Source organism: Nitrosomonas oligotropha, from assembly GCF_900106555.1.
GTDB classification, from domain to species: Bacteria; Pseudomonadota; Gammaproteobacteria; order Burkholderiales; family Nitrosomonadaceae; genus Nitrosomonas; species Nitrosomonas oligotropha_A.
This window is the reverse complement of record NZ_FNOE01000022.1, coordinates 1-45,868: the sequence shown is the minus strand read 5'-3', so window position 1 is coordinate 45,868 and position 45,868 is coordinate 1. Positions and strand designations below refer to the sequence as shown.

Here is a 45,868-nt window from a genome sequence, read left to right as displayed (position 1 = left end):
CTTCCCGATAAAACCCAGCATAGTGCAGCTTGCTTTCTCACAAGCACTGTTGCTCAATGTCCTTACCAGATCGACTATGCTTATTCTGACAACGGTAAAGAATTTAAAGGAACTGACAGCCACGCTTTCGTCAAAGCTTGCAGGCAGCACGGTATCGGTCAGAAGTTTACCCGCATCAATCGTCCGCAAACCAACGGTAAAGCTGAGCGGGTTATCCGCACCCTGATGGATATGTGGCACAGCAAGATTCACTTTAAAGACTGCGCCGATCGGCACATTCAGCTTCTCCGTTTCATTAATTTCTACAATACCGTTAAGCCTCACAAGAGTTTGAATAATGCCACCCCTTATGAAATACTCACCGCTTATTTCAATCAACCTATCTGTAAACAACTCTGAGATTTCTTACACCTAAGCAATTCTTCTACGTATGCGCGAGATGCTTCTGGCGAAACTTCGATGTAGGCCAGCACGGAATCTCGAAATACTTCAAGTATGATTTCCTTAGCATCACTGACACTATGATTTTGCTCGTGATCTTCTATTGCCGGACGCCAAATAGATGTCCATCTGTCGTTATCGAGTTTGGCCAAAACACTCTCAAGCCGGGCTTGAAGAATTTTAATGACTTCTATACCAAGTTCTTTTCCCGCCTTTCCAGCTACTGCCTCAGTAACTTTTCTTGCATCCCAATGACGGAAACGAAGTCGGACTTCTTTTTCATTTCCAAATTCATGTTCGGATTGGTGGAACTCCAATCTGTAAATAATATCAAGCAACTTAACTGCCAATCTCTTACAATGATCATTGTTACTCTCCAGCAAAGCCGCAAGCCATTTCACACCAATTTCTTCAACGATGAGTCCACGCTCATAGGGATCGTTTAGCCAATAATCAATAAGAGCGATATCACTTTCTTGTATCAATTCTGATGGAATGTTTTGAATAATCTTTGCAAATTGCCACCAAGTTCGAAAGTTACTGATCTTATGCTCAATAGCATAATTTGTGACAGACCGGATAATCTCGATAAATTTCTCCGCGAATGGTTTGTTCTCTGCAGAATGGAACTCTGAACTTGCAGAAACCAAATATTCTAATGCTGGCCAAAAAGGAATTTGTACATAGCCTTCCTCTCTGGCCGATACAGGTTGTGGATTCTGATCAGGATTGAAATAACCAGCTTCACATAAGCTATCGAACCATTTCAAGCCTTTTACTTTTTGGAAAAAATATGGACGTAATTCTTCCTTATCTCTAATTCTTTTTAATAAATCAAGTTCATCCACAGTGAGCTTAACCATTACCAAGTACCTCATCTATCCGCGCAATATCATCAGCTAATAGAGGTTTTTTTATCTGCATTTTTGGCACCCAGTTTTTTAAGATGATTTCTTGTTGTTTGTAGTCTTCATGATCTCGCACAAATCCAATTAAATGAACACCAAACGATCTCGAGTAATACTTATAAAGATTTTCATAAAGTGGGTTTTGGCTTTTGAAATAGCCTTGCAATGCGAATCTTCTCCGATCCGTTGTTGATTCAACAGCACCTCTTCTTAATATATGTTCCAGAATCTCAACTTCTTCAAGCCCATAACCAATAAACAATACAATCTTCTTGCTAAACAATTCATGAAGAAAATGTTGTACATTTTCATGGTCGTAATGTTCCAGGTATTGCTTAGTAGTGATCACCATAGTATCCGGTCTACTAATAGCTCCGTGTAAGTGAATTACGGTTCCAGGTTGATCTAGGAATTTTGCGAAGAAATCATTCTTATCTGAAATACGATGGATATCATTGGGTTTAATTGACATTGATGGATCATTTCTTTTCTCATGGAATCTTGGTGCTAAAAGTTCATCATAATTGGTTGTTACACAAACTGATCCAATATCATTGATCGATTTATAGATACTGTTTTCTTCAGATTTTTCTTTGAAAAATTTCGCAAGACCGAGATCATGTTGGTTCTCTTCAGCAATAAGTTTTGCAATTGATAATTGCTTTTTTGGATCAAGAAGCTGTAATTGCTCAAGCTCAGAAAAGTCAATCCAGCCTTTACTTCTAGCCCATTCCAAAACATCTTTTGCCAATTCATTCCAACTCGGTAAGCCCAGTAACTTTGATACTCCAGCTCCCACAAAAATGACTAATTGACCATTCAATGCGGCTTCACAAATTTCCGGCGGTAATTCTGGAAGTTCTCGTAATGATGGCGGTTTATTCATTTGATATTCTCTTTGGCTTGTACGCACCCGCGCGGACATTGAGCGATTTGATGAAAGGAAACACCTGATCGCGGAACACGGCGAACTTGCGCTCGGGATCGAAATCCTTAAAGCACGACCAGCGCAGATCGCTTTGATCGGATTCAAAAATAGAGTTCTCAATCGATTTGCCAAGCAGGCTGGCCTGTTTTTCCTTCGCAGTATGCAACTCATCCAGGCGCTTGGCGAACAGTGAATAGGTGATCTGCTCGGTCACCGACAGCGGATTGGATACGCCGCCCGACCAAAAGGTGTTCCAGATGTGATCGACCTGATTTTTGATGGCGCCGGTCATCATGATTTGGACACTTGTGCTCTATCTTGAAAAACCCCAGCGTAAAACAATCGGTACGGAAAATGAACGAAAATCTGCCGCCCGGCATTAAGCACTCCATCCTTTACCGTCAGGTATTCGCTCGGCGTAAAAATATTACCGTTTAACCATCCTCTTCTGTCAACGAATAGTAACCTGCTTCGTTAATTGCTCTCGAATGACAGGCTCCCGGCTTGATGGGAGTACCAGAATTGCAGCTTTACAAAAAATTTAACTTATAAAATATGCTCGCTCCGCGCTTGTTATGAGAAAACTTAATATCGCCTATACCTGTAACGTAAGAAAACCATGGATGGAAGACGAGCGCTATGGTGAGTTTGAAGGTCCGGATACCATCAAAGCGGTGACGGCAGCGCTGGAGCGCATCGGCGCGAATGTCGAATTGATCGATGTCGGGCCGGATATTTACGCTCAGCTCGAGCAGCGCAAAGAACAGATCGATTTGGTATTCAATAACACCGAAGGATTGGATGAAAAGGAATTGCGTGAAGCCATCGTGCCGTTCTTTTGCGAACACCTGCATATTCCCTACACCGGCAGCAGCCCTAAGACTTTCATCAACAAGATGGATAAGGCGACGGCCAAGAAGATCGTTGCGTATGACGATGTGCCGACCGCACGCTTTCAGCTCATGATGCCGGAAGAACAGCTCGGCGATTTAGCTTTCCCGTTGATGGTAAAACCCTACAGCGAAGGCACCAGCATCGGCATTAGCCAAAAGAGCAAAGTGCACACGATCGCAGAGCTCAATGAAGCCGTGGGCGCGGTTTATGCGCAATTCAACCAACCGGCGCTCGTTGAAGAATTCCTGCCCGGCAACGAATACACCATCGGCCTGATTGGCCATTATGTGCTGCCCATCCTCGAAATCGACTTCGCCAAGATTCCCGGACAACCGCATGTACGCGACCCGCATGTAAAAGATATCGAAAACCCCTACATCTCGCATCTTGATTGGAGCGAGAAAGCGAAAAGCTACGCGAAAATTGCCATCGAAGCGCACGAAGCGCTTGAAGTGCGCGACTATAACCGCATGGATTTTCGCGAGCGCGACGGCCAGCTGTATTTCCTGGAAGCCAATGTGATTCCTGGCGTTCACCCAACCGAGGCGGATCTGACCAACATGTGCCGTCACGCAAACATCGCGCACAACGACATGATCGCTTTGATCGTTTACACCGCCGTGCAGCGGCTCTCACTCAGATACCCGGAACGATTTGCAGGAAAAACCGAATTGCTCGCAAACCTGGTGAATCAGGCCATCGGTAAAGCAGCTCACGCAGGTACGATCAGCTATCGCGACCGGATGTACACCTTTTTAGGAAAACCAACGGCAGAACACACATCATGATTGTATCGATCTCAAAAGAACTGCACGCCAGCCTGATAAAAATTGCGCTGCAAGACATTGGCCCCATGTATGAAGCAGCCATTCGTGGCGAACTGGAAGACATCGCGCGCGGTAAGAATTTTGGCGTTTGCGCCATGGATGACGGAAAACCGGTCGGTTATGCCATTGCCAGAAAGACGGTTGATACCTATCACCTGCTGACATTGGCGGTTGATAAGGAACATCGCAACAAAGGGTTCGGTTCTCTGATGCTGGATAGTGTTTTCGCGGAGATCGAGCGGCAAGGCGGAAAAATCCTCAATGTCGTAACCGACGCCGATGCCAATGAAAGTTTGCGGTTTTATCTGAAAAACGGCTTTGCTTTGACCGGCATTGTGCAAGAAGAATTTATCCCGGGCGTAGCCCAGGCGCATCTCACAAGGCGGGCGGGCTACAGGCCCTTTAGCTAGGCAAGTAAGCAGTATTTCTTGCCATTTCATAACGATGCATTCAAAAAATGGACTGGATCATGAGAATTAAAGCGACAAAAATGGATGGGTGTGGCAATTCTTTCCTCGTGGTGGATGAGATGAAAACGCCTTTGGCTGGGTTTAATCGATCGCTGATTTCAAGCGCGCTGGCTACGCAGCACGAAACCGACGGCATTCTTTTCGTGGATGTGGATCCCGTGCAACGCACGCCGACAATGAAAATCTTCGATTGCGACGGCACTGAGGAAACCATGTGCGGTAACGGTCTACGCTGCGCGACGCGTTATTTTCACGATACCTATATCCGTAACGATATTTTCTCGATTGTCACCGGCGACGGCAAAAAGGAAGTACGCGTCATTGACGATTTGACCGAGGTGAATTTAGGTGAAGCGCGAGAATACCGGCAAATTAACGATCAATTGCATTACGTTTTCACCGGTGTTCCGCATGTGGTGGTGATCGGTTCGGAAATGAGTTTGGAAAATGCCAGAATCTTTGGCCGATCGATACGCGAAGAAAAATCGTTGTGTGAATTTGTCGGCCACCCGGAAGGCGTTAACGTTAATTTTATCTGGCGCGATACAGACGGCATTTCCGTGCGCACGTTTGAAGTCGGCGTGGAGGATGTCACGCTGAGCTGCGGAACAGGGAGTGCGGCAAGTGCGTATGTAGCCGCAAAAGTCTTCGGCACACCGTTACCGATAATCACTAACTCCCTTGGCGGCAGCCTGAAAATTTCGGACACTGACGGGCGCCTGTCAATTCGCGGCTTGACGCGCTATCAAGGCAAGGTCATCGGATTTGTGAATAACATCCACCCTAAATCCACCAGTCCGATTGACTATCATCACCAGCAACAACAAAACTGGTGATTCACAACCCACGCGAGTGCTTACTTAAGGTTATTCTTCATGGAATTTTCAATTGTTACGTTTTTGTTAATCATGGCTGCAATGGCACTCGCTGATGTTTGCTGGACACTATATTTTATCGATGTGGAAGAAAGAAGAGCACACCCCGCCGCATTCTGGTCTGCAATGATTATTCTGGTCACCGCATTCACCGTCACCAATTACGTCGAAAACAAAATTTATATTGCAGCCGCTTTTTTGGGTGCGTATTGCGGCACCTACGTAACAATCCGGTGGAAACTGAAAAAAGAAACTGAGATGAAGCAAAAATCGCTCGTTGAATAACCCTCACCCAACATTCAATTCCCTCTCTAGCCGATCCTCAATCGGCTAGATCGCAAAACTCAAAGCAACCATTCTCTTCTTTGCCGTTGTGACCGCCTCGCATTTAAAGCGAAGCGGATGCATTCGAATATTAATTAATCAAATCATCAAAATAATGTATATTTTTACAAATCATTCAATTGACTGTGAACGGAATTTGTATCAACGAATCATAGACGTCAATTGGATTTTCAGCGGTACCAGTGCATTCCATGGCGATAACTTTTTATTCGCAATCAAGGCTAGTTGATCCGCGAAATAGCGACTCCGCCATTGATTCTACTGCTAGAAGTAAAACAGGCTTTGCCCTTTTCTCTCATTGATGAAAGAATGCGCGGGTTCCGGAAAAATCCGGCATTGGCGTTTCCATCGCCTGTATTCACGAAAAGTCAGGCGGATGATTCTAGCGGGCTTTGATTAATTACTAGAAAGGATACTTTGCTATGAAAAAAATTCTCATGATCGGCTCATTAGTATTTTCCTTGCTTCTCTACGGAAGCTTTATACTAACCGGCAATGGCGCCGTACTTGCTTTTGTATTATTGGGGCTCGTTATCTCTTTTATCTGCGCAATGTTGTTCTTGTCGAATAAATAGATCGCGCGAAGGTATTTAAATTTTCCCTATTGCCATTATATTAAAGCAATACACAGCATCACCAATGTGCTATAAGGTTGGAAATAATAGAAATTCACTGGAAATAATGCTCAAAAATCACTGAGCAATTTTTGCGGCATAGTTTATGGTAAAACAGTTTGAATACAAGATATTTGCTATATAAACAAACTGTTATGAGTACTGATGGTGCCCAGAAGAGGACTCGAACCTCCACACCCGAAGGCACATGGACCTGAACCATGCGCGTCTACCAATTCCGCCATCTGGGCAAGCGACAACCGTGTCAGGCTGTCAAAGAACGCGTAATTCTATAGGAAACCATTGTTTTGTCAATTAAGAAGAATCAAAAACTGCGTAATCTGGATCCGCATCTCAAACGCGAGAAAGAGCGCTACAAAAGTCCATTACCAAGCCGGGAATATATTCTGCAAATTTTGCAACAGCAGGGAATCCCGTTGGCTGAGCAGGTATTACAGAAATTACTGGATATTACAAAAAAAGAAGAAGAGTTATTTAACCGCCGGTTAACGGCGATGATGCGCGAAGGTCAGATTTTCCGCAACCGCAAAGGCGATCTCTGCGTGATGGAAAAACTCGATCTGATCAAAGGCCGAGTACAGGGCCATCCCGACGGATTCGGTTTTCTGATTCCCGATGACGCCAGCCCGGATTTGTATCTCAGCGCAAAAGAATTGAACAAAGCGCTGCATGGCGACCGGGTCCTGGTACGCGAAATCGGATTGGACCGGCGCGGACGCCGGGAAGCTACCATTGTGGAAGTTCTGGAGCATACCAATACCCAGCTGGTGGGACGGTTGTATATCGATCATGGCATTTTATATGTCGTGGCCGAAAACAAACGTATCAGCCAGGATATTCTGATCGCCAAGGAGCATTCTCTCAAAGCCAAAGCCGGTCAAATTGTCATTGTCGAAATCATCCAGCAGCCGAATAAACAAACGCAGCCGATCGGCAAGATTATCGAAATTCTGGGCGACTACACCGCACCAGGAATGGAGATTGAAATCGCTTTGCGCAAACACGACCTGCCGTACATTTTTCCACCCGAAATAGAAAAACTCTCCGCCAAGTTTCCCAAAAATGTTTTAAAAAAAGAACTGAAAGGACGCAAAGATATCAGCCATTTACCGCTGGTCACCATCGATAGCGAAACCGCGCGCGATTTTGACGATGCTGTTTATTGCGAGGAAATCGGTGATGGATACCGGTTATATGTAGCGATTGCGGATGTCAGTCACTATGTCAAACCCAAAGATGCGATTGATCAGGAAGCGCTGAGCCGGGGCAATTCCGTGTATTTTCCGCGCCGCGTCATTCCGATGCTGCCGGAAGCGCTCTCAAACGAGTTGTGTTCGCTCAATCCGGACAAAAACCGCTTATGCATGGTGTGTGAAATCCAATTTCAAAAAAATGGCGAAATACTCGATTATGTTTTTTATCCCGCGGTGATGCGTTCGCACGCGCGGCTGACTTACAACATTGTTGCGGCGATCCTGGCCAATCCGAAAGGTGCCGAAGCCAAGGAACACACCGCGCTGCTGCCGCACTTGCAACTCACTTACAAATTGTTCAAAGCGCTGCTCAAGGCACGCAAAAAACGCGGCGCGATCGACTTTGAAACCACCGAAACGCAAATGTTTTTTAACGATCAAGGAAAAATCGAAAAGATTGTGCCGGTGCAACGCACCGAAGCACATCGTTTGATCGAAGAATGCATGCTAGCAGCGAATGTCTGCGCGGCGGATTTCCTGCAAAAGAACGGCCAAACCACACTGTATCGCATCCATGAAAGCCCGGTTCCGGAAAAAATCGAAGCGTTGCGCAATTTCCTGAAGGAATTCGGCATTCAACTGGGCGGCAAGACCAAACCGGGCGCCAAGGATTACGCGCAAACCTTGCTTAAAATTCAAGGCAGACCGGATGCGCAATTGCTGCAAACCGTCATGCTCCGGTCGTTGAAACAGGCTATCTACAGCCCGGACCTGAGCGGACATTTCGGGCTGGCGTACGATGCCTATACCCATTTCACTTCACCGATCCGGCGCTACCCCGATTTGCTGGTGCACCGCGCGATTAAAGCAGTCTTGCAAAGTGAAACCTACAATCCCGGCGATTGGAACGAACTGGGTCTGCATTGCTCAATGACCGAGCGGCGCGCCGACGACGCCACGCGAGATGTCGAATCCTGGCTCAAGTGTTTTTATATGCAGGATAGAATCGGTGAGTGTTTCGATGGCGTGATCAGCAGCGTGACCGGCTTTGGTTTGTTCGTTGCCCTGGATAATGTGTATGTTGAAGGGCTGGTGCATATTTCCGAGCTACCGAGTGATTATTTTCACTTCGATGCAACCAAGCATCTTTTGCTTGGCGAGCGTAGCGGCAAGCAATACCGCCTCGGCGACCGGCTACGCGTGAAATTGGTCCGTGTCGACCTGGAAACCAGCAAAATCGATTTTGTGTTAGCCGAGCCGGATAAAAAACCGGAACGAGTCAAAACCCAAGCAAAAGGCGAGGCAAAAAACCAAGCAAAAGATCAAGCAAAAACCAAGACTCCGGCCAAAGGTAAGAAATTGCATTCATGAATGATGAATTGCTCTAAAATACGCGCAAAAATCAATCATTCAGCAAAATCAGCCGGTCATTTCCCAATGGAGTTTTTAGGTTAAAACGTGTCCAACACTCGCTTTATCTTTGGCTTTCATGCCATTACCAGCCGTTTGCGGCAAAATCCGGAGAGCATCAAAGAGATTCTGATCGATGCGGCGCGGGACGATCAACGCGCACGCACACTCATCCAACTGGCTGAAAGCCGGAAAATCCGTCTGCTCCCGTGTGATAGCGCCAAACTTAGCGCTATAACTGACAGCGAACGTCACCAGGGCGTTGTGGCCAGTATCGACAGTGCACGCAGCCACATCGGCCTGGATGATGTTTTGGATACACTAACCGGACCGGCGCGGCTGCTGGTGTTGGATGGCATTCAGGATCCGCACAATTTGGGGGCGTGTCTGCGCGTCGCCGATGCATTCGGCGTGCATGCCGTGATCGCGCCGAAAGATCGCGCGGTTGGGTTGACTGCTACGGTTTACAAGGTCTCCAGCGGTGCAGCAGATACCGTGCCCTATATTGCCGTCACCAATTTGGCGCGCACTTTGAATCAATTAAAAGAACGTAACATTTGGATATTTGGCACTGCGGAAGATGCGGAATACGACTTGACGCATTTCCCGATCCAGGGCGCTGTCGCTTGGGTGCTTGGTTCCGAAGAAAAAGGACTACGGCGCTTGACGCGCGAGAGTTGCGACCAATTGGTACGGATTCCGATGCAAGGCAGTATCGAAAGCCTGAATGTCGCTGTCAGCGCCGGCATCTGCCTGTTTGAAACGCATCGCCAGCAATCTTTGGTCTGAACTGTGCACCTGCTAAAATACCGCTCATTTTCCGGCAACGGCGATTCCCGTTATGCACAATAATGCAACACCATAAAATTTTATATCTTTATTCTCAACCATGAATTCATCCGCTCACCCACATTTCAAAACCCATTTCGTCGAGCTATTCCGTGCAGCCGCCCATGCCATCGCCACACCGGATGCCAATGTCCGCATCGAGTTGACGCGCACCAAACAGGCCAATCACGGCGATTATTCATGCAATCTGGCCATGCAACTGGCTAAACCGCTGCATAAGAACCCGCGCGAAGTGGCGAATTTATTGATCAATGCCCTGCCCCCCTCACCTTATTTGGAAAAAGTAGAAATAGCAGGCGCCGGATTCATCAATCTGTTCCTGAAAAATTCCGCGAAACAGCAATGCGTGCATCACGTGTTACAAAGCAAAGAGACATTCGGCCACAGTGATTCCGGTCAAGGAAAAAAAATCCAGGTGGAATTCGTCTCGGCCAATCCGACCGGCCCCTTGCATGTCGGGCACGGACGCGGCGCCGCGATTGGTGCCAGCCTGTCGAGTGTACTGACCGCTGCCGGTTTCAATGTATCGCGCGAATTTTATGTGAACGATGCGGGCCGCCAGATGGACATTCTGACGCTTTCCACCTGGCTGCGGTATCTGGAGCTTAACGATATCCATATTCCGTTCCCGCAAAACGCGTATCAGGGAGACTACGTCAAGTCGATGGCCCATTTGATTCATCAAGCACACGCCGAGCGTTATGTGCATCACCCGGAATTGGTGTTGGACGGCTTGCCCGTCAGTGTCATGGAAACCGTCGTGAGTACCGACGAACATTTGGATCAGTTAATTGCCAATGCCAAAAAAGTACTCGGCCAGGATTATGCGTATATTCATAATTTTGTGCTCACAGAACAATTGGGCGATTGCCGCAACGATCTGATGGAATTCGGCGTTGAGTTCGATACGTGGTTCTCCGAGCAATCGTTATACGATAATGGCTCAGTCGCACGTACCATCCAATTGCTCAAGGAAAAAAAATATTTATACGAACAAGATGGCGCGATCTGGTTCCGCTCCACCGATTTCGGCGATGAAAAAGACCGGGTGGTGCAGCGGGAAAATGGCCAATTTACCTATTTCGCATCCGACATCGCTTATCACCTGAATAAATTCGAGCGCGGTTACGAACAAGTCATCAATATCTGGGGCGCGGATCATCATGGTTATATTCCGCGCGTGAAAGGCGCATTGCAGGCGCTCGGGCTGGATCCGGCAAAACTGGAGATCGCTCTGGTGCAGTTTGCCGTGCTCTACCGCGACGGTAAAAAAGCGCCCATGTCGACCCGCTCCGGCGAGTTTGTCACGCTGCGGGAATTGCGCGAGGAAGTCGGCAAGGATGCCGCGCGGTTCTTTTACGTAATGCGTAAAAGTGACCAGCATTTGGATTTCGATCTGGATCTGGCCAAATCACAAAGCAATGAGAATCCGGTTTATTACGTGCAGTACGCTCATGCGCGGGTATGCAGTGTATTGGCGCAATGGGATGGCGATGCCGCCGATCTGGTTGAAGCCGATACGGCAGAACTATCCAGTCCTGCCGAGTTGGCATTGCTGCAAAAATTGATTGATTTCCCCGATACCGTGGAAATGGCGGCGAAGGAATTTTCTCCCCATCTGATCGCGTTTTACCTGAGAGAACTGGCCAGCGAATTTCATAGTTACTATAATTCAACACGTTTTCTGGTACCCGAGATTGCCTTGCAAAACGCCCGTCTAGCGTTGATTGCAGCTACCCACCAAGTACTGAAGAATGGAATGACGCTACTCGGCGTCAGCGCACCTGATAAAATGTAACCGGATTACTGTATAAGGATACACATGAGTCGAGATTATAAGACCCGCAGACCAACAAAATCCACACCGGAAAAAGGCGGTTCCGCGTTTTTTGGCGGATTTGTCGGTTACGCATTGGGTCTTGCGAGTGCAATTGGCATATGGCTATATTTTAATTATGCGCCCAGTCCGTTTTTACCGGCTGACAAAGTAGTGAGCTCATCGGAAAAAAACCAAACACAACCTGCCTCTGAAACTCCAAAAGCCGCGGAAAAACCGGCACAACCAGAACCTTTGGCCGTCGTGGAAGAAAAACCCCGGTTTGATTTTTACAAAATACTGCCGGGCATCGAAGAACCGGAGATTGACCAGGATTTCAAGCGTGCGGCTGAACCGCCCGCACAACCGAAAATAGCCGCGAAAACACCGGAAAACAATAAACCGGCCGAAATCGTGCCACAGCCTGTTCCACCCCGCGCAACAGTTATCATCCCGGTCACTCCTCCTCCGCAACAGATCGCTGCGGTACCACCACGCGCGCTCCCGGCGGAACCGAAGCAACCGCCGCAGCCGCAACAACAGCCCCCGGTAACACCACAAACCAAAGCGCCCGCAGCGGCGAAAGAGAAAATTTTCCTGCAGGCCGGATCATTCAGAAAAAATGACGAAGCGGAAAATATGAAAGCGCGCCTCGCGATGCTGGGTGTATTCGCATCCGTACAACCGATCGATCTGGCGGAAAAAGGAACTTGGTACCGTGTGCGGATCGGACCGTTCAACAACAAAACGGATAGCGACCAAACTAGCGCATCACTCAGAGAAAATGGCATAGAGACGCAATTTGTCAAATTACAATAACAGTGCATCGCCACCTTTTAGTTACACTTTCCCCAAGGTTATATCACCCGCCGCACCCCGTTAAATACTTTATTTAAGGAGTAATAGCATGAATCGATATCAAGCCGTTGCAGTTTTCTTCTTAGTATTAAGTTTTGGTTTAATCAATCTGCCCGCGGCCTACGCCGACATCGTGGAAGGTAAGGACTATACCGTTCTGGCAAAGCCGCAGCCGACCGAAGACAGCAGTAAGATCGAAGTTCTGGAATTCTTCTGGTATGGCTGCCCGCACTGTTACAGCCTGCACCCGCATCTCAAAACCTGGCTCGCGAATATTCCCGGTGATGTCAGTTTTCAATATGTGCCCGCAATTCTTCGCCCCACTTGGGTTCCCGCCGCAAAAATATTTTATGCCATCGAGGCGATGGGAATAGCCGGTACGCTGCACGATAAAGTGTACGATGCCATCCATCGCGACAAAATTGACCTGAATAACGAATCCGTCTTGTTCGATTGGATTGAAAAACAAGGCATCGACAGAAAGAAATTTGAAAATACCTACCAATCCTTTGCCGTGCAAAATCAAGTATCAAGATCGACACAAATGTCACGTCAGTATCAGCTCAACGGCGTTCCCACACTGATTATCAATGGCAAGTATCTTACCAGCGGAAGAATGGGCGGCTCACCGCAAGATACCATCAAAACTTTGGAAGCATTGCTTGAGAAAGTACGCAAGGAAAAATAGCGGCACGCCGGTTTTATCTTTCCGGGTTTAATTCCTCGCTCCCTGAAATCTAACCGGCAACTTGTAAAACCTACTCAGCACCTCGCCGCTTGCGGCGGGGTGCTTTATTCCCCCCTACCATAACCGGTCACAATCCAAAAAATACTAATTCAATACTGTATTAAAATACATATCACCAGAAAACTCGCCGCATATGACGGCAAAATCTCAGCAAAATTATTTCAAGAAAAACGGCATTCTTTAACCCTGTTATCAACTAACCTTTATTTGTGCCACTAATAAAAAACAATATATATTGATATTAGATTTTGATTTTCAGCAGAAAAAATCTAAAACCAACAGCAAAAATTTTTTACGCCAATCCAATGGCAATTTTTCTTGAAAGAAATTTAAAATGGGATTTATTCAATTACCCAATACTTCGGAAGATACATCCAGCTTCCCGGAAGCTGCTACAGAAAAAAATACGCGCACCAAAACCATCAAAGATCGCCTGCTCGAAGCAACCACGCATCATCCAGTTGTCCTCATCCGATGATCAATCCATTCAACAATTGGCCTACTTCGTGTTAGCGGCTGTTTCATTAACACAAAAAATTCTGCGCTTATCCAACTCCGTCGCCCACAGAACCGGATCCAACAAAGTCAACACCAATATCACCAAGGCCATATTTCTGCTGGGTTTTAACTCAGTCAAGACATGCGCGCTGGCCATGCTTTTGGTAGACGGTATGTCCGGCAAACGCGCAGAGCTGGTTCGCACTGAATTAATACATGCGCTGGCAGCCAGCATGATCAGCCACGAGCTCGTCAAGGCCAGCCATTTTATCGATGCGGAAGAGACAGCGATCACCGCTTTGTTCAAGAATCTTAGCCGTTTATTGCTTGCTGCCTATGATCATGACTTGTATCAAGAAATGATGGCACTCATAGCGCAAAGCACGCATACGCCGGTGCAAGCATCCATGCAGGTTTTGGGGTTCAATCTTGATACCCTGACAGAGACTATCCTGGAAAAATGGTGCATTCCCAACACGATTATTCAAGGACTTAGAAGCAGGCCTTTCGGCAATCTCGGTGTTGCCAGAAGCAAACAAGAGTGGATGCAACAAGTTGCTGAATTGAGTGAAAAGGTCGCGCCGCTGGTCGTAGAAACCGGTAACCCGGAAGATCCGGAACTGAAAAACAAACTGCTGACACGCTTCGGTAAAGCGCTTAATCTCGATAAGCCCAAATTGGATCAGCTGATACTGGATGCGAAAATAGAAACACGCGCCTTGCTGATCAATGCAAACTTGCTCGATGCGGATCGCAACAAAACAGTATGCACAGAAATAGCACGTGCCGAATTCAACATGCCTGTCGATGAAGACTTATTGAGCGAGTTGATCATTGCCCATGATGAAACGGAAAATACGCAAATTATCCAACGTTATCCCAGCGGCAAGCCCTATAATGCATCGGCATTATTATTAACCGGTGTGCAGGATGTCAGTGAAATTATGGCGCCCGGCAATTATAAATTGGACAGTTTGATCATGCTGGTTCTGGAAACTTATTATAATAGTTTGGGCTTTCGTTTCATCACACTCTGCCTTAGGGATCCTAAAATGAATCAATATCGCGCCCGGAGTTCTCTCGGGGAAAACAACATGGACTTCCAGAAAGCGTTTAGCTTTCCGATGTCATTCTCCCCCGATGTGTTTCATTTGGCGCTGAAAAGAAATGCCGATCTATTGATTTCAGACGCCTGCACAGCCAAAATCCATACACTGATTCCGCAATGGCATAGAGATCTATTTCCCGATGCGCGCAGCTTCATGGTGCTTCCACTGGTAGCAAACAATAAACCCATCGGCTTATTCTATGCAAACCGTGAAGCGGAAGCCCCGGAAGGAATTACCGCGGACGAAATCCGTCTGATCAAGACATTAAAAGGTCAAGCTTTAACAGCCTTTAATTCAAGATAAAATAATGATTGCATACATGACAGGCAAAAAATGACGCAATTGACAGGTTACTTGTTTATCATCAGCGCACCATCCGGAGCCGGTAAAACCAGTTTGGTCAAATCGTTGCTGCGCTCGGACTTGAATCTCAGTCTATCGATTTCGCACACGACACGTCCGCCACGTAACGGGGAAGTCGATGGTTGTGATTACCATTTTGTAAATAAAGAAACATTCCAGCAAATGCTGCTAAATGGCGAATTTGTGGAAAGTGCTGAAGTTTATGGCAATCTTTACGGTACCTCGCAACAATGGATCAATCAGGCGACCGCATCAGGACAGGACATTCTGTTAGAAATCGACTGCCAGGGCGCAAAACAAATACAGCAAATTTTTCCTCAAGCTATCAGTATTTTTATTCTCCCGCCTTCCGCTGATGCGCTGGCAGCGCGCTTAAAAACACGTGCGCAGGATGATCCCGAGGTTATCCGGAAGAGACTGTCCGCAGCACGGGAAGAAGTCAGTCATATTGCAGAATTCGATTATATTATTATCAACAATCAGCTTGATGAAGCACTGAATGATCTGATTTGTATTATTAAAGCGGAACACTTAAAAAAAGAACGGCAGATAATAAAACATCGTGCACTCATCACCGAATTGTCATAATGCATTTCCAGCCAGATAGTGGCATCATTTTTTGTCTTTTTATTGTAAAATCCATCCATAACTCACAATAGGAACGCATACGATGGCACGAATTACCGTTGACGATTGTTTAAAGAGAATACCTAACCGGTTTGACATGACTTTGGCTGCAACGACACGCGCCAGACAGCTGGCGATCGGCTCGGCTCCATTGGTGGAACCTGGACGCAATAAAGCGACCGTCATCGCCTTGCGAGAAATCTCGCAAGGCAAAATAGGGTTGGATATACTGAATCCCAGAAACATGTAATACAGCCTTTGTACTAAGACTGTCTTAAGTTGTCATCTCTTTCCCACGGGATGCGTGCCAACAGCCAATGCCTCGATTGCCGATACTCCTGTAACGGTTGCCAATCCAAGTTAAAACTCGAATAATGAGTTGCGCATGATTTGGCTGGCATATATGGGATTTATAAAACGCTATGCCAGAAACAGAACAGCTATTCATAGAAACATCGCAATATCTCAAGCCGGAGGATATTACTCAACTTAGAAATGCTTATTCTTTCGGCCAAGGGGCGCATTCCGGCCAATTCCGCAAATCCGGCGAGCCCTATATCTCTCACCCGGTTGCGGTTGCGAGAATTCTGAGCAAGCTCCATCTTGACGCTCCCACGCTGACAGCCGCTTTATTACATGATGTGGTTGAAGACACGGCTATTTCCAAAGCGGAAATCAGCGAAAGATTTGGCGAACCGGTAGCGGAACTGGTTGACGGTGTTTCCAAACTGACCAAAATCGAATTCCAAACCCAAGAAGAAGCGCAAGCCGAGAATTTCCGCAAGATGCTGTTGGCCATGGCGCGCGATGTGCGGGTCATACTCATCAAACTGGCGGATCGATTGCATAATATGCAAACACTCGACGTCATGCTGCCGGCAAAACAACGTCGCATTGCCCGCGAAACCCTGGAAATTTACGCCCCGATCGCACATCGGCTGGGGCTCAATAATATTTACCAGGAACTGCAAGAATTGGGTTTCCGCTATTCTTATCCATTGCGTTACCGTGTTCTGCAAAAAGCCACCAAGGCCGCGCGGGGCAACCGGCGTGAAGTCGTGGGTAAGATTCTCGATGCCATCAACCTGAAATTAAAAGAAGCAGGACTCGATGCGGACGTGACCGGACGGGAAAAGCATTTGTTCAGTATTTACATGAAGATGGTGGAGAAACGTTTATCATTTTCCGAAGTGCTGGATATATACGGATTCCGTGTGATTGTTAAAGACATTCCGTCCTGTTATGTCGCGCTAGGCACGCTGCACAGCTTATACAAACCCATTCCCGGCAAGTTCAAGGACTATATTGCCATCCCCAAAACCAATGGCTATCAATCGCTGCACAGTACATTATTGGGCCCGTTTGGCATACCGATTGAAATTCAAATCCGCACCGCCAGTATGCACCGGATCGCCGAAAACGGCGTTGCTTCGCATTGGCTCTATAAAAGCTCAGATGGCGATTTCAATGATCTGCGCTTAAAAACCAGCCAATGGTTGCAAAGTCTGCTGGAAACGCTCAGCGACTCAACAGATTCCATGGAATTCCTGGAGCATCTCAAGATTGATCTATTCCCAGGCGACGTTTTCGTTTTCACCCCGCAAGGAAAAATTCTTTCCTTGCCAAGAGGCTCAACTGCCGTCGATTTCGCTTATGCCGTGCATTCCGATGTAGGCAATTGTTGTGTTGCGGTAAAAATTAACAGTGAAAATGCGCCATTGCGCACCAAACTGAAAAGCGGTGATCGGGTTGAAATCGTCACCGCCCCATACGCCAAACCCAATCCCGCCTGGCTCAGTTATGTCGCAACCGGCAGAGCACGCTCGCATATTCGTCATTTCCTCAAAACCATCCAGTACGACGAATCGGTCAAATTAGGTGAACGCATGCTCAATCAAGCATTGCTATCCTTTAACATGAATCCGGATACGATTACCGAAGCACAGTGGGAAAAATTAGTACGCGACAGTGGTGTTAAATCGAAAGAGGAATTGCTAGCCGACATGGCGCTGGGTAAACAACTACCGGCCGTTGTGGCGAAACGCTTGGCTTCTCCCGCAGAATCCATTTCTCCTGCACAAAAAGCAGGCCCGATCACGATCTTGGGAACCGAGGGAATTACCGTTCAGTTCGCCAAATGTTGCCGCCCTATTCCCGGAGACGCCATTATCGGTGTGATCAAAAAGGATTCCGGATTGATCATCCATACGCATGATTGCGGTAATGTCACCAGCAATCAGAAGAATCCGGAAAATTATTTGGATGTAACCTGGGGTAAAGACATCACTCGAACCTTTGAAGCCGCCATCAAGGTCACGACGGCGAATAAACAAGGGGTACTGGCGAGGATCGCTGCTGAAATTGCCAAAGCCGAGTCCAATATTGACGATATCGCCATGGAAAGCGAAGACGACTTCATGCACATGCGCTTTACTCTGCAAGTCAACAACAGACATCACCTTGCACGGGTTATGCGCAGTTTGAGACACCTGCGGGAAGTCGCAAAAATCAGCCGCACGAAAGGCTGATATTGTTTACACAGCGGCAATAAAACTACCCGCTGGAATCCCCGCCGCGGGCGTCAATCCTGCTAATAACGGCTCAGTATAATCTCCAGCACGAACTTGCTGCCAATATAGGCAAGTAATAAGGTGACAAATCCCGCCAACGTCCAGCGAATTGCAATTCGCCCCCGCCAGCCGTAAAACTGCCTCCCGGTCAGTAAAGCCGCAAAAACTCCCCAGGAAATAAAACCGAACAATGTCTTATGTGAAAAAGTCAAAGGCTGGCCAAACACTTCTTTTGAAAACATCACACCGCTTAAAAGCGTCAGCGTCAATAAAATAAAACCAACCCAAATAATGTGAAACAATAATTTTTCCATCGCCAGCAACGGTGGCAAATTCGTCAGCACCGAACGCGCGGCCGGATGATGCAATTGGCGCTCCACCACGGTCATCAGTAAAGCATGCAATGCCGCGATGGTCAGCAAGCTGTAGGCCATCATGGCAACCAGCAAATGCGCTTTAAATGCTGGCAGTTCGGTATTCTCGAGTGTTCGCAACGATGGAAAAAACAGCGGCAATAAAACCGCAATAGCGGAAGCTGCGGCAACGGGCGCAACCAGCGTTTGCAATCCTTGCAACCGTTGAAAAAATCCAGAGAACCAGTAAATAAAGGCAGTCAGCCAAACAATCACCGAAATTGCATTACTTAACCCGAAGCTCAACCCCGCACCAGCAAACATCGACTGATAAAGTGTGATGGCATGCAATGACAAAGGAATAAGCATGGCATAATGCATCCAAGTGACCGATGCGGGTGCACGATCATTTGCGGGCAATGAAGATTGCCCCCACGTAGTGCGCCAAAAATACCAACCGATCAGTATATAAAGCAAAAAAGCCGCAGGATAAGTTAAAATGCTGGTCATTGAGGGTATCAGTTTTAAAAGGCAGAAATAACTGTTAAGTCTACATGGCACGTTAACAAATTCAAAGTACTCACCCGGAATTTGTTAATCCCGGACACGCCCATTGTTCTAAATTCATCTTATTTTATGAGGTCTACAGCATGTTTGATAACCTGACAAGCCGTCTCAGTGGCGTCATTAAAACATTACGCGGAGAAACGAGGCTTACGGAAAGCAATATCCAGGATGCTTTGCGCGAGATTCGCCTGGCGTTGCTGGAAGCCGATGTCGCTTTACCGGTCGTCAAAGATTTCATTGCCAGCATTAAAGAAAAAGCCATCGGCCATGAAGTCATGAGCAGCCTTACTCCGGGACAAGCTTTGGTTGGCGTAGTTTACCAGGAATTGATCGCCATCATGGGCGGCGACAAATCCGACCTTAATCTTGCAACGGTGCCGCCTGCCGTTATCCTCATGGCGGGGTTGCAGGGCGCCGGTAAAACCACGAGCAGCGGCAAGCTGGCCAAGTGGATCATGGAGCATAAGAAAAAGAAAGTATTGTTAGTGTCTTGTGACATCTACCGCCCGGCCGCGATTCACCAGTTGGAACTGCTGGCGCAGCAAACTGGCGCCGATTTTTTCCCGGTTAAAGATGGGCAGAAACCGGGCGAGATCGGTGCAGCCGCCTTGGATTTTGCACGCAGGCATCACCATGAAGTCATGATCGTCGACACTGCCGGCCGGTTAGGTATCGACGAAGCCATGATGCAGGAAATCAGCGAGCTGGAAGCATTGCTGAAGCCGATTGAAACCTTGTTTGTCGTGGATGCAATGCAGGGGCAGGATGCCGTCAATACCGCCAAGGCATTTTCCGATGCGTTACCGCTAACCGGGGTCATTCTGACCAAGCTCGATGGTGATGCACGTGGCGGTGCTGCGTTATCGGTCAAACACATTACAGGCAAACCGATTAAATTCGCCGGTGTCGCGGAAAAATTAACCGGACTCGAAATCTTCCATCCGGACCGGATGGCATCGCGTATTCTGGGCATGGGTGACGTGCTGGGGTTGATTGAAGAAGCACAACGCAATGCCGATCAGGAAGAAGCCGAAAAACTGATGAAGAAAATGAAATCAGGCAAGTCGTTTGACTTGAATGATTTCAAAGCGCAATTTCAACAAATGCACAAGATGGGTGGCATGAGCGCGTTGATGGATAAACTGCCGACGCAATTCAGCCAGGCGGCGCAGAATGTCAAAGTGGATGACAAAATAATTCACCGCACAGTAGGCATTATCAATTCCATGACTCAGCAGGAACGCACCAAACCGGAAATTCTTAAAGCCTCACGCAAGCGCCGCATCGCGGCGGGCGCGGGTGTTACCGTACAAGAAGTCAATCGCCTGCTGGCACAATTCGAGCAAGCTCAGAAAATGATGAAGATGATGAATAAAGGCGGGATCTCTAAAATGATGCGCGGACTCAAAGGTATGATGCCGCGCATGCATTAACTGATCAATCGGCGGCAGGCGCCCGTTCCAACCCGGTGACTTGGGTGCCTGCGGTTATCTTTCTTACCGCGAACCATCCCTTATTCATTTCCAGCGCATATTTCGCCATTCCCGCCGCATCGTGCGACGTCAACGTTTCCGGCTGCATCTCGGCAATATTCAGAATGACGCCGCGCACATCGATAAAAGCAACACTCAGCGGAATATAGGTGTTTTTCATCCACATGCTGTAATAACCGCTGCCCGGAAAAACAAACAACATACCGGTATTCTCTTCCAGCGATTCCCGGTACATCAGCCCCTGCGAGCGTGATAGCTGGGTATGTGCCACTTCCGCGGCAATTTCATAGCCGGATATTGTCAATGGAATAACGTTGACTTCAGAGGAATAAGCACCGGCAGGCAGCAATCCCAAGACAATCAGCTGTATTACAAACCAGCGCATCAATGCTTCCCGGTGCTGCCAAACCCATCTTCGCCCCGGTGACTCTGATCGAAACTGTCCACCTGGTTGAATTCAACCTGAATCACGGGAACGATCACTAGCTGCGCAATGCGTTCCAGCGGATTCAGCTGGAATGACGTCTGTCCCCGGTTCCAACAGGAGACCAGAATCTGTCCTTGATAATCCGAATCAATCAGTCCGACCAGATTTCCCAGGACAATGCCATGTTTATGACCGAGTCCTGAGCGCGGCAATACCAATGCCGCCAACCCGGTATCAGCCAGATGGATCGCAATGCCGGTTGGAATCAAGTTGGTTTCCCCTGGATTAATCGTCATCGGTTGCTCAATACAGGCGCGTAAATCCAATCCGGCTGAACCTGGCGTGGCATAGGCCGGCAACTGTTCATGCAAACGCGCATCCAGAATTTTAATATCGATTTTTTTCATTCTTTTTTATTAGGTGAGTTGTACAGCAAGTGGATATGTTTGATCAAACGCCGTGCTTGTTCTATTTTAGATGCTTTGGAAAGAATGTGCTTACCCGCGTCATCCAATAAAATCAATTCGTTTTGATCGGAACCGATGGCATCTTGCGCTAAATTGGCCACCACCAGCGGCACATTCTTTTTGCGCCGCTTTATTGCCGCGTTTTTTTCAAGATTTTCTGTTTCTGCTGCAAAACCGACGCAGAAAGGTGGTTTTGGCATGTTTGCTACCGTTTCCAGTATATCCACAGTAGGAACCAATTCCAGCAGCAGCTTGCCAGCAGACTTTTTTATCTTTTGCTGGCTGTACTGGGCTACGCGGTAATCCGCAACGGCAGCGACACTGATAAAAATATCGGCTTGCGCTATTTCTGCTTGCACTGCACGCAACATATCCTCGGAGCCAACTACTGCGATGAATTTGCTTACGGCAGGCGGCGCCAAACAAACCGGCCCGGAAATAAGCGTAACGGTTGCACCGGCTTCAGCTGCCGCTTGCGCTATGGCGTAGCCCATCTTTCCAGAACTGCGGTTGGATATGCCTCGCACCGCATCAATCGCTTCAAATGTAGGGCCTGCGGTCAGTAAAACTTTTTTGCCCTGCAACAACGGAGTGGTTTGAAAAACCATCCGGACTGCTTCGGCCAGTTCATCCGCTTCCAGCATGCGGCCCATCCCAATTTCACCGCAAGCTTGCTCGCCGCTGGCTGGACCAACTATTTTTATGCCATCTTGCCGCAGCAGGGATAAATTGCGCTGGGTCGCCGGATTCTCCCACATTTGCCGGTTCATTGCGGGTGCTATCATCAACGGACAATCTCGCGCCAAGCAAAGCGTCGTCAGCAGATCATCGGCCATACCATGGGCAAGTTTGGCGATAAAATCAGCACTGGCCGGTGCTGTTAAAATCATATCCGCATCGCGGGACAGGTTGATATGCGCCATGTTATGCAGGGCATTGGCATCCCATAGATCGATATAGACAGGATTGCCGGTTAAAGATTGGAAAGTGACGGGGCCAACAAAACGGCAAGCCGCTTGCGTCATAACCGTTTGCACATCAACTCCGCTCTGCGTTAGCAGGCGGACCAATTCCGCTACTTTGTAAGCGGCTACACCACCGGTTACACCCAATATCAAACGTTTTTTCGATGCAGAAGACGCATATGCGGCCATCATAAGCAAAATTCCAAAATAAACTCAATCCGATCAATATACTAAAATCAAGAAATAATAGGCAACCCGGTACATGACTTATTTATTCTACTCAATAGAGCTCATCCGTTGCCGCTATCAGTTACCACTGAAGCTGTTCCGGGTCAGGTCGCAAGCGATCTGTAAATACCGGCGGCGGTTCTTATTTTACATGACTCAGCAATTCACTATGGCGATTACAAATTGGCCGGTATCCGAACGGCCGCGCGAGAAATTATTACAAAAAGGCGCTACCGCCCTTTCGGATACCGAGCTACTGGCGATTTTCCTGCGCACCGGGATTACAGGTAAAAGCGCCGTGGATCTCGCACGGGAATTACTTTCACATTTTGGCAGCTTAACCAATGTATTCACTGCCAGTCAAACCAGTTTCTGCCAAATACCTGGAATGGGTATTGCAAAATATGCACAACTGCAAGCCGTATTAGAAATGGCTCGACGCTCACTCGGCGAGGAGTTGAAAAGCGGCAATGCAATGAATTCCCCCGGCTTGGTCCGGGATTTTCTGCGTTTAAGTCTGGCAAACAAACAGCACGAGGTATTTCTCGGCATTTTTCTCGATGCCAAGAACCATACGATCGCCAGTGAAGAATTGTTCAGCGGCACACTGACACAAGCCAGCGTTTACCCGCGCGAAGTGGTCAAGCGCGCTTTACATCATAATGCTGCTGCAATAATCTTCGCACACAATCATCCATCCGGAGTTGCTGAGCCTAGTCATGCAGACAAAGTATTAACTCAATCCTTGAAACAAGCATTGGCCATGATCGATGTTAAAGTATTGGATCACTTTATTGTAGGCAATGGCACTGCTTTCTCATTTGCAGAGAATGATTTAATTTGAGTTCACTACTCAAATCAGGATATAATCTTCGTTTTTAAGAATTCTGGAGTGCGCTAACATGGCACGAGTATGTGAAATAACTGGCAAAAAGCCAATGTCAGGTCATAATGTTTCTCACGCAAACAATAAAACTAAAAGGCGTTTTTTGCCCAATTTGCAACGCCGCAGATTTTGGGTTGAAAGTGAAAGCCGCTGGATTAGTTTACGATTAAGTAATGCGGCATTACGTACTATCGATAAGAATGGTATCGATGCAGTATTGGCAAAATTACGCGCTGAAGGTAAAGGCATTTAAGAAACTCACCGAAGGTTAGTTAAGGAGTTAGCATTATGCGTGAAAAAATAAAACTGGAATCCTCGGCAGGTACGGGGCATTTTTATACAACGACCAAGAACAAACGTGCAAAACCTGAAAAATTGGAGTTGATGAAATTTGACCCTGTTGCAAGGAAACACGTTAAGTATAAAGAAACAAAGCTCAAATAATATCAGCAACAACGAGCGCAATAAAAAACCCGCCGAAGCGGGTTTTTTATTGCGTAACTTTTATTCAGTTAGTTACTATGCGTAACACCGTAACCGCTGGGAAAAAGTTCTTAGCACTTCGATACCGCTTTCTTCCGCACGTCGGCACCAATCTTCCAACTCTTTAACCAATTCTTCGGTTGATGCTGTAGAGCGTTGCCAGATTTTGGCCAGTTCTTCACGCATGGTATACACTTTATCCAATGTTTTGGCATTACTAAGCACTTGACTCAGTTTCTCGCGTTCGTGCTCTTGCAATGTTTTGGAATCGGCAAGAATCCAATGTTTCAAGGTATTGTTATCCACGCCGTATTGCGCAGCCGCTTCTTTCAAATGAATGACTTCATTTGCAAAAGTTACTTTCAGCGATTTCGTATATTTGGCAAGAACTTCATAACGATGAGAAATCACAGCTTGCAATGTGTCCGAATCGCATTGGGTTTTTGCTTTATCAATACGCAATTTCGGAGCGATTTTTTTAACTTTTGCAAGTCCGAGGATTTCCAATGTCCGGATATACAACCAGCCGATATCAAACTCGTACCATTTATTGGATAATCGTGCAGAGGTTGCATAAGCGTGATGATTATTATGTAATTCTTCACCACCGATTAAAATACCCCAAGGGACAATGTTGGTGCTGGCGTCTTCCGCGCGAAAATTGCGATAACCCCAATAATGACCAACACCATTGATAATACCAGCAGCAAAAATCGGCGCCCAAATCATCTGCACCGCCCATATCGTAATACCAATAGGACCGAACAGAATCACATTAATAATCAACATCAGTGCTACACCTTTCGCACTATGCTTGGTATAAACATTACGTTCCAGCCAATCATCCGGCGTACCGTAACCATATCTTTTCAAGGTTTCTTCATTCTTTGCCTCTGCTCTGTACAGTTCCGAGCCTTCAGCTAAAACTTTCTTGATGCCATAAATAACCGGGCTGTGCGGATCATCTTTACTTTCACATTTCGCATGATGCTTACGATGAACCGCTGTCCATTGTTTGGTAACCATTCCAGTCGTCAACCACAACCAGAAGCGAAAAAAATGACTCGGTATCGGATGTAGCTCCAGCGCTCTATGGGCTGAATGACGATGCAGATAGATCGTGATAGACGCAATTGTGATATGCGTCAAAACTAAGGTGACGACCACATATCCCCACCACGGCATATCAAACACACCTGAAATCAATGTCAGAAAATCAGAAATCATATAAATTACCATCCTTTTAGGGGCTTACTAAAGCGCAAGCCGATATATAAAAACAAACCACCTGCCTACTTCAATTGCCTGCTTGGCATTACCAACGGCAATTGCATCTTTCTTTACTCACTATGAAATACTAAATTTTTATTACACTCTCATACAAAATTCTATACTACACTGGATAGAAATGAAATATTAATCTGAATTCATTATCTGCTTTAAATTTACGGTTTTAGCAAAACTAAGCCACACGCCGTTTCTTCACTTTTCATTAAAACTTCTCTCCATCCACCGGAAAAAATTAAACAACCGTCATTTACTCCATTGGGTATCCTCCAGTAAGCGCCATTCACCAGGCGCCAAACCTTGCAAAGTATATGTACCAATGGCATAGCGGATCAGTCGCAATGTAGGAAATAATACCGCCGCTGTCATCCGTCTCACTTGGCGATTCTTACCTTCACTCAGAATCAAAGATATCCAAGTGGTAGCAATATTTTTACGGTATCGGATAGGCGGCACGCGCTGCCAGAGGTGATTGGGTTCATCCATTAGAAAAGCTTGCGCAGGCCGGGTTTTGTAATCTTTCAGAGTGACGCCCTGGCGCAGCTGATTTAATGCCATTTCATCCGGTTTGCCTTCAACCTGAACCCAATAAGTTTTGGGCAATTTAAACTTTGGATCGCTAATTTGCTGCTGCAGCTTACCATCATCCGTTAACAGCACTAAGCCTTCGCTATCCGCATCCAATCGGCCTGCCGGATAAAAACCCGGTAACGGAATGAAATCTTTCAACGACTGATGCCCGCTTTCCGGTGTGAATTGGCAAATCACGCCATAAGGTTTATTAAATAGAATTAATCGAGACATAATGTCCGAATTGAACTGGACAGTTCATAACATTTCTGGATAGATCACCGTGTGCAGTACTGGTTCATTTATATTTTCCTTTTCTTCGCACCGGATCCACCACACCGAACCTTTTTTAACGCGCAATCCGGGAGGAACAGACGGAATCAGGTAATTCGCAATTTCACCCAAAGTCGGTTGATGCCCAACTATCACCACCGTGCCTTCCGCATCAGGCCAGTTAGCTGCGGCAAGTACGGCACGAGCACTGGCACCAGGACCTATCGCTGCATCTGTTAAAAAATCGAGCTGCAATGCCATCGCCGTCTGCTGCGTCCGGCGGGCCGGGCTGACGATTATACGCGCTTTTTCCGGCAATTTTGGTTTAAGCCAATCCGCCACGCGTCTTGCTTGGTCCAATCCTTTCCCCGTCAATTGACGTGCCATATCGGGAAACCCCTCTTCCGCTTCGGCATGACGCCACAGAATCAATTCCATCGCTATTTCCTTAAGGTCCCTATTTAGGACGGTTAAATAATTGCGCACAGCAAAGATTAGCATGCAGACGATAAGCGGCATTCAATTTCTTATTGATGTAACCGGCGCCGCAACTCATCCCATAAAATCGGTATCTTTTACTGATTCACTACTATCAGACTCAAAACCGCCAAAACGAAAGATTTGACTATAATTCCATTGGCTATCGCAAGCAGCTCAAGAACCAATCAGCGGCAAACTGCGCAACCTGTTCCAAAGTGCCCGGTTCTTCAAATAAGTGCGTCGCTCCGGGCACCAGCACGAGCTTTTTCACGCATGTCATTAGAGCATAAGCCTGTTCGTTTAATTCGATCACACCATGATCCGCGCTGCCCACGATTAGCAGCGTCGGTGCAGTCACTTGATTTAACGCAACTGCTCCCGCCAAATCAGGGCGGCCACCGCGCGATACCACAGCAGCAACGGCATTTCCCATTCTGGCAGCTGCTTGCAAAGCTGCAGCTGCACCGGTACTGGCGCCGAAATACTCGGCTTTGAGCGCTTTCGTTTCAGGATTCTGCTGCAACCAATCAGTGGCAGCAAGCAAGCGCTGCGTCAGCAGATCGATATCGAAACGCTGGGCATAATTCTGATCTTCCGCGCGCGTCAGCAAGTCAAACAGCAATGTACCGATACCGCGCTGTTGCAACACTTTGGCAACATAAGTGTTGCGCGGACTAAAACGGCTACTGCCGCTACCATGCGCAAACAGCACAACGCCCGATGCTTCGGGTGGCAATACCAGCTCGCCACTCAGCTCAACTGACCCAGCCGGAATTTTTACCGTGGTCATGCCACCGCTCCGATTCTGACCGGAATGCGCTGCCGGCCGAATTGACCGGTGAATTGTTCAAAACGGCCCGCAGTGGTGGCATTGCAGTTTTTACAGCGGCCCTCCGCGGTCAAATGATACTGTTTGATCTCATACCAGTCGCGCACAATCACGGCACTGCCGCAACCGGGACAATAGGTCGTATCACCTTCGATATGGTGCACATTGCCGGTATACACATAATGCAGCCCGGCATCCAGCGCGATCTGACGCGCCCGAATCAATGTTTCAGGCGGTGTTGGCGGTATATCGTCCAGCTTGTAATCCGGATGGAAAGCGCTGAAGTGCAGCGGCACACCGGGCCCCAGTTCTTTCATGATCCAATGGCTCATGGCAGTGATTTCCTCGCTGGAATCGTTCAGTCCCGGAATCAATAGTGTGGTCAACTCAAGCCATACATCGGTTTCGTGCTTCAAATAGCACAATGTATCCAGCACGGGCTGCAAATGCGATCCGGTTTGTTTGACGTAAAATGCTTCGGTAAATGCCTTCAAGTCCACGTTGGCGGCATCCATTTTGGCGAAAAAATCACGCCGCGGCTGGGCATGAATATAACCTGCCGTCACCGCAACCGTCTTGATCCCTATGGCATGACAGGCATCCGCCACGTCCATCGCATATTCGGCAAAAATCACCGGATCGTTGTACGTGAACGCCACGCTCTTGCAGTGATATTGCTCCGCACAACGCGCAATCGCTTCCGGACTGGCCTGATCCAGCAACTTGTCGAAACTGCGTGATTTGGAAATATCCCAGTTCTGGCAAAATTTGCAGGCGAGGTTGCAACCCGCCGTGCCAAACGACAACACACTGCTACCGGGATAAAATTGGTTGAGTGGCTTTTTCTCAATCGGATCGACACAAAAACCGGATGAACGTCCGTACGTTGTCAGCACCATCGTATCACCTGCGCGTCCGCGCACAAAGCAGGCGCCGCGTTGTCCTTCGTGCAGTTTGCAATCACGCGGACACAAATCGCATTGAATCCGCCCGTCCTCCAGCCAATGCCAGTATTGGGCCGGAAATTGCTCAGCGCTACTAATGGGCTCATCCATGCGCAACCTCCCGGACATAATCGGTTTCACGCCATTTGCTGACGGTATAGCGCGATAGTTTGATATCGGCTGTCCAGAAATCTTCCGGCAGGCGGGCTTTTGATTTCAGTTTGGCAAGAAACTGTTCCGGTTGCGGCAAACTTTCCCATACCTGGGGCAGGAATGTACTGCGATAAGGTCCACATTCAAACACAATACCGTCAATATCCGGGCGCAATTGCGCGAGCGCATCGGCTTCACTGCGAAAGCTGAGCGCTTGCAGTTCGGAAAGCAATGATACTTCCACACTCACTTTGTCCAATTCGTCCGCCGTCAAGGGCATGAAGCGCGGATCGTGCAAGGCCGCCGATATGGCATTGTTACTCACATCGTCAATCAACGGATCGAACGCTTGCAAGGAACCGATGCAGCCACGCAACTCGCCGCGCTGCGTCAGTGTGACAAATGTTGCGCCCGGCCGGGAAAGCCAGAACATATGGCCATCCACCGGCGCCGGGATGCAGGCTACGCGCAAAGACTGGCAAATAGCAGTGCGCGCGATTTGCAGCAGTATTTTTCCTTGCTCATTTTTTTCAATCGCACCTGTCATATTCCTCCCTTAATTAAAGGCCATGGCTGCATAACCCACCACTCGATCGCGCGATCCCGCGGTATCTCCGGAGTTTCTTAAATCAAGCAAATGCGGTGTCAAATGATGCTGTTGCGCTGCGATGATCAGCCCATTGATCGCAATGCTGCCACACGCATGATCGTGTGCAATCGGCTGCCGTAACTGTAATATCGCTTGCACGGTTTCATTGTCCATGCGTTGTGCGGCAGCATAAGGTAAATAATGCGACAGATCGGAACTGATCACAATCAAGGTTTCTTCGCCGCCCCACAACTGCTCCAGTATTTCCGCTACGTCTTCTGCCGATGTCCAGCCAATTGCCAGCGGCAACAAAGTAAAATCACCCAGCACACGCTGCAAAAAAGGCAACTGCACTTCGAGGGAGTGTTCCAAGGCGTGCACTTCCCTGCTGACCGTCACTTGCGGAAAATGCGCAATCGCCGCGGCAAGCTCCTGATCCAGCTTCACGCTACCCAGTGGTGTATCAAAGACATCCACTCCGGGTAAAGCCAGACCATGCACCGCCACACGATGCGCCGGCCCCAGCAGCACCACACGCCGGATCGTTGCTGCGGCGGCCCGCAGACTGGCATATGCCGAAGCGGCAACCGCACCCGAGTACAGATACCCAGCGTGCGGAACTATCAGTGCTTTGGGTTTGAAATCATTGAATTTGGCTTCCGCCAGCAGATCGTTAACATCCTGCGAAAGCTGCCGTGCATCGGCGGAATAAAACAATCCTGCAACCGCAGGTGAACGAATCATAGTCATGCTGCTTTCCTCTCCCGAGTATCGTTAACATAAGCGTAAGACACACAATCCAGTAGAAGATTGCAAATCAGCACCGTCAGTGCACAGGTACTATCCCTCAGCACCACGACACGTGGCTCTGGAGAATACCGGAGGTTTAATTTGTGGTGGGATTGCGGGAGAACAAGCGGTTAAAGCAAGCAACCCGTCATCCGTAGCGAATGACAGGGCTTTATTGATGCGAGTTTCGGCTTACCAGCCATCGCGGTAAATATTCAGCAGCGTGATGGCATTATTGGTTAGGTCGGTAATGCTATGCCGGTCAAAACGCAAATCCAGCAAATCCACCTTACGGCTGGATAACATTTCCTTCAGCTTGAAATTGAATTGAATCAGCGGCGTGACATGATGGGAACCCAAGTATATTTTTCCGGTTTTATCGGTATTGGAAACCGGATCGTGCACATCGGCAATGACGAAAATCAGATCCTCGAGTTCTTCGGCGGGCAGCGTAATCCGATAGGTATCAAAGAAATGATCGGGAACCGGAGACGAATTGAATGCAAATGTTTCCAAGCCCAGTGTAGCGCCAACCGCCTGCGCCAGTCCACCGCCTAACGAGTGTCCCGCGACGGTAATTTTTGCACCGGGATTGCGGCTGATCACACTTTGAGCGAATCGGAACGCATCCTTGAATTGATCGCTCACTACGCCAGCTCCAATCGCCGTATCAGCTAAGGCGTCACTAGCGGTATCTTCCAGTTCCTTGAATGAGCAAGGAAAATCGCAAGTTTCCGTGCCACGGAACACCAGCGCCAGTTCATTGGTTTCACGGTTTCTAAAGACACCGCCATCCATTCCGGAGCTTTTCCCATTGGATTCAATCAAATCCCAAGAACCCACCGCCACATTATCATAATCGTAAATGGCATCGGCCAGTTGCGCATACGGAATCGACCGCGCCAGCAAATCAACCGCCCGCCGCTCATTGGGCAGCAACATGCCATAGGGCTTCCAAGTAGCATTCGGCACATAGTTGGGATTGACATACAGCGCAACCGTGGCCAGCTCAAACACTGACACGGCATCGTCCGTATCCACATCGCTATCCGTCACCCAATTCAAGCTGACGTTATAGCGCTCCGTGCCATTCGGCTTGGGGATATCGACTTTAGGCAGTGTCAGTTGGCCATTGATAAACGAAAAAGTCGGGCTGTCCGGCTCGGAAGCATCGTCCAATTCCGTGCCTAACAATATAAACCGGTTCGGATTATCCGCACCTAGCCATTGCAAAGAGGCTTTGTACAATTGCTCACCAGAGTCGTCTTTTACAATCACTTTCTGCAAACAGACGAGTCCGTTCGACTCAAAAAAAGTGACCGGTGCGGTCAAAGGCGCACAATCATCCGGTAGCGCCCGCGCCATCGATGCAACTAACATCAGAGCAGAAAAACTGATGAATCTAAATGAAAATAAATACCAATCTTTCATGAATTGCTCTCTTGTTTGGTTTAATCGGGCGCCTGCTATTTGACTAGCAGCAGCATGTGAACATACCCGCATTGTAACTGAAAAGTGAAATCAACCCGCTGCTTCCAATAGCGATCCCCCGGATTCCCCCTGCACATTCACCCACACATGTGGCAAACCCAGTGTACTTAGCCATTCGGGGCCATCTTCTTCTTTCAGCATACCGATGGTCGATGCGCTACCGGCAACCACGCAGAATTCGCCGATCACGCTGACAGCCGCCATAAAATGAACCGGCCAGCCGGTTTTAGGATTCAGCACATGACCGTAGCGGATGCCATTCAGCGTGATGCAACGTTCATAATCCCCGCTGCTGGCCAGCGCGCCGGAATGCAGCAACAATGTCTGCAAAACACCGCCGGGGATGCGCGGATGGCGGATGGCAACACGCCAGGGACTGCCATCGTCGTGCGGACCGATAATTTTGATGTCGCCGCCCAGGTTGACGAGACCATGCTCGATACCGGCATCCCGGCATAGCGATGCTGCGCGATCGACGGCGTATTCCTTGACCACGCCGCCAAAATCAATTTCCATGCCCGCAACCGTAAATGTCAGAACCGGGCACTGCCAGCTGATTTTATGCCAGCCAATCTTCTCCAGCAGCAACTGAACGGCTTCCTGTACCGGTATTTTTCCCGATTTAAAATCCCACGCGCGCCGTAAAATTCCGGAAGTGACATCAAACAAACCATCGCTTTGCTGGTGACAAGCCGCCGCATAATCGAGCAATCCGGCGGTTTCATCGTCCACCTGGATACAACCGCCTTGAGCCGCGACGCGATTCATTTGGGATAAAAAACTATCCGCCCGGTAACGGGAGTATTTAGCTTCCAGGCGATATACATCATCCATGACAATCCGGGCGGCACGTTGCGCTTTTTTTGCACTGCCCGCGTACAACTGAATCGAGCAAGGGGAGCCCATTGCTTTAAAATCGTAGTGGTAATAATTCAGATGCGTCATGTGATTTCACCCGGGAAGCTGCGCGCACCCGGGATTTTGAAAAGGAATACATCCTAGCTTAAAACTGATAGCTCCAGGTTGCGGACAACATGCCCTGGCGATTCAATTGATAACCGTTAAAGTCGCTGCGAATCGGCTGCACCCATTCAATTCCAAGTCGATTTCCGGCAAAACGGCCGCCCGGAATTTGCGCATTGACGCCAAACCCCATATCCCAGAATTGCCCGCCATAATTACGCGGAAAATCCATCGGCCCGATGCGCGCATTATATTGATTGAAGTCGCGATGTATCGCATCCTGCCAGGTATAAACACCACGCACAGAGGCCGTCAGCCAGCGAGCCAGGTCCAAGCCACCCCAGCTGGTTGCCTGAAACATATCGCCCAGGCGATAACCGGATTGATTCCGGTCTTCCATACGCTTAATGCCGCTGATTTGCGTACCCCACGACCAGCGGTTGTACTCGCCCAGATATGTCAGACTCGGCGTGAAGTCCCAGGTGCCGCTGCCCAACTGCATGCCGAAATGAATCAGTCCGCCATCCGCGTTAAACGAGCGGCGTATTTTGATATCAGTCTTTCCGGTTGGCGCGCTGAACCCCAGATTCACATGCACACGGTGACCTGGAATATCCAGCAGCTTGATCAGCGATGAAAAATAGGTATCGCCCACGGCGCCACTTTCATGACCCGCTGCGCCATGATGACTGTGCGCGCCAGAAGCGTCTACCCTTGCCCCAGCCAGCTGGCGTAAATTCATATCCATATCCATGAACGTCGGCATCAGCATCACGTTGAGCCACTTGGTCGGCGCATACATCAGATCGACCATATGCATCCGCATATCCATGAATTGCGGCGTAAATTGACAGTCTTTATTGCCGCAACCTTGGTCGACGATCGCCTGATCGCTGACTTTATGCGCGCCATGCATCATATTTCCACCGGTCCACTGATACATGAATCGATAGCCTGCCATGAAATCGCCGGGTTTATCGAGCATATGACCAAACATGACCGTAGCGGGCGGTATCTTATGATGGTGCAAGGAAGAATGCGTGTGGGCGGTGAAAGATCCGCTTGAAGTTGTGATTGGCATGGATGCATCCGGCTCAATATCAAACTTTATCGCCGCATTCGCCACATAGTAATCAAAATCGGCGAAGCTGTTATTCCCGCCGCCAATTTGCATGGAACTGGCGCGCGTATAGTATTCAAACCCCGCCTCCAGCGCGACACCTTTACCGAGTATTTTGCTCAGTACCACACCACCGCTTAATGAGCCAAAACCCGCCAAACGATGGTCGCTGGAAAAATGCGCAGGCAGTTTCCCAGCATCGAATAAGGTTAATTTCGGCTGTGCATCCACTGAAAACCCATCAACCGCACTCCCGTTCTGATCGACCAGATTAGATAGATCGCTCCCGTAGTACTGAACTGTAGGATTCTTTCTATCGATCCACACTTGCCGACCGAAACTATCGACTTCCTGATTTCTGTAATTTTGTTGAGAAAATAAGTAGGGCCGGTAAAAGCTTGCAGAATCCTGTGAATAGTAACGAACTCGCGGCGTCAGCGTCCATCCGCCACCCAGCGGCTGCACCCAGCTCGCATCAAAGGTATGCGTATTGACGCCCCAGTCGTCGACCGACAGCCGGTAGCCCAAATGCATCGCGGCATTAAACGGGCTAATATAATGCACGTACTTAGTGCTGAGGGCGACTTGATTGCGAATGTTGGGACGTTGTTCGATCAAAGCACGCACATCACCGATAATCAAGTTATCGTTTAATTTAGCCGGATCAATAAAGATAACTGACGTTGCCTTGTAAGGGTTCTCCAGAAATCCGCTGCTATGCGTATAACCGATACTGGCATCGATCAATGCATTCTTGCTTAGAATCTGCGTCAAACCGGTATTCGCCACCCAATCCTGCCGGTCACCCTTCAGAATCTCAGAACCGCGGCGATTGACGATTTGCTGGGCATACGCTGTTTTGGTGATATACGGCGATGAATCAGGATCCAGAATCGCACTGACCTGACTGTCCGTATAGCCACCACCGAATTTAACGCTGGTTAGCTTTTGGTTAAAGTCCAGCCGCCCGCCAATACTACCGAAACTCGAATGATAGTCACGCTCCCGGGAAAAACCACCGCCCACATTTAAAGCTGCCTCATTCCATTCGTAGCTCAAGCCGAAATTAGCTTGGCGGCGGGTTTCCGGAGAAGCCGATGACATGACCAGTACCGATCGGGTATCGACGACACCGGTCGATTGCTTGGTAATCGGGTCTCTTCCAATCGGATTCAGATCATGATCTAACAGTATTTGGCTGTTAAGAATAGGAGAAGCGCCGACCACGACCCCATTAACGGTATAGGGACGATTACCACCACTGGTGGCCAGTGGCGTTGTAGATACCGGCGTTGCACCCGACCAAGTGTCTTGGGTATAACCAAACGTAAATTTGGCGCGGTCGGTTAACGAGAAAATACCGCTGCCATGTAATACATCGGCCGAAATCGGCTTATAACTTTGGGGAACACCATAGAGATTACGCTCGCCTTCCTGGTAACGGCTATATTGGAAATTGATCCGGTCCGTTCCGGCAGCGTGCGCGGGTGATATCAGTAAGCCGGGCAACATGAGTGCTGCTGACGTCAGCGCTTGTAGGGTATGGCTGCTTGACTTTACAGAATGTGTTTCAGGATGAGTGTATCCTTGCTTGCTGCCCTGGCACTGGGGTCTTTTATTCTGCTGCAAATTTACTTACCTTTAAAACAACCCCGATCAGGAGTCAGTTTAATAACATCCACAGCCGCCGCCACCTGCAGACGATTTGTGACTGGGTGCCGCCTCACGGCTGCTGTAATTATGGGATTGCATTTCGGTTTGCAAGGGATGGGGATCGATGTCCATTTGCGGTTTAGCAAGATTGCCACGCTCCCAGGGAGCGACACTCACACAACCCGTCATTCCGAACAATAGGGTGAATGCAAATGCAATGGCAGCATTCCGAGTCAGTTTCATACTGGCCGGAGTAAACATTCAAAATCCCTGATCAGGGATTCTCCATGACGAGTTGTGCTAGTAAAGCACGCAATTCTTCTGTTTCGCCGGGACGGAATCCTTGATGAACATGCCGAATATTGCCCTTTTTATCAATGATAAAGGAGGTTGGCATCGCCATTACCTCAAGAACCTTGGCGCATGTTTTAGCCGGATCCGCAACAATGGAAAAGTGAGCCGGGTGCTTGGTGAGAAATTCTTCTGCATCCTTAACTTTTTCATCAAGGTTGACACCAATCACATGTAGCCCCTGCTCTTTCATATCGTGCTCAAGTTGATTCAAGAATGGAAAGGACTTGACACAAGGCGGACACCAGGATGCCCAGAAATCCATATACACCACTTTCCCTTTCAGTTCCTGTAAGGCCAAAGCCGGCTTGCCATCCAGTGTTTTTAAATCACAAGCCGAGGATATCTGTTCAAGATGATCCGCTAATGTGCTTTTGCTGCACAACAGTAGTAACGCGATAATAAAAAACGACTGTTTGATTTTTCTCATTATTTATTTCACTTATCTAGTTTAAAACATTGTTGCAACAATCAATTGCTGCAAATCATTACTCGAATTGTTTCACGGTAATTTCCGTCGCTGTATGTTCATTGCTGGCAGTCATGCAATGATACGAGACAATAAAAGATCGCGCACCCGCAATCGTTTTATTTACGAGTATTTGATATACACCACTTCCACCTTGTACCCTGGCTTCAGGGCTAAAGTTTCCATCTCCGGAAACAGGGTCGGTCGTACTAGCGGCGCGGCTTCCTTTAATAATTTGCAAACTAACCAGGAGCTTATCTTGTGGTGGATCTAGAGGCGGCGAAGTATCTTTGATACTCGCAACCAGACGATCCGTCACACCAACATCATCAATACAGGTCACGAGCGCATATCCCGTAAAAGATGCAGTCGTGCCATCTGGATCCATGGTAGCACCAGCTTCATGCGCTCCGCTTACACCGGCATAACCAAGCGTAATCATGGCAAAAGTCGTTGCTACTGCTTTTTGAAATAATAGATGTGACATGATCGTAATCCCTCGCTGGATGATCTATTCATAGAATAGTTATTATAAAAAACCGCGTAATAGAATTGTGGCCGTCGTGCGCAACTGAAACTGCATTATAACCGCTTCCCTAATTTGCAGAAGTTTCCTGAAAACGAGTATGCGCTAGCGCATACTGCCATGTTGCGCTTAATCCAAGTGCCGCCATCAACATCAAAGTACGATATTTAAATTTTCCTGTCGTTTTAAACATCTCAAGTATCCTATCCTTTAATCTGACTGTTAAAAAACCTCACTCTAATAAAAGCGGAGGGAAGAGTGAGGTTGTCGTAAAGAACTTTGCTACTTCGGCCAGATCTGAGTACCATCCAATTTGATCGGCATGTCGCGGTTTATCTGCGCTGCCGAAGGCTTCACTTCAACCACCACCCCGGTACCACAGGACGCTGGCAAAGCGCTGGTGCGATTAATGGTGTATGGTGCCGGACCATCATCGGTCGTGCTGACACGATCGTAAATCGTTCCCAGACTATTATGTGTCCAGAGATTCACGGTATCAGCATTGAAACCGGCAGCATCTGTGATCTCACAAATGTCCGCGATGGAAATATTAAATTTGACGCTCTTCGCGCACGAAGTCGGTTCAATCACCACGGCACCGGCTCTAAACGGAATATAACCATTCAGATGATGCGGCAAAGAATCACCACCACCGGCCCAAAAACCGACAACATTACTGTTTGAATCAGTCTTTTCATCCTGGAAACTGAAAACAGCCCGGCTATAATTTTGCTGCATCAGGTTACCCCAATTCTGTACGAAATCGGTCAACGGACCTGCGTGCGCCGCACCGTCAACTGTAATCGTGGAATCGACACCATCTGGGAATACCACGCTGGTACCTATGACGTTCTTTTCTCCACAGCCGTGACCAATGATGACATTATTGGTTATTCGGGTATTTTCATTGACTGTCGCCGTTTCCAAGCGTGTATGGGCGGATGCGATTTGCGTCGTGCCTGCCAGAACAGCAATAGCGAGAACACATTGAGTAGATAAATTGAATTGTTTCGTCGTTAACATGAAAAATATCCATTAAATAGTTTAATTATTTTTTATCTTGTAAACAGTTTTGCTTTCATATGTGAAGCAATCATTCTGCTGATCTAACCGTTCAAAATAAAACTGAAAAAATCTTTTTATAATTGACGAGAAATTTAATTTCCAGAAACTTATAGAAAAAGAATCCTTTTCCACTTTGGATGATATTTTTCATTCCATACAATTACAATGTGACAAATTGTCGCACCACACAAAATCCTTGCTGCAGCCACCTCGCCAAGGTGCGGCATTTTGCCGCATTCCATCACTCAGGGCTTACCTCTAAAATGCTGTCGCTGCAAATTCAATGCAGCACTTCTCTCTTTATCCATGCGCATCTTCAATTCGTAGGCAAAACGATGAATCATTTGACTTCCGCTCAGGTACTGAACCGGGTGTGGCTTTACTGTACTGTTTTTCTGACCGGTGCCGCAGTGATGGTAATAGAACTGCTCGGAACCGATTGATCGCACCATTCTATGGCGCCAGTCTCTATGTTTGGACCTCGGTCATTTCGGTCACACTGATCGCATTGGCTTTGGGCTACTTTGTCGGTGGCCGCTGGGCGGACCGGGCAAAAAAGACGGGATTGGCCTTGATCATCGCGTTGTCGGGATTACTGACGCTCCTGATACCGTGGCTAACCGCACCGGTATTGCTTGCCACTGATGCCATGGGACTGCGCATGGGTGTTTTTATCAGCACATCGGTATTGTTCTCGCCCAGTTTGATTATGCTCGGCATGATCGGACCGTTTGCCGTTAAATTGGCTACTGCCAGTTTGGATGGTGTCGGTGCCGGTACCGGTTCTATCTATGCCGTCAGCACCGTCGGCAGCGTCATTGGCACTTTATTTCTCGGTTTTTATTTATTCCCCCAGATCGGTTCGCGTGAAATCTTCATAGGCTTGGGTATCGCCTTATTGATACTGGCCGCTGGTGTTGCTTATTTCGAGCGGAAACGCATCAGCTTGATGACTGCGCTGCCCCCTATCGCTGCATTGATGGTAGTCGGAATAGCGTTATTGCCGCGCGTCGCTGATTCCGCGCACCGCACCGCGAACAACGATTCCAACCACATTCAGTTTGAACGCGAAAGTCTGTATGGCTGGGTTCGCGTCATCGACAAACCCGAGGAGAATTTTCGCCTGCTGACCGTGGATGCATCGACCATAGGCGCAGCGACGATCAGCCATGGTGAAAATGTGCTGACTTACCAAAGAATTGTCGATATTTTACCCGCGCTGACACCTCACATTAAGCGGGCGCTGCTGATCGGTCAGGGTGCCGGGCATATGGCAATGACATTGAAAAATCACGGCATCGTGACAGATACCCTGGAAATTGACCCAGCCGTCGCCGAAGCGGCAAGTCAATATTTCGGTTTCACGCCGACAGGTGAAACGATTATCGGCGATGCGCGCTATGAGATCCGCAAATTAACGAATACCTACGATTTGATCATCCTGGATGTCTTCACCGGCGGCTCGGAACCGGTCCACTTGCTGACTGTTGAAACAATGACGCAATTGCGTTCCCTGCTTTCCGAACACGGATTGCTCGCATTGAATTTCGTAGCATTTTTTGAAGACGGTAAGAATAAAGCACTGGCTTCCGTCGCAAAAACCCTAGCACAGGTTTTTACGCATCAGCAGGTATTTATTTCCGAACCGGATACGGAATTTAACGATTTTATTTTTCTTGCCGCAAACCGCGAACTCGAACTCAACAATGAAGCCATGTCAGCCGCACAAAGCGACTGGCTGGTAAAGCGCCGCATCGCTATTGATCCAGGACTGGGCGTGATCTTAACGGATAACCTCAATCCGCTGGAAATACTGCAAATACGCAAATCCGAGCAGTACCGCCGTCTCATTGTGGAATTACTGGGAATCGACAACTTTATCCGCTGATTTCACAGCGGCTGCGCGTGCTGTTGCAGCATCTCCGCTGCATGCTGGCGCGTTGTTTCAGTGATACTCACACCGCCCAGCATGCGGGCGATTTCTTCCACGCGCTGCTGCTGATCCAAAATAGTGATCGTGCTGATAACCGGTTGATGCGCCGCTTGTCCGGCGGATTTCTCCACTTGCCATTGGTGATCGCCGGTCGCAGCTACCTGCGGCAGATGGGTAATACACAGAACTTGCCGCTCCCTTCCGAGTTTTTTCAGTAAATAACCGACAATCTCGGCCACTTTCCCGCCGATACCGACGTCGACTTCGTCAAAAATCAGTGCCGATACCGTCCCTACCTTACTGGTGATGACTTGTATCGCCAAGCTGATCCGCGACAACTCACCGCCCGATGCTACTTTGGCCAGAGGCCGCAGCGGCAACCCTTTGTGCGCGGCCACCCGAAACTCGATTTGCTCCAGACCGTGCGCATTGCCCTGTTCCATGGGAATCAACGCAACCGAAAACTCGCCGCCCGCCATCGCCATCGTTTGCATGGCGTCACTCACCTGCTGGGATAACGCTTCACTGGCTTTTTGCCGTGCAACGCTCAATGCCTGCGCTTGTTGTAAATAATCAGTGTGTGCGGCGGCTTCAAGCGCTTGCAAATGACCGATATCCTCATCCGAACCCAACAGACTCAGTTGCTGCGAGATCGTTTCAAGCAGCGAGGGTAGTTCCTCTGGCAGCACGCGGAATTTTCTTGCCGCTGCGTGGATCGCCGACAACCGCTGCTCGATCTCCTGTAATACTTGCGGATCCAGATCCAAACGCTGGCGATAATGCTTCAATTCATAAACACTTTCCTGTAACTGAATTTGCGCCGCATCCAGCAAATCGGTAATGGCTTTAAGTTCGTTGTCATACTCGAGCAAATTTTGCAATTGATTGTTTACACTATTGATCTGCGCCAGCACCGCTTGTTCACTTTCCGATAACACATCGACTGCTGTATCCGCGGCCGCCAGCAAAGCCGCTACATGCGACAACCGGCCATGATCGGCTTGCAGTGTTTGCCATTCCGGCAGGGTAAAATTTAACGCGGTTAATTCTTGTAATTGCCATTCCAGCTGTTCGCGTTTTTCCTGCGATTCCGCTGTGCGTTGTTCCCGGGCGATGCGTTGTTGATAGCAATCTTGCCAGTGTTGATAAGCCATCCTGACCGCGCGCGTTTGATCCATACAACCGGCGAAGGCATCGAGCAATTCGCGCTGCGCGTCTTTTTGCAGCAGAGATTGGTGCGCATGCTGGCTATGAATGGCAACCAGGTACTCGCCTGCCGTGCGCAGTTGCTGCAATGTCACCGCATGGCCGTTGATATAACTGCGCGAACGGCCGCTGGTTTCAATAATGCGGCGCATCAGACAACTATCCGGATCGCCCTGCAAATCATTGTCATCCAGCCACTGTTGTAACCCCGGTAAGCGGCTGATATCGAAAGTCACATTGATTTCCGCGCGTTCGCAACCATGCCGGATCTGACTGGCGTCACTGCGCTCTCCCAGGGCAAGGGTCACGGCATCGATCAAAATGGATTTACCCGCGCCGGTTTCTCCGGTCAACACCGTGAATCCGGGCATGAAATCCAATTCGATTCGGTCCACAATGACAAAATCTTTGATGCTCAGGTGCTTTAGCATGATTGCTCAATGTAACTCAGGGAAATTCACTCCACCCCAGTTTTTCCCTCAGCATGCGGTAATAACTGTGGTTGACTGAATGCAGCAAACGCACCGTCTTGGGAAAACGCCGCACGATGATGTTATCCGTCTGTTCCAGATCAAAACAGGAATGACTGTCGCAATTGATACGCACATTGGCGCTGCTGTGCATCTGGATTTCCACGCTTGAATCCGGGCCGATCACGACGGGGCGGTTACTGAGCGTATGCGGGCAAACCGGCACCAGCGCAATCAAATCCAGGCCGGGATGCAGGATCGGTCCACCGGATGATAACGCGTAGGCGGTAGAGCCGGTCGGTGTGGTGACGATCAATCCATCGGAGCGCAAGGTATTCACATATTCGTTATTAACCTTCACCTCAAACTCGATCATGCCGCTGCTCATACCGCGATACAGCACAACATCATTGAATGCCAGGCTGCCGAAGACGCTCACGCCATCGCGGATGATTTCCGCATACAGCAACATGCGGCGTTCGGTGGTGTATTTTCCCGCCAGCATCTCATCCAGCGTCTCAAACATGGTTTCCACCGATAAGTCGGTAAGAAATCCGAGCCGCCCCTGGTTAATGCCGATCAATGGAACATCATACGACACCAGCATGCGTGCGATATTGAGCATCGTGCCATCGCCCCCCATGACCACAGCCAGATCGGCTTGCGCGCCAATTTCTTCCAGGGATAATGCCGGATACCGGTCACTGCCAATCTGCGAAGCTGTGAGATGATCGAGTAAAACCTTATAATGCTTGGCAGTCAGATACTCGGCCAGATTCAACAGCGGCACCGCGATTTCTGGATTCTTATGTTTACCGATCAGTGCAATGGTGGTGAATTGGGAATTCATAACTTAAAACAATCGCTTGCTTTGATTGATATTGGCCGTGAGGTTTGCATTGGCTGTAAATACCGGAATTACCATTATAATAAAACGAGTTAGTGAATAAACAATACGGCCAGGCTTGCAAAATTTTGTCTCGTACATATATACCCACAAAAGTTGAGCCACCCGGAAAAATTCCAAACCCATGCTGAAACTCCGGCCCATATTGACAAACCGGCAAGCGGGAAAGTTTAGCATAGATAAGATAAGGCAAAATCACCGCTTATAACCAAATTATAAAACCAGCCGACTCGTGTAGAATGATGCCATGTTAAACGAACGTGCCCAAATCTTATTAAAAACACTGGTAGAACGGTATATCCATGAAGGTCAGCCCGTTGGTTCCCGGGCGCTATCGAAGTTTTCCGGATTAGACTTAAGCCCCGCAACCATCCGCAATGTCATGGCCGATCTTGAAGAAATGGGATTGGTAGCCAGCCCGCATACTTCAGCGGGAAGAGTTCCGACACCGAAAGGCTACCGCCTCTTTGTCGACACCTTGCTGGTCGTCAAAACGCTCGACAAAGTGGAATTGAATCATTTGGAAAACCATCTGCACCCGGACAATCCTTCGCGCTTGATCAATGTCGCATCGCAGTTATTATCGGATCTGACCCGCTTTGCCGGTGTCGTAGTCACCCCCAAACGAAAAGGCGCGGTATTCCGTTACATCGAGTTCATGGCGCTATCCGAGAAACGCATTCTGTTGATTATCGTCACACCGGAAGGCGATGTGCAAAACCGCATTATCTTTACCAATACCCCATACAGTCAGTCGGATCTGATCGAAGCCGGTAATTTTATCAACCAGCATTATGCCGGTTGTACGCTGGATGAAATTCGCGGCCGTGTGAATACCGAATTAAAACAATTGCGTGGCGAAATGATCAGCCTGATGAGTGCCGCGATCGAAGCCGGTGGTGACGCCATCAATGAAAGCAGCGAAGCCGTGGTTCTGGCAGGCGAGCGCAATCTGTTGCAGATCGATGATCTTTCGGACAATTTGATCAGCTTAAAAAAATTGTTTGAATTATTTGAGCGCAAAACCAAGTTATTGCAATTACTGGAACTCAGCAGGCAAGCTCATGGCGTCAAGATCTTCATCGGCGGCGAATCCGATGTGTCATCACTGGAAGAATTCAGTGTCGTGACGGCACCGTATGAAATAGAAGGCGAAATTGTCGGTACAGTCGGCGTCATCGGCCCGCGACGCATGGCTTATGAGCGCGTTATACCGATTGTCGATATTACCGCAAAACTGCTTTCCAGCAGCTTGTCGCAACACTAATTTATTCCTCCAAAAACAATAAACTGATAGTCATGACTTCACAATCCATTTACCAGCACGGCTCACCGAATCGCACCGGTGTTTTATTAATTAACCTGGGAACACCGGATGCGCCGACAGCGCAGGCGCTACGCCCCTATCTCAAGGAATTTCTCAGTAATCCGCGCGTCATTGAAGTGCCCCGCTTAATTTGGTGGCCCATTTTGCATGGCTTTATCCTGCCTTTCAGACCGAAAGCCTCGGCGGAAAAATACGCAAAAATCTGGACATCCGAAGGCTCTCCGCTGAAAGTGCATACCGAGCGGCAAACGGAACGCTTGCGCGAAGTGCTGGCAGCAAAGTTCAAAAACCCGCCCATCGTCGAGTATGCGATGAATATCGGCAAACCCTCCGTTGCCGATGTGCTGACCCGCATGCAGCAGCAAGGCTGCGAGCGCATTCTGGTCATCCCGTTGTTTCCTCAATATGCCGACAGCAGCACGGCAGCGGCGATGGACAACGTATTTGCTGTGCTTAACAAGATGCGTAATCAACCTGCGATCCGTACCCTCAAGCAGTACCATGATGATCCTGGCTATATCGCAGCGCTGGCGCAAAATGTCCGCGACTACTGGGATACGCATGGCCAGCCTGACAAGCTGATTATCAGTTTTCACGGTACCCCGCGCGCCAGCCTGGATAAAGGCGACCCTTATCATTGCGTATGCCAGAAAACCGGGCGATTACTAGCTGAAGCGCTGGAATTGAATGCCAGCCAATACGCCGTGTGCTTTCAATCCCGCTTCGGCCGGGCTCAGTGGCTAACACCCTACACCGCCGTCACCCTGGAACAACTAGGCAAGGAACATACGCGACGCATTGATGTGATATGCCCTGGATTCGTCTCCGATTGCCTGGAAACCTTGGAAGAAATCGCTATCGAAGCGAAACACACATTCATACAAGCGGGCGGCAAGGAATTTCACTATATTCCGTGCCTCAACGAACGTAGCGATTGGATTCAAGCTCTAGCCGACATCACCAGCACGCATTTGCAAGGGTGGCTGGACATCGAAGTTACCGAGGAAGCTGCTAAATTATCCAGGAAACTGGCGTTGGAATTGGGTGCTAAAGATTAAGAATTAATCTCCCCTCGAGCAATCTCGAGGGGAGACCGGTTTTAAACCATCAATGGCCGGATTGGCGCATATGTTTCATCGCTTCTTCGCTGTGCTTAGCCGATTCCGCACCATGACCCATATCAGCATGTTTGATCGCTTCTTCTAAATGTTGGATCGCTTCATCCATATGTTTATGCGATGCTGCATGATCATCTCTCGCCGCTTTTGCGTGCGCCAAGCTTTCTTTTGCATGACTCAGGGACTCTTTCGCATGTCCCATTTCACCATGCGCTTGCGCCTTTCCGGCGTGCTCCATCGCCTCAGAAGTATGTCCTGCGTCAGATGCCAATACAGGAGTACTCATGAAACATGCTAATGCTCCAGTTACAATCATTGTAGATATAATACGCATGATAATTGCTCCTTTATATGAATTACATTGATAACATGAATACTTTTTAATAATCTCAGTGACTGGATAACAGCTTTATTGAAGAAGCATTAACTTTCTCCAACTAACCAGAACACTAGATTCCAGTATATACCCATTTCTTTATTTATTGTATGCAAGCGGCAAGCGCTGATTGCTTGTCCTCATGCATATTTACAACTTCGATGCAAATTTTGCAAAAAACTACCCATAAAGTAATCTGCCGCAAAAATGAGGTATTGGGTATGTGTTTCAAACTATGGATTACATCCCAATGAGAGGGAATAAACATTCCCACAACCAGATCACTGAAAATCGCAAACGAAAACCGAAGAGATTGAGTCCGTGAATAACGAGAATGCATGCTGCTTGTGGTTTTCAATCGATGACAAGCCGAATCTACTAAAATGTAAGAATCCCTAGCGTTGTTTACAGTATTCAGGAGAATACTGTAAATGAACATACACAAACGTACTCGTTTAACATTATTGGATCGTCAGGAAATCTGGCGGCTATATCAAACCCGGTTGTGGAAGGTAGTTCAGCTGGCAGAACACTTCCACGTCAGCCGTCCAACGATTTATGACGTACTGAAACGAGCTAGGTTACAGGAATTTATCCCGCGTGACAGTACCAACCAACGATTCAAGACGTTGCAGTATGGCCTTAAACGTCTGGCCAAGGTCGAGCAAACCATCCAGGAACGTCTCAAGCGTGAAGCGAAGCGCTATAACAAATCTTACCCGGGCGAGCTCGTTCATTTCGATACC

General features: G+C 48.3%; 49 protein-coding genes and 1 tRNA gene. 24 read left to right on the top strand and 26 right to left on the bottom strand.

What is annotated here, in order from left to right; genetic code table 11:
- The first annotated feature begins 69 nt into the window (after positions 1 to 69).
- Positions 70 to 399 (top strand): integrase core domain-containing protein, encoded by a 330-nt coding sequence (locus BLU57_RS16885; RefSeq protein ID WP_371113153.1) that lies wholly within the window; start codon positions 70 to 72, stop codon positions 397 to 399.
- On the opposite strand, the gene BLU57_RS11580 is transcribed toward BLU57_RS16885, so the two are convergent.
- The 3 genes from BLU57_RS11580 to BLU57_RS11570 are packed head-to-tail and all read right to left on the bottom strand — an operon-like array spanning position 375 to position 2,572.
- On the bottom strand, positions 375 to 1,304 hold the full coding sequence (locus tag BLU57_RS11580) for a hypothetical protein (RefSeq protein ID WP_090320946.1): 930 nt from the start codon (positions 1,302 to 1,304) through the stop codon (positions 375 to 377). The genes BLU57_RS16885 and BLU57_RS11580 overlap by 25 nt on opposite strands.
- A complete protein-coding gene (locus BLU57_RS11575; RefSeq protein WP_176776437.1) occupies positions 1,297 to 2,235 on the bottom strand; it encodes an SIR2 family protein in 939 nt (312 codons plus the stop codon). Before BLU57_RS11575 ends, BLU57_RS11580 begins: the two co-directional genes overlap by 8 nt.
- A complete protein-coding gene (locus tag BLU57_RS11570) occupies positions 2,228 to 2,572 on the bottom strand; it encodes a type I restriction-modification system subunit M N-terminal domain-containing protein (RefSeq protein WP_090320941.1) in 345 nt (114 codons plus the stop codon). Before BLU57_RS11570 ends, BLU57_RS11575 begins: the two co-directional genes overlap by 8 nt.
- A 280-nt stretch (positions 2,573 to 2,852) precedes the next feature.
- Here BLU57_RS11570 and BLU57_RS11565 point away from each other — a divergent pair, with 280 nt between their 5' ends.
- From BLU57_RS11565 to BLU57_RS11550, 4 genes are read left to right on the top strand one after another with little or no spacing between them, the layout of a single operon-like run.
- A complete protein-coding gene (locus tag BLU57_RS11565; RefSeq protein ID WP_090320938.1) occupies positions 2,853 to 3,959 on the top strand; it encodes a D-alanine--D-alanine ligase family protein in 1,107 nt (368 codons plus the stop codon).
- Positions 3,956 to 4,408 (top strand): GNAT family N-acetyltransferase, encoded by a 453-nt coding sequence (locus BLU57_RS11560; protein WP_090320936.1) that lies wholly within the window; start codon positions 3,956 to 3,958, stop codon positions 4,406 to 4,408. The genes BLU57_RS11565 and BLU57_RS11560 overlap by 4 nt, the downstream gene beginning before the upstream one ends.
- A gap of 59 nt (positions 4,409 to 4,467) precedes the next feature.
- Positions 4,468 to 5,304, top strand: a complete 837-nt coding sequence (dapF, locus tag BLU57_RS11555; protein ID WP_176776436.1) for a diaminopimelate epimerase — start codon at positions 4,468 to 4,470, stop codon at positions 5,302 to 5,304.
- A 39-nt stretch (positions 5,305 to 5,343) separates the two neighbouring features.
- Positions 5,344 to 5,628 (top strand): hypothetical protein, encoded by a 285-nt coding sequence (locus BLU57_RS11550; protein WP_090320931.1) that lies wholly within the window; start codon positions 5,344 to 5,346, stop codon positions 5,626 to 5,628.
- Between the two features lie 840 nt (positions 5,629 to 6,468).
- Here BLU57_RS11550 and BLU57_RS11545 read toward each other — a convergent pair.
- Positions 6,469 to 6,553 (bottom strand) — tRNA-Leu (locus tag BLU57_RS11545).
- A gap of 57 nt (positions 6,554 to 6,610) precedes the next feature.
- Between BLU57_RS11545 and rnr the strand changes: the two genes are divergently transcribed.
- The 10 genes from rnr to BLU57_RS11500 all read left to right on the top strand — a co-directional run bounded on the left by rnr (position 6,611) and on the right by BLU57_RS11500 (position 18,322).
- Positions 6,611 to 8,887: a ribonuclease R gene (gene rnr, locus BLU57_RS11540; protein ID WP_090320928.1), complete on the top strand. Its 2,277-nt coding sequence runs from the start codon at positions 6,611 to 6,613 to the stop codon at positions 8,885 to 8,887.
- A gap of 87 nt (positions 8,888 to 8,974) precedes the next feature.
- Positions 8,975 to 9,715, top strand: coding sequence for a 23S rRNA (guanosine(2251)-2'-O)-methyltransferase RlmB (rlmB, locus tag BLU57_RS11535; RefSeq protein WP_090320924.1), 741 nt, complete (start codon positions 8,975 to 8,977; stop codon positions 9,713 to 9,715).
- Between the two features lie 100 nt (positions 9,716 to 9,815).
- A complete protein-coding gene (gene argS, locus BLU57_RS11530; protein ID WP_090320921.1) occupies positions 9,816 to 11,573 on the top strand; it encodes an arginine--tRNA ligase in 1,758 nt (585 codons plus the stop codon).
- Between the two features lie 24 nt (positions 11,574 to 11,597).
- Positions 11,598 to 12,410, top strand: a complete 813-nt coding sequence (locus BLU57_RS11525; RefSeq protein WP_090320918.1) for an SPOR domain-containing protein — start codon at positions 11,598 to 11,600, stop codon at positions 12,408 to 12,410.
- An 88-nt stretch (positions 12,411 to 12,498) separates the two neighbouring features.
- A complete protein-coding gene (locus BLU57_RS11520) occupies positions 12,499 to 13,137 on the top strand; it encodes a thiol:disulfide interchange protein DsbA/DsbL (protein ID WP_090320916.1) in 639 nt (212 codons plus the stop codon).
- 394 nt (positions 13,138 to 13,531) lie between these two features.
- Positions 13,532 to 13,675, top strand: coding sequence for a hypothetical protein (locus tag BLU57_RS16100; protein ID WP_176776435.1), 144 nt, complete (start codon positions 13,532 to 13,534; stop codon positions 13,673 to 13,675).
- Positions 13,659 to 15,107: an HDOD domain-containing protein gene (locus tag BLU57_RS11515; RefSeq protein ID WP_176776434.1), complete on the top strand. Its 1,449-nt coding sequence runs from the start codon at positions 13,659 to 13,661 to the stop codon at positions 15,105 to 15,107. The genes BLU57_RS16100 and BLU57_RS11515 overlap by 17 nt, the downstream gene beginning before the upstream one ends.
- Before the next feature lie 30 nt (positions 15,108 to 15,137).
- Positions 15,138 to 15,755, top strand: coding sequence for a guanylate kinase (gene gmk, locus BLU57_RS11510; RefSeq protein WP_090320913.1), 618 nt, complete (start codon positions 15,138 to 15,140; stop codon positions 15,753 to 15,755).
- Between the two features lie 82 nt (positions 15,756 to 15,837).
- A complete protein-coding gene (gene rpoZ, locus BLU57_RS11505; RefSeq protein WP_090320910.1) occupies positions 15,838 to 16,044 on the top strand; it encodes a DNA-directed RNA polymerase subunit omega in 207 nt (68 codons plus the stop codon).
- Between the two features lie 172 nt (positions 16,045 to 16,216).
- A complete protein-coding gene (locus BLU57_RS11500) occupies positions 16,217 to 18,322 on the top strand; it encodes a RelA/SpoT family protein (protein ID WP_090320907.1) in 2,106 nt (701 codons plus the stop codon).
- 62 nt (positions 18,323 to 18,384) lie between these two features.
- Here BLU57_RS11500 and BLU57_RS11495 read toward each other — a convergent pair whose 3' ends face one another.
- Positions 18,385 to 19,227, bottom strand: a complete 843-nt coding sequence (locus BLU57_RS11495) for a cytochrome C assembly family protein (RefSeq protein WP_090320905.1) — start codon at positions 19,225 to 19,227, stop codon at positions 18,385 to 18,387.
- Between the two features lie 140 nt (positions 19,228 to 19,367).
- Here BLU57_RS11495 and ffh point away from each other — a divergent pair, with 140 nt between their 5' ends.
- Entirely contained in the window at positions 19,368 to 20,717 is a 1,350-nt protein-coding gene (gene ffh / locus BLU57_RS11490) for a signal recognition particle protein (protein ID WP_090320902.1), read from the top strand.
- Positions 20,718 to 20,721: 4 nt separating this feature from the next.
- Here the strand turns inward: ffh and BLU57_RS11485 are convergent, their stop codons facing one another.
- The 3 genes from BLU57_RS11485 to coaBC are packed head-to-tail and all read right to left on the bottom strand — an operon-like array spanning position 20,722 to position 22,825.
- A complete protein-coding gene (locus tag BLU57_RS11485) occupies positions 20,722 to 21,162 on the bottom strand; it encodes a DUF192 domain-containing protein (protein WP_090320900.1) in 441 nt (146 codons plus the stop codon).
- On the bottom strand, positions 21,162 to 21,611 hold the full coding sequence (dut, locus tag BLU57_RS11480; protein ID WP_090320898.1) for a dUTP diphosphatase: 450 nt from the start codon (positions 21,609 to 21,611) through the stop codon (positions 21,162 to 21,164). Before dut ends, BLU57_RS11485 begins: the two co-directional genes overlap by 1 nt.
- A complete protein-coding gene (gene coaBC, locus BLU57_RS11475; RefSeq protein WP_090320958.1) occupies positions 21,608 to 22,825 on the bottom strand; it encodes a bifunctional phosphopantothenoylcysteine decarboxylase/phosphopantothenate--cysteine ligase CoaBC in 1,218 nt (405 codons plus the stop codon). Before coaBC ends, dut begins: the two co-directional genes overlap by 4 nt.
- 208 nt (positions 22,826 to 23,033) lie before the next feature.
- On the opposite strand from coaBC, the gene radC reads away from it, so the two are divergent.
- From radC to rpmG, 3 genes are read left to right on the top strand one after another with little or no spacing between them, the layout of a single operon-like run.
- Positions 23,034 to 23,708, top strand: coding sequence for a RadC family protein (radC, locus tag BLU57_RS11470; protein WP_090320895.1), 675 nt, complete (start codon positions 23,034 to 23,036; stop codon positions 23,706 to 23,708).
- 58 nt (positions 23,709 to 23,766) lie between these two features.
- Positions 23,767 to 24,003, top strand: coding sequence for a 50S ribosomal protein L28 (gene rpmB / locus BLU57_RS11465; RefSeq protein WP_090320891.1), 237 nt, complete (start codon positions 23,767 to 23,769; stop codon positions 24,001 to 24,003).
- A gap of 35 nt (positions 24,004 to 24,038) precedes the next feature.
- Positions 24,039 to 24,194: a 50S ribosomal protein L33 gene (gene rpmG, locus BLU57_RS11460; RefSeq protein WP_013966630.1), complete on the top strand. Its 156-nt coding sequence runs from the start codon at positions 24,039 to 24,041 to the stop codon at positions 24,192 to 24,194.
- Positions 24,195 to 24,269: 75 nt separating this feature from the next.
- Here the strand turns inward: rpmG and BLU57_RS11455 are convergent, their stop codons facing one another.
- The 15 genes from BLU57_RS11455 to BLU57_RS11390 form a co-directional block, all read right to left on the bottom strand.
- The gene (locus BLU57_RS11455) at positions 24,270 to 25,460 is read right to left on the bottom strand and encodes a DesA family fatty acid desaturase (protein WP_176776433.1); all 1,191 of its coding nucleotides are present in this window, start codon (positions 25,458 to 25,460) and stop codon (positions 24,270 to 24,272) included.
- Positions 25,461 to 25,766: 306 nt separating this feature from the next.
- A complete protein-coding gene (locus tag BLU57_RS11450) occupies positions 25,767 to 26,324 on the bottom strand; it encodes an rRNA large subunit pseudouridine synthase E (RefSeq protein WP_090320888.1) in 558 nt (185 codons plus the stop codon).
- Positions 26,325 to 26,348: 24 nt separating this feature from the next.
- Positions 26,349 to 26,801 (bottom strand): phosphohistidine phosphatase SixA, encoded by a 453-nt coding sequence (gene sixA, locus BLU57_RS11445; RefSeq protein ID WP_090320884.1) that lies wholly within the window; start codon positions 26,799 to 26,801, stop codon positions 26,349 to 26,351.
- Between the two features lie 202 nt (positions 26,802 to 27,003).
- Positions 27,004 to 27,633 (bottom strand): dienelactone hydrolase family protein, encoded by a 630-nt coding sequence (locus BLU57_RS11440; protein ID WP_090320881.1) that lies wholly within the window; start codon positions 27,631 to 27,633, stop codon positions 27,004 to 27,006.
- Positions 27,630 to 28,727, bottom strand: a complete 1,098-nt coding sequence (gene amrS / locus BLU57_RS11435; protein WP_090320878.1) for an AmmeMemoRadiSam system radical SAM enzyme — start codon at positions 28,725 to 28,727, stop codon at positions 27,630 to 27,632. Before amrS ends, BLU57_RS11440 begins: the two co-directional genes overlap by 4 nt.
- Positions 28,720 to 29,316: an AmmeMemoRadiSam system protein A gene (gene amrA / locus BLU57_RS11430; protein ID WP_090320875.1), complete on the bottom strand. Its 597-nt coding sequence runs from the start codon at positions 29,314 to 29,316 to the stop codon at positions 28,720 to 28,722. The genes amrS and amrA overlap by 8 nt, the downstream gene beginning before the upstream one ends.
- 9 nt (positions 29,317 to 29,325) lie before the next feature.
- Positions 29,326 to 30,108, bottom strand: coding sequence for an AmmeMemoRadiSam system protein B (amrB, locus tag BLU57_RS11425; protein ID WP_090320872.1), 783 nt, complete (start codon positions 30,106 to 30,108; stop codon positions 29,326 to 29,328).
- A 231-nt stretch (positions 30,109 to 30,339) separates the two neighbouring features.
- Positions 30,340 to 31,578 carry a Tle-like phospholipase domain-containing protein gene (locus BLU57_RS11420; RefSeq protein ID WP_256206264.1) on the bottom strand — a complete coding sequence of 413 codons (1,239 nt, stop codon included), beginning with the start codon at positions 31,576 to 31,578 and terminating at the stop codon, positions 30,340 to 30,342.
- Positions 31,579 to 31,668: 90 nt separating this feature from the next.
- Positions 31,669 to 32,583, bottom strand: coding sequence for an FAD:protein FMN transferase (locus BLU57_RS11415; RefSeq protein WP_090320869.1), 915 nt, complete (start codon positions 32,581 to 32,583; stop codon positions 31,669 to 31,671).
- Between the two features lie 58 nt (positions 32,584 to 32,641).
- Positions 32,642 to 35,350 (bottom strand): DUF3570 domain-containing protein, encoded by a 2,709-nt coding sequence (locus BLU57_RS11410; RefSeq protein WP_256206263.1) that lies wholly within the window; start codon positions 35,348 to 35,350, stop codon positions 32,642 to 32,644.
- A 39-nt stretch (positions 35,351 to 35,389) separates the two neighbouring features.
- Complete coding sequence (locus BLU57_RS11405; protein ID WP_256206262.1) at positions 35,390 to 35,635, bottom strand: DUF4266 domain-containing protein; 246 nt, start codon at positions 35,633 to 35,635, stop codon at positions 35,390 to 35,392.
- A gap of 13 nt (positions 35,636 to 35,648) precedes the next feature.
- On the bottom strand, positions 35,649 to 36,155 hold the full coding sequence (locus BLU57_RS11400) for a TlpA disulfide reductase family protein (RefSeq protein ID WP_090320864.1): 507 nt from the start codon (positions 36,153 to 36,155) through the stop codon (positions 35,649 to 35,651).
- A gap of 58 nt (positions 36,156 to 36,213) precedes the next feature.
- Positions 36,214 to 36,681, bottom strand: coding sequence for a hypothetical protein (locus BLU57_RS11395; RefSeq protein ID WP_090320861.1), 468 nt, complete (start codon positions 36,679 to 36,681; stop codon positions 36,214 to 36,216).
- 109 nt (positions 36,682 to 36,790) lie between these two features.
- Complete coding sequence (locus tag BLU57_RS16640) at positions 36,791 to 36,913, bottom strand: hypothetical protein (RefSeq protein WP_256206261.1); 123 nt, start codon at positions 36,911 to 36,913, stop codon at positions 36,791 to 36,793.
- Between the two features lie 89 nt (positions 36,914 to 37,002).
- Positions 37,003 to 37,743 (bottom strand): hypothetical protein, encoded by a 741-nt coding sequence (locus tag BLU57_RS11390; RefSeq protein ID WP_090320858.1) that lies wholly within the window; start codon positions 37,741 to 37,743, stop codon positions 37,003 to 37,005.
- Positions 37,744 to 37,952: 209 nt separating this feature from the next.
- Here BLU57_RS11390 and BLU57_RS16635 point away from each other — a divergent pair, with 209 nt between their 5' ends.
- Together BLU57_RS16635 and BLU57_RS11385 are read left to right on the top strand one after the other, a co-directional pair.
- Positions 37,953 to 38,228: a hypothetical protein gene (locus BLU57_RS16635; protein WP_256334407.1), complete on the top strand. Its 276-nt coding sequence runs from the start codon at positions 37,953 to 37,955 to the stop codon at positions 38,226 to 38,228.
- Positions 38,225 to 39,673, top strand: coding sequence for a fused MFS/spermidine synthase (locus BLU57_RS11385; RefSeq protein ID WP_256206260.1), 1,449 nt, complete (start codon positions 38,225 to 38,227; stop codon positions 39,671 to 39,673). The genes BLU57_RS16635 and BLU57_RS11385 overlap by 4 nt, the downstream gene beginning before the upstream one ends.
- 2 nt (positions 39,674 to 39,675) lie before the next feature.
- Here BLU57_RS11385 and recN read toward each other — a convergent pair whose 3' ends face one another.
- Both recN and BLU57_RS11375 read right to left on the bottom strand, forming a co-directional pair.
- On the bottom strand, positions 39,676 to 41,355 hold the full coding sequence (gene recN / locus BLU57_RS11380) for a DNA repair protein RecN (RefSeq protein WP_090320855.1): 1,680 nt from the start codon (positions 41,353 to 41,355) through the stop codon (positions 39,676 to 39,678).
- A 16-nt stretch (positions 41,356 to 41,371) separates the two neighbouring features.
- On the bottom strand, positions 41,372 to 42,244 hold the full coding sequence (locus tag BLU57_RS11375) for an NAD kinase (RefSeq protein ID WP_090320853.1): 873 nt from the start codon (positions 42,242 to 42,244) through the stop codon (positions 41,372 to 41,374).
- Positions 42,245 to 42,548: 304 nt separating this feature from the next.
- On the opposite strand from BLU57_RS11375, the gene hrcA reads away from it, so the two are divergent.
- Both hrcA and hemH read left to right on the top strand, forming a co-directional pair.
- Complete coding sequence (gene hrcA, locus BLU57_RS11365) at positions 42,549 to 43,568, top strand: heat-inducible transcriptional repressor HrcA (RefSeq protein ID WP_090320847.1); 1,020 nt, start codon at positions 42,549 to 42,551, stop codon at positions 43,566 to 43,568.
- Positions 43,569 to 43,600: 32 nt separating this feature from the next.
- Positions 43,601 to 44,686 (top strand): ferrochelatase, encoded by a 1,086-nt coding sequence (hemH, locus tag BLU57_RS11360; RefSeq protein ID WP_090320844.1) that lies wholly within the window; start codon positions 43,601 to 43,603, stop codon positions 44,684 to 44,686.
- Between the two features lie 49 nt (positions 44,687 to 44,735).
- Here hemH and smbP read toward each other — a convergent pair whose 3' ends face one another.
- A complete protein-coding gene (gene smbP, locus BLU57_RS11355; RefSeq protein ID WP_090320841.1) occupies positions 44,736 to 45,080 on the bottom strand; it encodes a small metal-binding protein SmbP in 345 nt (114 codons plus the stop codon).
- Positions 45,081 to 45,553: 473 nt separating this feature from the next.
- Here smbP and BLU57_RS11350 point away from each other — a divergent pair.
- On the top strand, positions 45,554 to 45,868 hold a 315-nt coding region (locus tag BLU57_RS11350; protein ID WP_176776432.1), incomplete at its 3' end, for a helix-turn-helix domain-containing protein.

Excerpts from the sequence above, each read along its gene's own strand:
- BLU57_RS11550 (WP_090320931.1), top strand. The coding sequence starts at position 5,344 with ATGGAATTTTCAATTGTTACGTTTTTGTTAATCATGGCTGCAATGGCA.
- BLU57_RS16640 (WP_256206261.1), bottom strand. The coding sequence starts at position 36,913 with ATGTTTAAAACGACAGGAAAATTTAAATATCGTACTTTGATGTTGATG.
- BLU57_RS11375 (WP_090320853.1), bottom strand. The coding sequence starts at position 42,244 with ATGAATTCCCAATTCACCACCATTGCACTGATCGGTAAACATAAGAAT.
- BLU57_RS11420 (WP_256206264.1), bottom strand. The coding sequence starts at position 31,578 with ATGAAAGATTGGTATTTATTTTCATTTAGATTCATCAGTTTTTCTGCT.
- BLU57_RS11560 (WP_090320936.1), top strand. The coding sequence starts at position 3,956 with ATGATTGTATCGATCTCAAAAGAACTGCACGCCAGCCTGATAAAAATT.
- radC (WP_090320895.1), top strand. The coding sequence starts at position 23,034 with ATGGCGATTACAAATTGGCCGGTATCCGAACGGCCGCGCGAGAAATTA.
- BLU57_RS11415 (WP_090320869.1), bottom strand. The coding sequence starts at position 32,583 with ATGACGCATCTGAATTATTACCACTACGATTTTAAAGCAATGGGCTCC.
- smbP (WP_090320841.1), bottom strand. The coding sequence starts at position 45,080 with ATGCGTATTATATCTACAATGATTGTAACTGGAGCATTAGCATGTTTC.
- argS (WP_090320921.1), top strand. The coding sequence starts at position 9,816 with ATGAATTCATCCGCTCACCCACATTTCAAAACCCATTTCGTCGAGCTA.
- BLU57_RS11495 (WP_090320905.1), bottom strand. The coding sequence starts at position 19,227 with ATGACCAGCATTTTAACTTATCCTGCGGCTTTTTTGCTTTATATACTG.
- BLU57_RS11485 (WP_090320900.1), bottom strand. The coding sequence starts at position 21,162 with ATGCGCTGGTTTGTAATACAGCTGATTGTCTTGGGATTGCTGCCTGCC.
- sixA (WP_090320884.1), bottom strand. The coding sequence starts at position 26,801 with ATGGAATTGATTCTGTGGCGTCATGCCGAAGCGGAAGAGGGGTTTCCC.
- BLU57_RS11525 (WP_090320918.1), top strand. The coding sequence starts at position 11,598 with ATGAGTCGAGATTATAAGACCCGCAGACCAACAAAATCCACACCGGAA.
- BLU57_RS11395 (WP_090320861.1), bottom strand. The coding sequence starts at position 36,681 with ATGTCACATCTATTATTTCAAAAAGCAGTAGCAACGACTTTTGCCATG.
- BLU57_RS16100 (WP_176776435.1), top strand. The coding sequence starts at position 13,532 with ATGGGATTTATTCAATTACCCAATACTTCGGAAGATACATCCAGCTTC.
- BLU57_RS11580 (WP_090320946.1), bottom strand. The coding sequence starts at position 1,304 with ATGGTTAAGCTCACTGTGGATGAACTTGATTTATTAAAAAGAATTAGA.
- BLU57_RS11450 (WP_090320888.1), bottom strand. The coding sequence starts at position 26,324 with ATGTCTCGATTAATTCTATTTAATAAACCTTATGGCGTGATTTGCCAA.
- coaBC (WP_090320958.1), bottom strand. The coding sequence starts at position 22,825 with ATGGCCGCATATGCGTCTTCTGCATCGAAAAAACGTTTGATATTGGGT.
- BLU57_RS11390 (WP_090320858.1), bottom strand. The coding sequence starts at position 37,743 with ATGTTAACGACGAAACAATTCAATTTATCTACTCAATGTGTTCTCGCT.
- BLU57_RS11400 (WP_090320864.1), bottom strand. The coding sequence starts at position 36,155 with ATGAGAAAAATCAAACAGTCGTTTTTTATTATCGCGTTACTACTGTTG.
- dut (WP_090320898.1), bottom strand. The coding sequence starts at position 21,611 with ATGAAAAAAATCGATATTAAAATTCTGGATGCGCGTTTGCATGAACAG.
- BLU57_RS11405 (WP_256206262.1), bottom strand. The coding sequence starts at position 35,635 with ATGTTTACTCCGGCCAGTATGAAACTGACTCGGAATGCTGCCATTGCA.
- BLU57_RS11570 (WP_090320941.1), bottom strand. The coding sequence starts at position 2,572 with ATGATGACCGGCGCCATCAAAAATCAGGTCGATCACATCTGGAACACC.
- ffh (WP_090320902.1), top strand. The coding sequence starts at position 19,368 with ATGTTTGATAACCTGACAAGCCGTCTCAGTGGCGTCATTAAAACATTA.
- BLU57_RS11565 (WP_090320938.1), top strand. The coding sequence starts at position 2,853 with ATGAGAAAACTTAATATCGCCTATACCTGTAACGTAAGAAAACCATGG.
- recN (WP_090320855.1), bottom strand. The coding sequence starts at position 41,355 with ATGCTAAAGCACCTGAGCATCAAAGATTTTGTCATTGTGGACCGAATC.
- amrB (WP_090320872.1), bottom strand. The coding sequence starts at position 30,108 with ATGACTATGATTCGTTCACCTGCGGTTGCAGGATTGTTTTATTCCGCC.
- gmk (WP_090320913.1), top strand. The coding sequence starts at position 15,138 with ATGACGCAATTGACAGGTTACTTGTTTATCATCAGCGCACCATCCGGA.
- BLU57_RS11440 (WP_090320881.1), bottom strand. The coding sequence starts at position 27,633 with ATGACCACGGTAAAAATTCCGGCTGGGTCAGTTGAGCTGAGTGGCGAG.
- BLU57_RS11455 (WP_176776433.1), bottom strand. The coding sequence starts at position 25,460 with ATGATTTCTGATTTTCTGACATTGATTTCAGGTGTGTTTGATATGCCG.
- amrS (WP_090320878.1), bottom strand. The coding sequence starts at position 28,727 with ATGGATGAGCCCATTAGTAGCGCTGAGCAATTTCCGGCCCAATACTGG.
- rpmB (WP_090320891.1), top strand. The coding sequence starts at position 23,767 with ATGGCACGAGTATGTGAAATAACTGGCAAAAAGCCAATGTCAGGTCAT.
- BLU57_RS11575 (WP_176776437.1), bottom strand. The coding sequence starts at position 2,235 with ATGAATAAACCGCCATCATTACGAGAACTTCCAGAATTACCGCCGGAA.
- rpmG (WP_013966630.1), top strand. The coding sequence starts at position 24,039 with ATGCGTGAAAAAATAAAACTGGAATCCTCGGCAGGTACGGGGCATTTT.
- BLU57_RS11520 (WP_090320916.1), top strand. The coding sequence starts at position 12,499 with ATGAATCGATATCAAGCCGTTGCAGTTTTCTTCTTAGTATTAAGTTTT.
- amrA (WP_090320875.1), bottom strand. The coding sequence starts at position 29,316 with ATGACAGGTGCGATTGAAAAAAATGAGCAAGGAAAAATACTGCTGCAA.
- hrcA (WP_090320847.1), top strand. The coding sequence starts at position 42,549 with ATGTTAAACGAACGTGCCCAAATCTTATTAAAAACACTGGTAGAACGG.
- BLU57_RS11500 (WP_090320907.1), top strand. The coding sequence starts at position 16,217 with ATGCCAGAAACAGAACAGCTATTCATAGAAACATCGCAATATCTCAAG.
- rpoZ (WP_090320910.1), top strand. The coding sequence starts at position 15,838 with ATGGCACGAATTACCGTTGACGATTGTTTAAAGAGAATACCTAACCGG.
- hemH (WP_090320844.1), top strand. The coding sequence starts at position 43,601 with ATGACTTCACAATCCATTTACCAGCACGGCTCACCGAATCGCACCGGT.
- dapF (WP_176776436.1), top strand. The coding sequence starts at position 4,468 with ATGAGAATTAAAGCGACAAAAATGGATGGGTGTGGCAATTCTTTCCTC.